The organism is Flavobacterium sp. (assembly GCF_039916025.1).
Classification (GTDB): domain Bacteria; phylum Bacteroidota; class Bacteroidia; order Flavobacteriales; family Flavobacteriaceae; genus Flavobacterium.
Map to the genome: position 1 here is coordinate 1 of NZ_JBDSMB010000043.1, position 42649 is coordinate 42649.

Annotated in this window: 45 protein-coding genes and 1 tRNA gene; 25 read left to right on the plus strand and 21 right to left on the minus strand. The window is 35.4% G+C overall.

The window, feature by feature from the left end; all coding sequences use genetic code 11:
• The 19 genes from ABIQ27_RS02255 to ABIQ27_RS02345 form a co-directional block, all read left to right on the plus strand.
• Nucleotides 1-1718: insulinase family protein (locus ABIQ27_RS02255; RefSeq protein ID WP_348031656.1), on the plus strand; the 1718-nt coding region annotated here is incomplete at its 5' end.
• A gap of 130 nt (nucleotides 1719-1848) precedes the next feature.
• The gene (locus ABIQ27_RS02260) at nucleotides 1849-2358 is read left to right on the plus strand and encodes a DUF4142 domain-containing protein (protein WP_348031658.1); all 510 of its coding nucleotides are present in this window, start codon (nucleotides 1849-1851) and stop codon (nucleotides 2356-2358) included.
• 258 nt (nucleotides 2359-2616) lie between these two features.
• A complete protein-coding gene (locus ABIQ27_RS02265; protein WP_348031660.1) occupies nucleotides 2617-3360 on the plus strand; it encodes a LytTR family transcriptional regulator DNA-binding domain-containing protein in 744 nt (247 codons plus the stop codon).
• Between the two features lie 3 nt (nucleotides 3361-3363).
• On the plus strand, nucleotides 3364-5325 hold the full coding sequence (locus ABIQ27_RS02270) for a sensor histidine kinase (RefSeq protein ID WP_348031662.1): 1962 nt from the start codon (nucleotides 3364-3366) through the stop codon (nucleotides 5323-5325).
• Between the two features lie 210 nt (nucleotides 5326-5535).
• Nucleotides 5536-6279, plus strand: coding sequence for a hypothetical protein (locus ABIQ27_RS02275; RefSeq protein WP_348031664.1), 744 nt, complete (start codon nucleotides 5536-5538; stop codon nucleotides 6277-6279).
• A 105-nt stretch (nucleotides 6280-6384) separates the two neighbouring features.
• Nucleotides 6385-6897 carry a nuclear transport factor 2 family protein gene (locus tag ABIQ27_RS02280; RefSeq protein WP_348031666.1) on the plus strand — a complete coding sequence of 171 codons (513 nt, stop codon included), beginning with the start codon at nucleotides 6385-6387 and terminating at the stop codon, nucleotides 6895-6897.
• A gap of 80 nt (nucleotides 6898-6977) precedes the next feature.
• Nucleotides 6978-7160 (plus strand): hypothetical protein, encoded by a 183-nt coding sequence (locus ABIQ27_RS02285; RefSeq protein WP_348031668.1) that lies wholly within the window; start codon nucleotides 6978-6980, stop codon nucleotides 7158-7160.
• Between the two features lie 26 nt (nucleotides 7161-7186).
• The gene (locus tag ABIQ27_RS02290; RefSeq protein ID WP_348031670.1) at nucleotides 7187-7822 is read left to right on the plus strand and encodes a DUF2306 domain-containing protein; all 636 of its coding nucleotides are present in this window, start codon (nucleotides 7187-7189) and stop codon (nucleotides 7820-7822) included.
• A gap of 12 nt (nucleotides 7823-7834) precedes the next feature.
• Nucleotides 7835-7966 carry a hypothetical protein gene (locus ABIQ27_RS02295; RefSeq protein WP_348031672.1) on the plus strand — a complete coding sequence of 44 codons (132 nt, stop codon included), beginning with the start codon at nucleotides 7835-7837 and terminating at the stop codon, nucleotides 7964-7966.
• 31 nt (nucleotides 7967-7997) lie between these two features.
• On the plus strand, nucleotides 7998-9170 hold the full coding sequence (locus ABIQ27_RS02300; RefSeq protein ID WP_348031674.1) for a heparan-alpha-glucosaminide N-acetyltransferase domain-containing protein: 1173 nt from the start codon (nucleotides 7998-8000) through the stop codon (nucleotides 9168-9170).
• Between the two features lie 36 nt (nucleotides 9171-9206).
• Entirely contained in the window at nucleotides 9207-10970 is a 1764-nt protein-coding gene (locus tag ABIQ27_RS02305; protein ID WP_348031676.1) for a DUF885 domain-containing protein, read from the plus strand.
• Nucleotides 10971-11004: 34 nt separating this feature from the next.
• Complete coding sequence (locus tag ABIQ27_RS02310) at nucleotides 11005-12333, plus strand: APC family permease (protein WP_348031678.1); 1329 nt, start codon at nucleotides 11005-11007, stop codon at nucleotides 12331-12333.
• A gap of 9 nt (nucleotides 12334-12342) precedes the next feature.
• Nucleotides 12343-13179, plus strand: a complete 837-nt coding sequence (locus tag ABIQ27_RS02315) for a GNAT family N-acetyltransferase (protein ID WP_348031680.1) — start codon at nucleotides 12343-12345, stop codon at nucleotides 13177-13179.
• A 121-nt stretch (nucleotides 13180-13300) separates the two neighbouring features.
• Nucleotides 13301-13693 carry a hypothetical protein gene (locus ABIQ27_RS02320; protein ID WP_348031681.1) on the plus strand — a complete coding sequence of 131 codons (393 nt, stop codon included), beginning with the start codon at nucleotides 13301-13303 and terminating at the stop codon, nucleotides 13691-13693.
• A 27-nt stretch (nucleotides 13694-13720) separates the two neighbouring features.
• A complete protein-coding gene (locus tag ABIQ27_RS02325; protein ID WP_348031683.1) occupies nucleotides 13721-14977 on the plus strand; it encodes a hypothetical protein in 1257 nt (418 codons plus the stop codon).
• Between the two features lie 61 nt (nucleotides 14978-15038).
• Nucleotides 15039-15485, plus strand: coding sequence for a Gmad2 immunoglobulin-like domain-containing protein (locus ABIQ27_RS02330; protein WP_348031685.1), 447 nt, complete (start codon nucleotides 15039-15041; stop codon nucleotides 15483-15485).
• 19 nt (nucleotides 15486-15504) lie between these two features.
• On the plus strand, nucleotides 15505-15972 hold the full coding sequence (locus ABIQ27_RS02335) for a VOC family protein (protein ID WP_348031687.1): 468 nt from the start codon (nucleotides 15505-15507) through the stop codon (nucleotides 15970-15972).
• A gap of 36 nt (nucleotides 15973-16008) precedes the next feature.
• Complete coding sequence (locus ABIQ27_RS02340) at nucleotides 16009-16809, plus strand: hypothetical protein (RefSeq protein WP_348031689.1); 801 nt, start codon at nucleotides 16009-16011, stop codon at nucleotides 16807-16809.
• Nucleotides 16810-16827: 18 nt separating this feature from the next.
• Nucleotides 16828-17331, plus strand: a complete 504-nt coding sequence (locus ABIQ27_RS02345) for a hypothetical protein (RefSeq protein WP_348031691.1) — start codon at nucleotides 16828-16830, stop codon at nucleotides 17329-17331.
• A 7-nt stretch (nucleotides 17332-17338) separates the two neighbouring features.
• On the opposite strand, the gene ABIQ27_RS02350 is transcribed toward ABIQ27_RS02345, so the two are convergent.
• From ABIQ27_RS02350 to ABIQ27_RS02415, 14 genes are all read right to left on the minus strand, one after another.
• Entirely contained in the window at nucleotides 17339-18052 is a 714-nt protein-coding gene (locus ABIQ27_RS02350) for a DUF4369 domain-containing protein (protein ID WP_348031693.1), read from the minus strand.
• An 81-nt stretch (nucleotides 18053-18133) separates the two neighbouring features.
• A complete protein-coding gene (locus tag ABIQ27_RS02355) occupies nucleotides 18134-20044 on the minus strand; it encodes a peptidase M61 (protein WP_348031695.1) in 1911 nt (636 codons plus the stop codon).
• 140 nt (nucleotides 20045-20184) lie between these two features.
• Complete coding sequence (locus ABIQ27_RS02360) at nucleotides 20185-20457, minus strand: TIGR03643 family protein (protein ID WP_348031697.1); 273 nt, start codon at nucleotides 20455-20457, stop codon at nucleotides 20185-20187.
• 108 nt (nucleotides 20458-20565) lie between these two features.
• Entirely contained in the window at nucleotides 20566-21390 is an 825-nt protein-coding gene (locus ABIQ27_RS02365) for a sterol desaturase family protein (RefSeq protein ID WP_348031699.1), read from the minus strand.
• A gap of 34 nt (nucleotides 21391-21424) precedes the next feature.
• A complete protein-coding gene (locus tag ABIQ27_RS02370) occupies nucleotides 21425-22027 on the minus strand; it encodes an alpha-ketoglutarate-dependent dioxygenase AlkB (RefSeq protein WP_348031701.1) in 603 nt (200 codons plus the stop codon).
• Between the two features lie 75 nt (nucleotides 22028-22102).
• Nucleotides 22103-22810 (minus strand): aquaporin Z, encoded by a 708-nt coding sequence (aqpZ, locus tag ABIQ27_RS02375; RefSeq protein ID WP_348031703.1) that lies wholly within the window; start codon nucleotides 22808-22810, stop codon nucleotides 22103-22105.
• A 121-nt stretch (nucleotides 22811-22931) separates the two neighbouring features.
• The gene (gene moaA / locus ABIQ27_RS02380) at nucleotides 22932-23939 is read right to left on the minus strand and encodes a GTP 3',8-cyclase MoaA (protein ID WP_348031705.1); all 1008 of its coding nucleotides are present in this window, start codon (nucleotides 23937-23939) and stop codon (nucleotides 22932-22934) included.
• Nucleotides 23926-24843 (minus strand): bifunctional molybdenum cofactor biosynthesis protein MoaC/MoaB, encoded by a 918-nt coding sequence (gene moaCB, locus ABIQ27_RS02385; protein ID WP_348031707.1) that lies wholly within the window; start codon nucleotides 24841-24843, stop codon nucleotides 23926-23928. The genes moaA and moaCB overlap by 14 nt, the downstream gene beginning before the upstream one ends.
• Nucleotide 24844: 1 nt before the next feature.
• A complete protein-coding gene (locus ABIQ27_RS02390; protein ID WP_348031709.1) occupies nucleotides 24845-25291 on the minus strand; it encodes a molybdenum cofactor biosynthesis protein MoaE in 447 nt (148 codons plus the stop codon).
• On the minus strand, nucleotides 25278-26306 hold the full coding sequence (locus ABIQ27_RS02395) for a HesA/MoeB/ThiF family protein (protein WP_348031711.1): 1029 nt from the start codon (nucleotides 26304-26306) through the stop codon (nucleotides 25278-25280). The genes ABIQ27_RS02390 and ABIQ27_RS02395 overlap by 14 nt, the downstream gene beginning before the upstream one ends.
• A 34-nt stretch (nucleotides 26307-26340) precedes the next feature.
• Entirely contained in the window at nucleotides 26341-26583 is a 243-nt protein-coding gene (locus tag ABIQ27_RS02400) for a MoaD/ThiS family protein (protein WP_348031712.1), read from the minus strand.
• Nucleotides 26583-27329 carry a sulfite exporter TauE/SafE family protein gene (locus tag ABIQ27_RS02405; protein WP_348031714.1) on the minus strand — a complete coding sequence of 249 codons (747 nt, stop codon included), beginning with the start codon at nucleotides 27327-27329 and terminating at the stop codon, nucleotides 26583-26585. Before ABIQ27_RS02405 ends, ABIQ27_RS02400 begins: the two co-directional genes overlap by 1 nt.
• A gap of 46 nt (nucleotides 27330-27375) precedes the next feature.
• Entirely contained in the window at nucleotides 27376-28545 is a 1170-nt protein-coding gene (locus ABIQ27_RS02410) for a molybdopterin molybdotransferase MoeA (protein ID WP_348031716.1), read from the minus strand.
• Complete coding sequence (locus ABIQ27_RS02415; protein WP_348031717.1) at nucleotides 28542-29450, minus strand: XdhC family protein; 909 nt, start codon at nucleotides 29448-29450, stop codon at nucleotides 28542-28544. Before ABIQ27_RS02415 ends, ABIQ27_RS02410 begins: the two co-directional genes overlap by 4 nt.
• Before the next feature lie 87 nt (nucleotides 29451-29537).
• Here ABIQ27_RS02415 and allB point away from each other — a divergent pair, with 87 nt between their 5' ends.
• The 6 genes from allB to ABIQ27_RS02445 all read left to right on the plus strand — a co-directional run bounded on the left by allB (nucleotide 29538) and on the right by ABIQ27_RS02445 (nucleotide 35895).
• On the plus strand, nucleotides 29538-30860 hold the full coding sequence (gene allB / locus ABIQ27_RS02420; protein WP_348031719.1) for an allantoinase AllB: 1323 nt from the start codon (nucleotides 29538-29540) through the stop codon (nucleotides 30858-30860).
• A complete protein-coding gene (gene alc, locus ABIQ27_RS02425; RefSeq protein WP_348031721.1) occupies nucleotides 30842-31861 on the plus strand; it encodes an allantoicase in 1020 nt (339 codons plus the stop codon). The genes allB and alc overlap by 19 nt, the downstream gene beginning before the upstream one ends.
• Nucleotides 31862-31864: 3 nt before the next feature.
• On the plus strand, nucleotides 31865-33283 hold the full coding sequence (locus ABIQ27_RS02430; RefSeq protein ID WP_348031723.1) for a urate hydroxylase PuuD: 1419 nt from the start codon (nucleotides 31865-31867) through the stop codon (nucleotides 33281-33283).
• A 7-nt stretch (nucleotides 33284-33290) separates the two neighbouring features.
• Nucleotides 33291-34133, plus strand: a complete 843-nt coding sequence (gene uraD / locus ABIQ27_RS02435; protein ID WP_348031725.1) for a 2-oxo-4-hydroxy-4-carboxy-5-ureidoimidazoline decarboxylase — start codon at nucleotides 33291-33293, stop codon at nucleotides 34131-34133.
• 71 nt (nucleotides 34134-34204) lie between these two features.
• Nucleotides 34205-35539: a hypothetical protein gene (locus ABIQ27_RS02440; protein WP_348031727.1), complete on the plus strand. Its 1335-nt coding sequence runs from the start codon at nucleotides 34205-34207 to the stop codon at nucleotides 35537-35539.
• A 182-nt stretch (nucleotides 35540-35721) separates the two neighbouring features.
• A complete protein-coding gene (locus ABIQ27_RS02445) occupies nucleotides 35722-35895 on the plus strand; it encodes a hypothetical protein (RefSeq protein ID WP_348031729.1) in 174 nt (57 codons plus the stop codon).
• A 22-nt stretch (nucleotides 35896-35917) separates the two neighbouring features.
• Here the strand turns inward: ABIQ27_RS02445 and ABIQ27_RS02450 are convergent, their stop codons facing one another.
• The 7 genes from ABIQ27_RS02450 to ABIQ27_RS02480 form a co-directional block, all read right to left on the minus strand.
• A complete protein-coding gene (locus ABIQ27_RS02450; protein WP_348031730.1) occupies nucleotides 35918-36475 on the minus strand; it encodes a DUF4256 domain-containing protein in 558 nt (185 codons plus the stop codon).
• A 29-nt stretch (nucleotides 36476-36504) separates the two neighbouring features.
• Nucleotides 36505-37641, minus strand: a complete 1137-nt coding sequence (locus ABIQ27_RS02455; RefSeq protein WP_348031732.1) for a nuclease-related domain-containing protein — start codon at nucleotides 37639-37641, stop codon at nucleotides 36505-36507.
• A gap of 53 nt (nucleotides 37642-37694) precedes the next feature.
• A complete protein-coding gene (locus ABIQ27_RS02460) occupies nucleotides 37695-39944 on the minus strand; it encodes a molybdopterin cofactor-binding domain-containing protein (protein WP_348031734.1) in 2250 nt (749 codons plus the stop codon).
• Nucleotides 39941-41344, minus strand: coding sequence for an FAD binding domain-containing protein (locus tag ABIQ27_RS02465; RefSeq protein ID WP_348031735.1), 1404 nt, complete (start codon nucleotides 41342-41344; stop codon nucleotides 39941-39943). Before ABIQ27_RS02465 ends, ABIQ27_RS02460 begins: the two co-directional genes overlap by 4 nt.
• A 15-nt stretch (nucleotides 41345-41359) precedes the next feature.
• Entirely contained in the window at nucleotides 41360-41839 is a 480-nt protein-coding gene (locus tag ABIQ27_RS02470; protein WP_348031737.1) for a nucleoside deaminase, read from the minus strand.
• Nucleotides 41840-42214: 375 nt separating this feature from the next.
• Nucleotides 42215-42291, minus strand: a tRNA-Thr gene (locus ABIQ27_RS02475).
• A gap of 67 nt (nucleotides 42292-42358) precedes the next feature.
• Complete coding sequence (locus ABIQ27_RS02480; RefSeq protein WP_290283881.1) at nucleotides 42359-42625, minus strand: hypothetical protein; 267 nt, start codon at nucleotides 42623-42625, stop codon at nucleotides 42359-42361.
• Nucleotides 42626-42649 lie beyond the last annotated feature (24 nt).

The following is a 42649-nucleotide window of genomic DNA, read 5'->3' on the forward strand; positions in this document are numbered from 1 at the left end:
CGCTGGAAGAAGGAAGAGCTTTATTGTTAACTCAAATCGATAAATTAAAGAAAGGGGATTTTGATGAATGGATGCTTCAGGCTATTATCAACAACAGAAAGCTTGATGTAATGAAAACCTATGAAACAGCTGACGGATTAGCGACTTCAATCTACAGAAACTACACACAAGGTATCAGTTGGGAGAAAAATTTATCAGATGTCAATGAGTTGGCTAAAATCACCAAAGCAGATGTTGTAAAATTTGCCAATGAATTTTTCAAAGACAATAATTATGTAATTATCTATAAAAGAAAAGGTGTAAATGACAAATTGGTTCGTGTATCGAATCCAAAAATAACACCTGTTCAATTAAACAGAGATAAACAATCAGAATTCTACCAGGACTTTGCAAAGCTGACATCAGCTGATTCAGCACCGATTTTTGTTGATTTCAATAAAGAAATCCAAACTAAAAAAGTCAAAAACACCAATATCAGCTTCATAAAAAACAATACCAATACGATTTCAAATCTGTATTATGTTTTCAATATGGGTTCTGATCACGATAAAAAAATACAATTAGCAGCAGGAATGTTAGACTATTGGGGAACTGATAAACTAAGTCCTGAAGATGTAAAAAAAGAATTCTACAAAATTGGAATTTCTTACTCGGTAAATTTCACCAATGACATGACCTATATCTCGCTTTCGGGATTAGAAAACAATTTACCAAAAGGAATTGCATTACTTGAAAACTTACTGAAAAATGTAAAACCGGATCAGGATATTTACAATACACAGGTGGAAGCCATTTTAAACGGCAGAGAAAATGCTAAAAAACGTAAAGAAAGCATTTTGAACGCATTGGTGAATTATGCTAAATATGGTAAAGATTCCCGTTTCAGAGACATTCTTTCAGCAACAGAATTAAAAGAAATGAATGTTACGCAGCTTGCTAATCTTGTAAAAGGAATGACGAGCTATGAGCACCAGATTTTATTCTATGGCAACGACCTGAATCCGATAGTTGCTTCTTTGGAAAAGAATCATAATTTAGCCGCAAACAAAGCAATTCCGGCTCCAAAACTATATCCTGAACCAGACACTACAAACAAAGTTTATTTTGCCAATTATGACATGGTGCAGACTGAAATGACCAGAGTTGCTAAAGGTTTAAAATACAATCCTGAAATCGCAGGAACAGTCAACGTTTTCAATTCTTATTTTGGTTCCGGATTATCTTCAATCGTATTCCAGGAAATCAGAGAATCAAAATCATTAGCGTATTCAGCCCGCGCGAATTATGGAGTAGCAAGTGATAAAAACCTAAACGATTATATGACTGTAGCAATCGGAACGCAAGCGAATAAATTACCGCAAGCTGTTGATGCGATTAATGCTTTGTTAGCAGATATGCCAAAAATCGATAAGCAATTCAACAATGCAAAAGAATCTAGTTTGAAGCAAATCGCATCGAGCCGAATTATCAAAACCAACATTTTCTTCAACCAAATTAACGTGAAGAAACTTGGTTTTGATTATGATATCCGTAAAGATATTTTCAAAAACATACAAGGTTTAACTTTGGATAGCACGAATGATTTCTTTAACAAAGAAGTAAAAACCAAACAGTACAATACGGCCATCATTGGTAAAAAAGAAAGTTTGGATTTTGAAGCGTTGAAAAAACTGGGCGATATTGAAGAAGTAACGTTGGCCGAAATTTTCAATTACTAAATAAAAATCTCATATTAAATAAAATCCCGATCGAAAGATTGGGATTTTTTAATGGAAATTATACAATTTGATTATGTAATCCTAAAACGCATCTAACAATTCTTTGTATTTACTTTGTATAAAAAAGATAATGAAAAAGATATACATTTTACCCGTAATGATGTTTGCCGTTATATTGTTAAGTTTTGTCACAACAAATTGTACAGAATCTGAAAACGAAAAAACAAAAACCTTCTTAACTGAAATGACGGATGCCCGATTAATGGATCGTGAAGAAGGAAGGCAGGCACTAAAAAAAGGAACAACTCAGGAAATCAGAAACTATGGTCAGCTAATGATTGACGAACAAACCTATTTGCTCAATGAATTGCAAAAATTTGCAGCCAGGAAAAACATCCAGCTTCCAACTGAAATATCTGAGAAAAAACAAAACGGCTTAGAAGACTTAAAAGAAAAAAACGGTACCGATTTCGATAAAAAGTTCATCCAAATGATTTGCATTGATCACAAACGTGATGTAAGGAAATTCAAAAAAGCAACAAAAGACAATGATTCAGAAGTGAGTGCTTTTGCAGCTAAACATCTTCCAATGATTGAATCTCATTTACACAAAATAAAACAAATTAAAAAAAGCAGCTAATTATTTTTAGAATCCCACTCGAAAGATTGGGGTTTTTTTATGGCGTGACCACAAGGGTCGCACTATCCGCAGTACACGCATGCCTGCCGGCAGGGTACTTGCTCCACACGAGCGAAGCTACTGCTGAAGGAATCGTTCACACAAATACTGCAAATGTTCCTATTTACTTTCTAATTTCACTATATTTTTTTATTAGTGCATTGATAATCTGTTGATTATTCCTATTTTTAACATTAAATTAAGTTTTGTGATATCTAGATGGAAAAAATTTACAAGGTTTTAATAGTTGAAGATGAAATGATTATTGCAGCAAACATTTCTATGCAACTTTCAAATTTAGGATATATCGTGACGGGTATAATTCCTAGAGGAGAAGAAGTATTGGGTCATATCGAACATAATTTGCCCGATATTATTTTGATGGACATCAATCTCAAAGGTGATTTAGATGGTATCGAAATTGCAACAATAGTGCAATTAAAATACAAAATTCCTATTATTTTTTTAACAGCCAATGCCGATGAAGCGCATTTTAATAGAGCGAAAGCTACTAATCCTTATGGGTTTATTTCAAAGCCATTTAAAAAATTAGATTTACACCGTACCATAGAACTTACAGTTATTAGAATTCGAGAAGAACAAGCAAACGAAAATAAATCTGAATTAATTGCCGAAGAAAATTATGTTCTGAGCGATTGCATCTTTGTTCGTAGTCATGATAAGATGATTAAAGTGTCTATTAATGACATTTTATATATCGAAGCCGACAGAAATTATTGTAAAATCCACTGTAAAGACAAAGAGCATTTATTAGTAATGACCCTGAAAGATTTGGAAGAAAAACTAATTGCTAAAAATTTTTTAAGAATTCACCGTTCTTTTATTGTCAACCTTTCTAATGTTGATGAAATTGCTACCAGCCATATAATCATAGCTAAAAAAACCATTCCGATAAGTGCTGAATCCAAAAAAGAACTCTTGCTTCACATCCAAAAAATCTAAAGGATGAAAAAAAAACTACTGCTGCTTTTTCTGTTATACTTTTTTTTTGGCTACAGCCAAACCCAGAATATTGCACAAGATGCAACTATTTTAAAAAAAAGTAATACATTCAAAATGCGTGCGTTGTGGTTTCAAAAAATGCCTCAATACAATCAGGATAGTTCGGAGTATTATTTTAAAAAAGCTACAAAACTTCTCGAACAAAAACCTTCTCACTTTGACTATGAATTAGCACAAATTTATTTTTACCGCTCTGAAAACAAAACAATAAACCAATCAATGAAAACATTAGATTCAATTGCTGAATTGGGTTGGAAATACTTAAAAAACAAAACAACTACTACTGCTTACAATAAAATAGAATATATTTATTTGTGCAATTGGTCAGGTATAAAATTAGAAATTGGACAGACAAAAGAAGCTCTGCAATTATTTAGCAAAGCACTGCTAATATCAGAAAATTTTAAAAGCCCAGAATTGAAAGCTCAAGTATTATTAGATAAAGGAATTTTTTATGAAAGATATAAACTAACCGACGAACGCAAAATAGCATACCAATGTTTGATCGAAAGCAAAAACTATTTTGAAAAAAGAGACACCAAAACCTATGCATTAAAACTTAACTCTAATTACAGTGCACTAATTGGATATTTTGACTACAGAAACAAAGATTCGGTTCAGTTTTATTCGTCCAAAATAAAATCGATTTTAAAGTATATAAAAATACCTCAGAAACATGCCTGGTACTATGTAACCACAGGAAGAGATTTGCTCACTTTTCCTTCCGACGGACAAAAAACGATAAGCCAAAAACAATATGCTCAAGGCAAAGCCAACATTCTCAAAGCACTGGCAATATTAGAAAAGTACCACATAAAAAAAAATACTATTATTCCCTATGCTCATGGTCTTTTGGCGGATATATATACAACAGAAAAAAAATATGATTTAGCGATTGAAAGCTATAAAAAAAGTCAAAATGGATATGCATTATTAAACAATCGTGCCGGAATGATTGATATGGAAAATTTTATTGCCAAAACCTATGAACTAAAAGGCGAACTAAAAAAAGCATTAGCACATCAAAAATCTTATTATGAAAAAGCATTCGACTATGAATCTGAAAAAAACGAACGTAGTTTACGTGAAAGCGATTTGAAAATTAGTGTTTTAAGTCAAAAAAAAATGATAGCTAAAAAGCAAAATGAGCAACTTATTTCGATTATTGTTTTGGGTATTGTATTGGTACTACTTGGCTTTTTATTTTGGAACTTCAAACAAAAACAAAACAGCAACAGGCAATTGGCAATTTTAAATACTGATTTAGAAAGCAAAAACGATTTGCTCGACAAAAAAAATGCAGAGAATGAATTGTTACTCCGGGAAATTCATCATAGAGTGAAAAACAACCTTGAAGTCGTTTCAAGTTTGTTGGCACTACAATCGGCTCAAATAAATGATCCCAATACAAAAGATGCTATGGCAGAGAGTCAAAATCGTGTGAATTCAATAGGTATTGTACATCAAAAACTGTATCAAGGAACCAATCTTGGTGCGGTGGAAATGAAAGATTATTTTTTGAATTTGAGTGAAAGTATTCTCGACAGTTTTGGTGCAGAGGAACGAGTTGATTTACAACTAGCCATGGATAACCTAGATTTAGATATTGATACAGCAGTTCCGCTCGGCTTAATAATAAATGAATTGTTGACCAACACCATCAAATATGCTTTCCCAAAAGGAAAAAAAGGAACCATTACCATCAAATTAGAAAAACAAGCCAACAATATGCTACATCTTGAAGTGGCTGACAATGGCGTTGGAAAATCTGGAATAACACATGGAACTGGTTTTGGCGGACAGCTTGTTTCGCTGTTAACCAACCAGTTAAATGGAACCATGCGAGAAGAAAATCAAAACGGAACTGCCATAATTTTTGATTTCAAACTGAAAAAATCGGCTTGATTTTAGTTAAAAACAAAAGTATTAAGTAGTAAGATTTTTGTCTTGATACTTAATACTCAAATCTTAATACTTTCTTCGATAAAAAAAACCTAGGCTTCGGACAGTATTTTCTTTGTTTCGTCCTAACTCACTTTACATTCTTATTGATTATGAGTTATTTAGTTTCAGAATTAAAAATTAATTCTATCTAATCAACAAAAACTAATAATCATGAAAAACAATTTACAATTAAAGATGAAAACTATTTGTTTTCTCTTGATGCTTATTCCATTTATAAGCATGAGTCAAACCAAAAATGTGATTTCTACCAATCGTTTATTTCCAAAAGTGGACAAACAACTTGAATTTGAAAAAGCATTAGCAAATCATGCACAGAAGTACCATACTGGCGACGTTAAATGGCGTGTATTCCAAATTCAATCCGGACCAGATGCTGGCGGGTATCATGTAGTAGAAGGACCAAAAACCTGGGATTCTGAAGATGCACGAGGCGATATTAATGTAGCGCACAACAACGACTGGCATAAAAGCGTAACCATTTTTTTAACCGAGAGAGGTTCGAGCGGTTATTCTGTTTATATCGATTCATTGAGCACTGTTGCTATTGGCGATTATTCAGATAAAGTTCAAATCACTCATATTTATCCAAAACTAGGTTGTGGCAATAGAGTAATAAGTATGATTAAAAATTTAAAAGAAGCTTGGGCTGCAGAAGGTTCAACCATTGCCGTTTATGAAGTAAATGCCTCTGGCGAACCTCAATTTGCCATAGCACGAAGATTCAAACAAGGACTAAAAGAAAAAGAAGATGGTTTTCGCAAACCATTCAAAGCCACTTATGAAAAGATCCATGGTGCTGGTTCATGGGCAGTTTATCTGGACAATTTAAGCGAATATGTAACTGAATCTTGGAGTGAACTACTTTTTTATCGCGCTGATTTGAGTTCGAAGTAAAGAGTACTTTTTAATATGAAATTAAATATTCGTCAACAAATAATTGTTAATTCCAACCCTGTCAGAGTTTGAAATTCTGACAGGGTTACTTAAAAATCAAAAACAATGAAAAAAATATTAGTAGTAGGATTTGCAACAATCCTTTTTGTAGCATGCAAACAAGAAGTTCGTTACACACAACAATCACCAGAAATCGATACCTATAAAAAAGTAATGGAAGATTACAAAACCCAAAACTGGGAAGACTATCCAAAACATTATGCCGATACTGCCAAAATTGCCAATAATGTTACAAAAGATAAAGCGCAAACTGTTACACAAGCCATAGAAAAAGCCAAAGACGATGCAAAATTATTCGCTTGGGTTGTTGAAGATACTGACTACGAAATGGTGGTAACAGACAAAGGAGAAACTTGGGTAAACTATTGGGGTATTTGGAAAGGAACTATGAAATCAACCAATAAAGTGTATAACATTCCTTTTCATAATACAGCACGCTTTATTGATGGTAAAATTGTTCAAGAAGATGGCTATTGGGATAATTCAGAAATCATGACGGATATGATGAAACAACCAGCAACTCCAGTAAAAGCTGATGAAACAGTATCAGAAAAATAATTGCTAATTCAGAAACCTACAGGACTTCAAAAATCGTGTAGGTATTTTTGCATTAGAATAAGAAAAATGGGCTTTAACGTATGGCGTTAATTAGAATCAAAGCAAATTTTAGTCGGGAAATTATACTTTTTGCATTTGCAATTATGACTGCATTGGCTTGGTTACTTTTACAATTTTTAAATATTGATAAACAGGTTGAACGTGTTGTTGATTTAGAAAATAACGATATAGAAAAACAAGGAATGATGGCTACGTTAGCCTAAATTTAAATAATTACTAAAACTAAAAAATGAAACCAAAACTATTTGAATTAACAAAACCCAAATCTTATTTTAAAATTGCCTTTTTATTTTTTCTACTATTTTTAGCAATAAAATTTGTGGTCAAGGATGCACTTCCTTATTTTGGATTTCAGCAAGAAGTTTTTGGTGGCTATTGGGATTATAAATGGACTTTAATTCTTCATGTTTCAAGCGGAATTTTAGCTCTTGCAATTGGACCTTTTCAATTTTGGAATACATTTAGAAATAAAAATTTGACCCTACATCGATGGTTAGGTCGCATTTATTTAAGTGCAATACTAGTTGGTTCAATTTGCGCAACCTCTTTGGCTTGGACATCTGGCATAAAAGTTAATTTTTCATGGGCACTTGGTTTACAAAGTTTAGCGTTTGCATGGTTTGTTACTTCTATGATGGCTTATATTTCTGTTAGAAGAAGAAAAATTACACAACATAAAGAATGGATGATTCGTAGTTATGTTGTGACTTTTGCGTTTGTAACTTTTCGTTGGATTAACGATTCTTCAATCGCCCAAAATTTAATAGAAACTTTTGAAGAAAGAGGACCAACTGTAATCTGGTTTTGCTGGACAATCCCATTACTTATTACCGAAGTGGTATTAAGTTGGAATAAAAAACAATAAATTAAAATCAACATGAAAAAAAATCTTTTAAAACTAATAATTGTAACATTAGCAATACCCTTTTCAGGTTGTAACCAACAACCAAAAATTGAAACCGAAAAGCCAAATGGTTATTGGATTGAAGTGAATAGTGTTGGAAAATAATTAAACGAAAACTAAACCAATCAATTTAATTATGACAACAATCTCAAATTCCAGAATACAATCTGTCGACCTTTTAAAAGGTTTAGTCATGGTGATTATGGCACTTGACCACACCAGAGATTATTTTCATTATTCGGCTTTCTTTTTTGATGCAACCGATCCAACACAAACAACTTGGCCCATTTTCTTCACGCGATTTATAACTCATTTTTGTGCGCCAGCGTTTAGTTTCTTGGCTGGAGTTTCCGTCTTTGTGATTGGGAAACGAAAACCAATTAATGAGTTATCCGGTTTTCTTTTAAAACGTGGCCTTTGGTTGGTCTTTGTCGAAATAATTATTATCTCTTTCGCATGGAAATTCGATATTCAATTTAGACATATCGGTTTGCAAACTATTTGGTCGCTAGGAATTAGTATGATTGTTTTGGCGGGATTGATTCACCTTCCCAAAAAACTGATTTTAGCGTTTAGCCTTGTGATTATTTTTGGACATAATCTCTTAGACAACATTCATTTTGACGGCAATTTTTTATGGGCAATGCTTCACGAACGTCAAAAATTTGAATTTGCTGAAGGTCATACTGTTGTTTTTGCTTATTCATTATTGCCTTGGATTGCAGTAATGTCTTTGGGATATTGCTTTGGTTCGCTTTACGACAGTTCGTTTGATGTTCAAAAAAGAAAGCGAATATTAAATAGTTTGGGAATCGGAAGCTTGGCACTTTTTTTCATTCTGATTGTGATTAATAAATATGGAGATCCAGTTCAGTGGACCAATTATGGTGACACTTCCAAAACATTGATGTCGATTTTTAATGTGAACAAATATCCACCATCCTTACTTTATTTATTAATCACATTGGGCTGCAGCTTTCTCTTCCTGGCAAATGCCGAAAAACTGAAAGGTAAAATAGTTGACTTCTTTTGCGTCTTTGGTCGGGTTCCTTTTTTCTATTACATTATTCACATTTATCTCATTCATATAATGGCCGCTTTCGCAGCTTATTTTACCGGATTTGGATGGCAGGCTTTGGTTTTACCAACATTTATTACCAGAGTAGAAGCTTTGAAAGGATACGGTTTTAACCTAATTACCGTTTATCTCGTTTGGATTTTAGTAATTATTATGCTTTATCCTTTGTGTAAAAAATTTGATGGGTATAAACAATCGCACAAAGAAAAATGGTGGCTGAGTTATTTGTAAACTGAAATTAATTTAATGAAATTCAAGAAAAAAATCATGAAAAAAACTATCCTCGTATTTATTGCATTGATAAACATATTCTCTTTTAGGGTTTTGGCACAAAACAAACTTGAAACAGTATTGGAACAGTATTCAAAGGAATATTATCTATTAAATCCTTTGGCAGCAACGGAAGCTGGAATCAATGATTACAATAGCCAAATGGAAATAACGATCAGCGATGATTATATAAAAAAAACAAAAGCTCTGAATCAAAAATATCTTGACATATTAGGTAATTTACAAAAAGCAGGTTTAACAGCCTCGGAGCTATTAAGTATTGATGTGCTTACCTACAAACTGAAATCTGAAGACGAGAGACTAAACAATTCTTTGTGGTATTATAGACCCGTTGACCAATTTGTATTTAGCTTTCCAACCCGTTTTGCCACATTAGGTTCGGGAGCAGGTTATATTCCTTTCAACACTGAAAAAGATTATCGGGATTTTATTAGCCGTATGAAAGGTTTTCAGGTTTGGGTTGACCAAGCCATTGTCAATATGCAAAAAGGAATTGAATTCCATAACACAAATCCAAGAGCTGCAATGGAAAAAGTGCCACCGCAATTAAAACCATTATTTGAAGGTACTTTTCAGGAAAATGTTTTTTATAAACCTGTACTAAAACTTCCAGAAGCTATAGATAGTGAGGCAGCTATTCAATTAAAGAAAGATTATGCTGATGCTATTGAACATAGTATTAAACCAGCTTATAAAAAATTGTACGATTATATTGTTACTGAATATATTCCCAAAGCAAGAAAAACATCGGGCTTATTAGATAATAATAACGGAAAGAAAGAGTATGAATTATGGCTAAAGTATTATACCACAACCAACATTACCGCCGAACAAATTTTTAATTTGGGACTTAGTGAAGTGTCACGTATTCGAAATCAAATGGATTCTGTAAAAACACAAGTTGGCTTTAAAGGTGATTTAAAATCTTTTTTTGAATATGTAAAAACCGACCCTAAATTCTTTCCATTTAAAACGGAAGATGAAGTTTTAGATAGGTTTAGAAGTTTTCAGGATAAAATGTCGCCACAACTGGACCGCCTTTTTAACTTAAGACCCAAAGCAAAATTTGAAGTAAGAGCTACTGAAAAATTTCGTGCCGCAGGTGCAAATGCTCAGTACAATAGGCCATCGAGAGACGGAACAAGACCTGGCATTTTTTATGAGGTCGTGCGTGACCCGGCTAAATACAATTATTTTGCGATGGAAGATTTATTCATACACGAAGCTATTCCCGGTCATCACTATCAGTTAGCCATTCAGCAGGAAGCAGCTATTCCTGAATTCAGAAAAGCATATGGAAATAGTGCTTTTGCTGAAGGCTGGGCATTGTATGCCGAAAGTTTAGGCAAGGAATTAGGTATGTACTCGGATCCATATCAATATTTAGGACGATTAAATGGTGAAATAGAAAGAGCCGTTCGATTAGTGGTTGATTCAGGCATCCATTACAAAGGATGGTCTCGTGAAAAAGCCATAGCGTATGTATTGGAAAATCAACCAGTATCTGCCATCGAAGCCGAACAACGGATAGAACGGTATATGGTTACGGCAGGACAGGCAGTAAGTTATAAAGTGGGTGAATTAAAAATTATTGAGTTGCGGGAAAGAGCAAAGAAAAAATTGGGAAATAAATTTGACATAAAAGAATTTCACGATGAAGTTTTAAAAGATGGCTGTTTACCACTCTCAATTTTAGAAGCAAAAATTAATACTTGGATTGAAAACAAGGTTGCGAAATAAGAAAGTCAACTTAATCAGATAAAACAGCAACGGTATGTCAACAGAAAAAAACAATCCTCTACACAAAGTTCTCGGTCTTGGTTTTGGCATAGCCATATTAATTGGTGGAACAATAGGCGTCGGAATACTAAGAGCTCCGGGCGAAATTGCGGGTATGCTCGACAATTATTGGTTAATAATCGGTTGCTGGATTGCCGGTGGAATTTATGTCCTCATGGGTTGTGGTGCTTATTCTGAATTAGCGACATCAATCCCTAAAGCAGGCGGATCATACAATTATATAAAACGTGCCTTTGGCGAATATGCAGGCTTCCTGTCGGGTTGGTTTGACTATATCACAAATGCTATTGCGCCAGCTATTTTCTGCATTGTGATTAGCGAATATATTGTGATACTGTTTCCTTCATTAAAAGATCAAATGACGCTTATTGCCATTGCTTTTCTGGTCGGATTCGTACTATTGCATATCAGCGGAGTCAAAACCGGAAGCATCGTACAGCAAATCACCAGCACAATAAAAGTATTGTTTTTTGTGGCACTCATTGTGGCTTGTTTTATGTACTCGGGTGTCAAAATACCAAACGTTCAAACCGATACTACCGTTATGTCCACTGGTTTCGTTATAGCATTTTTCAAGTCGCTTCAAATGGTTTTAGGAACTTATGATGGTTGGTACGCCATCTGCTTTTTTGCTGAGGAAGATGAAAATCCGTCACAGAATATACCGCGTTCGCTTTTCACTGGTTCAATCATCGTAATTCTTATTTATGTATTGATAAACATGGCTTACTTTTATGTGTTGCCAATTGCTTCTTTAGCAAATTCGCCGTTGGTTGCATCCGATGTTGCAAAAGTGGTATTCGGCGAAAGCGGATCGACAATAGTTACGGTGATTGCTATCTTTTCAATCATCGGAATTTTGAATGCTTATATGATGATTCCAACCCGAATCCTTTTTGGATTGAGCCGCGACGGTTTCTTTATAAATGCAGGACAGCGTGTGAATTCTGGTGGAACTCCGATTGTGTCTTTACTAATTTCATCCATATTTTCGTTAATACTAATTATAATTGGTTCCTTCGGTGCATTGATGACACTCGGTGCATTCTTATCGGTAACGGTTTGGTGCATGACTTATTTTTCGCTGATTAAATTGCGTGTTTCCGAACCTAATCTCATTAGGCCATACAAAACCTGGGGCTATCCCGTGACACCTGTATTATTAGTGCTAGTCTCATTGGGAATACTTTTCGGGTTTGCTTATAGCGATCGTCAAAGTTTGCTGGTAATGGTGATTGTGGCGGTTTTGTCATATCCGATATTCAGATTGCTAAAAAACAAACAAGCGGAAGAAATCAATTAAATTTGCCTTATGCAGATTCACTCTTTACAAAACACCAGTTTAGAAACCTTAGCGGAAACCTTCAACAAAGCTTTTGAAAGCTATTTTGTACCAATTAAACTGGATGCCAAACTTTTAGCAGACAAAATCAAATCTGAAAATATTTTACTCGAACATTCTGTTGGTGTTATTATAAATAACAAATTAGCCGGATTTATCTTAATCGCAATTGATGCCAAAAACAGCACTGCTTATAACGCTGGAACCGGAACAATTCCAGAATTCAGAGGACAAAGACTTACCGAGAAAATGTATTCTTATCTGCTTCCAAAACTTGATAAAATCGAAATCCAGAATCATCTATTGGAAGTAATTTGTCAAAATCAAAAAGCATTGAAAATTTATGAAGGATTGGGTTATTCTGTTACAAGAAAAGTAATTTGTTACAAAGGAAAAATTTCAGAATCAAAGAAATCACAATACAAAATTGAAACAATCCAATTGCCAAACGAAACCGAAATAAAACAATTCCGTAATCACAAACCAACGTATCAAAATTCCTTATTCTGCATTAAAAACAATCTTACAAAACACACAACTTTAGGAGCATTTGATAACGAAAAGCTGATTGGCTATATTGTTTTTGATAAAAACACGTTGCGGATAAAACAGTTTGGCGTAAATCCCAATTTCAGAAACAAAGGAATCGGGCATCAGTTATTTTTTGAAGTGCAAAATCAAAATCCTGATGCAGTAATAGTAATTATAAATGTAGATGAAAGTGATTCTGAAACCAATAATTTTCTGCAAAGCATTGGTTTGAATAATTTTATCGAACAGTATGAAATGAAACTGAATACTAATTAAAAACCCGATAGGGATTTTTAAGAAATTTTTATATATTTGATATGCAACCGAAATTTCGAATGTTTGTTTGGGTATATATAAGTTAGCAGTAACCTTTATCGAAATCCTGCAAAAAAGAACTATGAAACCTAAAAGAATATTGTTTTTACTTTTGACAATCTTAATGATTCAAGCGTGTCAAAAGAAAGTTGAATGTGTAACCAAACTAAAGTTTGACAAAAGTTTATGGTTAAAGAATCAGCAGAAAGATTGCTACAGAGATAGAGAAAAAATGCTTTATGATTTGTTGGACAATTATAAAATCAAAGGTCTAAAATATCCAGAGATTGTAAAATTGCTTGGAAATGCAGAAATTGAATCAACGTCGCATTCAAAGTCAATTAAATATATTGTAAGTACAGAAAATGATTCCACAATAGAACAAAATTATTATAAAGAACTAATCATTTTTTTAGATAGAGATAGCATTGCAGAAAGTGTAATGGTAGCGAAAAGTAATAAAAATAACAAGTAAGGCTACTACTAACAGCGGTTTCGCCCCATGGCTGGTTTAGCGTTATTTAGCTGGAAATTACTAAGTTGGAGTTTTGCTTATCTTTATAAAAAATCAATAAAAGTCGTCACATGCCAAGCGGCGGGACGTGGCAAGACTATCGGAAAACTGCAAAAAATTAAGACAATGAAACGAAAAATAGCTGTTATGTGTTTACTGTTTAGTTTTTTAATCTCTTTTGGACAAGAACAGTATTTCTATAAATTTGAAAAAATAGAAGCTATTGATACCATTCATCAAAAAGACACTATAAATAGTGTACTTAATAGTGAGAGATTATATAAGGGTAGATTCCTTATTAGTTATTACAAAAATAGTAGGATACCATCGTTTTATATAAAAGAAAAAAACTACCTCTTATGTTTGGATTTAGGTTTTTCAGATGAAACTAATTATAATATAATTGATCAGTCCGAAAACGGGCAATATATTTATATAAATGAAGATGGAAATCATAGTGTGACACAGTCAGGATTTGAAAATAAATACCTGCACATAATCGATATAAAAAATATGACATATATAAGCTTACAATATTATTCATCTGTAACTCATTGGGAGCCTAGAACAGATGACCCAGGTGCATTTAATATTATAACAGAACATACTGTAAACAGTTCAAAAATTCGTTTGAATAAAAATGGACTTACTGTTGCAGATGATTTTTATACAATAAATGACAGCGCAAAAGTTGATTATGATGTGATTCGGGCCGGAGAATATGAGTTTGATAAACATCAGCTTAAAAAAACCAAATTCTATGACACAGAATCCATGAGGCTTAAACCAATTAAGTATATAGGAAACATTGCTATTGGAATGACATTGGAGGATTTGTTATTGGTTTATCCAAATGCAGATTTTCAGGAAAAAGAGAATCTCTATACAACTTGTGCAAATGAAGCAGGTACGGGATTTGAGGTTTGGGATGATAATGAGCTATTGGGTTTTGTGAATCATAATATAGGTGAAAATAAAATAACAGACTTTAAAGCAATATCCCCCAAATTTAATTTCGGTAAAATAAACACAAATACAAATGCAAGAGAGATATTAAAGTTATATCCCAAATCAAATGTAAGACTAGACTCATTAACTGAATGGGAGCATATTTTTATCAAGGAACTGAATATTGAATTGGTCTTTAAAACAAATGAAAATAACAGAATTGGTAATTATAAAAATGAAAAGTTTATAAACCTAAAAAACGGAAAAGCTAAAGCAGATTTTATCCAAGTAAATTAAAAAGTCCAGTTACTAACAGTCGTTGCAGCAATAGCTCATTCTAATTAAAAACTTAACAACAATGAAACCATCACTATTTCTATTACTTTTACTCCTATTTTCCTGCAACAAAAAAACCAGCGATGTTGTGGAAAGCAATGATACCTTGGTTTCCGTAGATACAGTTAAAATAGTAAAGCCAATCATTCCGAAAAAAGAAATTGCAAAAGAATATTCAAATGAACGCTTTCGAAAAGTAACAGTAGAAAAAGTGGATGAACATAAATTCAATATTAAAGGAGAAGCTCAGATTTTTGAAGCAAACTTTAATTGGGTTGTTGAGGACGGACATAATGAACTCAAAAAAGGATTTGAAATGACTGATGCCGGAGCACCGGAATGGGGCAAATTTGACTTTACAATTGATGTTGAGAAAGAAGATGAGAATTCCACTTTACATCTTATTTTGTTTGAAGTCAGCGCGAAAGACGGCAGCCGACAATATGAGTTGCCAATATTATTGTACTAATTCTCAATAACAAAACAATATGAAAAAAAGCATCCTTATAACACTGGTATTTGTGACGACTTTTTGTCTTGGTTTCGCATTCAAGACAGTCACAACCAAACAAACAACCACAGGAAAAGTAACCGGTATAGGAGGCATTTTCTTTAAATGCAAAGACCCAAATAAAATGAGCGATTGGTATAAAACGCATCTTGGTTTAGACGCAAATCCTTACGGAGCAACATTTGAATGGTACCAAAATGCCGACGGCAAAAAGAAAGGCCAAACACAATGGACACCGTTTAAGGAATCAACAAAATACTTTGAACCTTCAACCAAGGATTTTATGATTAATTACAGAGTGGAGAATCTGGAAGCACTTGTTGCGCAACTAAAAAAAGAAGATGTAACCATCGTCGATAAAATGGAAGCTTCTGATTACGGAAAGTTTATCCATATCCTTGATGCAGAAGGAAACAAAGTGGAACTTTGGGAACCTGTTGACTAAATAAAATCATTTAATAGCCAAATAGAAAAATAACGTATGATAAAAAAAATCACCCTTGCATTCTTAATTCTAATTTCAAATGCGGTTTATTCTCAAGGATATTTTGATGGTAATGAGCTGCATTGCCCAACAGAAAATAAAGAAGCCAAAAGATTGTTTGATGCTGGTATTGAAATTATGCATCTGAATCGCAGTTTAACGCCAAAATACTTAGCAGCTAATGCCGAAATATTTGCCCGGGCGATTCTTCAGGATACTACTTTTTGTGATGGTTATTTCTTTGCCGGTTATATCCTAAACCTCCAAAACAAATATCGGGAATCTTTTGCCTTTCATAAAGTTGCCGATCAAAAATCTCCCAGACCTATTTTAATATACAAAATAAACCTGGCAGCAATCAGCATGAAAGTTGAGCTATATCAGGATGCCCGCGATGCCTATCAGGAAATCGTGAAAAATTTTCCTGAAAATCCTGAAGGTTATTACGGAATTGGAGCAACTTCCCCTATGATTGGCGACTATAAAATTGGCCTGGAAAATATCATTAAAGCCGGAAATATGTATACTGATAAGGATCAGTTAAATCAGTGCCAGTTTATAAAAGGAATTCTATTTGCTTTAGATGGGCAATATGCCGAAGCAAAAACTACGCTGGAGGAAGTTAACGGAAAATACAAACGGGATCTGAATTTCAATATTTATTATAGTTTGGCACTTTTAAAATTATCGAAATTAAATAACGACGAAGAAATGAAAAAGAAAGCGAAAAAGTTTTACGATAAAATTGATGACAAAAGATACATCCCGGCAAACTTAGTCCCTGAACTTATATTCTAAATTGTAGCCAAAACTCATATGCTTAAAAAAATAATCCCCATTGAAAATCTGATATATCAATCTACTTTACGCAGCGAAGAATTGTCAGCACACCTAAAAAATGTCATTGGAGTTGGTTTAAAAGAGGACAATTATTCAACGGTATACATTGGCAAAGTGTTGCCAAAAAGGTTTGAAATAAAAAGGGTAATCAGTTACAGGAATTCTTTTTTACCAATAATCAGTGGCGAAATTAGTGATGGTATAAACGGCACAAAGGTTAATGTAAATATGAAACTGCACCCATTTGTCAAAACCTTTATGATTTTTTGGTTAAGTGGTACTTTATTAGCTTCGGTAGCGAGTACTTATAATTTTCTTTTCAGCAGTGAACCTAAACCAGATGGTGGTAAAATGGTTTTTATTCCGTTGCTTATGCTGGTTTTTGGAATTGGATTGGTAGTAATCGCGTTTAAAGCTGAAAGTCAAAAAAGCATTAAAGATTTAGAAAAACTCCTGAATGCCAGAATTGTTGAAAATTAAAAAATCTCTATTGCTCCTCCTTTTTCCTTGCCGTAATAAAAGCGCTTAATTTTTTGCCATACAATGATTTGGAAACTTTTGGCGTCATCGATTTTTGGATGGTATCCATAAATTTCAAATTGATGTCATAAATTTCATCCAAAGTCACATAAGGTGCCACTTCATAATTGCCGTGATTGACCGCAAAATTGGTAGTATAAAGGTATTTTATTTTTAAAATCCCTTTTTGTTTTTCTTCGATTTTAGCAACTTCCTCAGCATTGTTTGCTTTTTGTGCCTTGAATCTTTTTTCAAACAAATCTAAATTCTGATCCACATATCTCGAAACCACTTTTCTGTATTCGTCATAAAGCTCCTGGTTTTTAGAGCCTTTGATTTTAGCATCGGCTGTAAAAAAATCTAAAGAAGTTTCAATAGTCATTTTCCCTTTTTCGGCAAAGAATGGAATATTGTTGTCCAATGAATTCGTTACGCCACGGTCTAAGAATAAATACAACATTTCAGGCGATTGTAAATCAAACTCGCTGGTGAAATGCGAATCACCATTTATTTTAATCGTGTCAATGGCAACCAGAACGGTGTCTTTTATTCTTTGGATATATAAAGTGCCATTTTTTAACCCTTTAATATTTCCGCTTAAAACAAAGTTTTTGGTTGATTTTTTTTCAGTACAAGATGCTAAAATTAGGATATAGAATAGGGCAATGATTGATTTACGCATGTTTTAAATTTTTGGCAATAATACTAAAAAAATCCTCAATCTGATGTACAAATTGAGGATTTGAAAGTATGCTGTTTTGAATTATCCTTTTAACCAGGAATTATTCAATTTCGTTTTGGATTCATCAGAAAACATATAACCTTCCACTTCATCAAAATCTATTTTTACTTTTCCGTTTAGAGTCTGCTCTGATCCTTTTCTCTTTATTTTAACGCTGATAGCATCATCTGTTTTCCAGCCTTGGCTTACCATTATCAAGTCATAAATGTTGTCAAGATTATAAGGCTTGTCGTTAAATGATGTGATAATATCTCCACCTTTTAAACCCAAAGTATTCATAAAACTATTCAGTTCAACACCCGGAACAACCACAATTTCTTTTGTTGTCGGATTTACGGTAATGAATGGTATTTTTTGATCTTTTAAGAACGGATTTGCAGGAACCTTTATTTTAGCTTTGGTTACGCCAACTTTAGCAAAGTACGTATCATAAGGAATTGGTGTGTTTCCGGAAACATATGTATTTAAGAACGCTCCAACTTCAGGATATGTCAACGCTGTTATTTTATCAAAAAGTTCATCATCATCAAAAGCTTTATTTACGCCATATTCATTTGACAATTTTTTCATTAAGTCTAAAATCCCTCTTTCACCATTGCTTTTTTCACGAATGATAATATCAATGCACATTCCGATTAAAGCTCCTTTTTCGTATACATTTAAGTACTGGTCTTTATAAGGTGCAACCAAAACATTGGCACTCATTTCGGTAAAAGGCATTGTATCATTTAAAGTCAATGAATTATTTATTTTGCCGTCCATTCTTTGGTAAAATTCATCAGCGGTAATTAAGCCTTGATTTACCTGGAATAAATTGGCAAAATATTCAGTCACGCCTTCATACATCCATAAATGTTTTGACATCTTTGGATTGCTGTAATCAAAATACTGAATTTCTTTAGAATGAATGCTCAATGGAGTTACCGTGTGAAAGAATTCATGTGAAACTACATCTTTTAATTGCTCACCTAATGCTTCTGTATCCATACTTTCCGGGAAAACTACAGTAGTTGAAGTATGATGTTCCAATGCTCCAAAACCCTTTGCATCGTTTTTGCCAACATCTGATAAATACAATAAAACAGTATATCGTTTATTGGTATTGATTGATCCTAAAAATGCTTTTTGAGCACGCATAGTTTTTTCTAAATCAGGCAATAACTCTTTTGCTGAATGTATTCCATTTGGTGAATAAACACTAAACACTATCTCCATTCCGTCTACCGTGAACGTTTGAATATCTGCTTTAGAATACATAATCGGATTGTCCGTTAAATCAAAATAACGGCCTGCCAAAAACGTATCTTCAGTATCGCTTTTATTGATATCTACCAAAGAAGTAGCACCATGAAGATCTTTTGGGTGTAGAATCGTAAGCTTATAAGGAATTTCGGTTAACTGCGTTTTATCTTCAAAATAACCCACAAAACCGTGATTGTTTACCATAAAGTTTTTACCTTCCAGAATATTTGTCCCTGCTGGTGAGAATATATCTTCTTTCATAAAACCTTTGCCTGCTTCAGAATCGTAAGTGTCATTTACCATATAGGTTACTTTTGACAACGATTTTGCATTGGAAATTTTCCATGAATTATCATCAGTTTTTGAAGTCGCTAATTCTTTTCCATTTTTATCAAATGCTTTGAAATCATCAACTAGCTTTCCGTAATTATCTGTAGAATAAGTTCCGGGAACTGTTTTTGGAATGTGGAAAACGATTTCGTTTGTAGTAAACTTTGGCGGCGTAATGGTCACACTAACCTTATCATCTTTTACTTTGTTTAAATCGATGACAGCATCTACCTGATTCAAATTTACATTCGTTTTTACTTGTTCTTTGACAGGTAACTTTGGAGAAGTCTTCTTTTGCGCACTAGCAGTATAACTAAATACAGACAAAGCAAGAATGGCACTTAGAATTAGTTTTTTCATTACTAAAATTTTATATTTTTAAAAATAAGTCCTCAAAAGTAACTATTAGTTACAAGGGTTTTCACTTTTTTAGATTTGATTAACTAAAATTAAGCCGATTATAAGCATAAAAAAACTCCTGCTGAGCAAGAGTTATGTTTTTAGTCAAATTTATTTTTGATGTAGTATTTACTATCCAAATCATCAAAGTCATCAACCATAGGTTTTGGCTTTGGTTTGCTTCCGGTAGCTTTCTTTTTCCAAAGCTCAAATTTGTCTTTGGATAATCGTTTGCGCATTAATTCGGTAACTTCATTTTCTGTAAGCCCAAATTCTTCTTTAAGTACTTCAAAAGGCTTTCTTTCCTCTTGGGCCATGCTGACAACTCTTTCTAATTGCTCGTTGTCAAGCTCCATTAATTTACTTTTTTTCATTTCTGTAAAAGCATTTTATAAAAATAGATTCTGTTTTCGTTAATTCGTATTTCAATATTAGTAAAAAAAATAATTAGTTACAAACATCAATATATATTTTTTCAAATCTTAAGAATTTGGAGAACGCCTTTTTTGAAAAGGAATCGCCAACAAATTTGACAGTTTGTTATTTTCTTCAGGTTTCATATGTGTATCAACTCCGTAAACCAGCTTCTCTCTGTCGAGCGTTTTAAAAGTTCCGAACAATCTGTCCCAAACAGAGAAAATATTGCCGTAATTACTGTCTGTGTAAGGCAAAACATAATGATGATGCACTTTATGCATATCGGGAGAAACAATAAAATAACTCAAAATCCGGTCGAGCTTTTTTGGCAAAGTAATATTCGCATGATTAAATTGTGTTGCCACAACAGATAAAGTCTGGTATAAAAAAACCATCCACATTGGAGTCCCAACAAGCAGAACACCAAGTGTTGTAAAAATAAAACGCAGCACGCTTTCGCCCGGATGATGCCTGTTTGCCGAAGTCGTATCAATCCAGGTATCGGTATGGTGTATCAAATGAAATCGCCACAAAAACTTGACTTTATGCTCAATCAAATGAATCAAATAAGCACCAATCAAGTCTAAGAGCAGCAAACCAACAATGGTATAAATCCAGATGTTAAATTTCGGTAACCAGTTCAATATTCCGAAATGATTCTCGGTTGCCCAATCCGCTGCTTTCAATAAAATCAAGGCAAGACAGAAATTGACAATCATGGTTGTCACCGTGAAAAAGATATTAATTCCGGCGTGTTGCCATTTGTTATAACTGAATTTAAACAGCGGAACTGCACTTTCAATCAACCAGAATATGGTAATGCCACCAGCCAAAATTAAAGCTCTGTGCGAAGACGGAATAGAAGAAAAATAACTGATTATTTCGTTCATAGAAAAGTATTTAGTTCAAATATAGCAAAACAACTTACTTGATAATTCGAAAAGTGAGATTTATTCTCGGACCAATTGCTGCAGCTGTTTTTGGAATTTGATGTTTCCAGAAATGCTGCGTCGGGCCTTTCATAATGAGCAAACTTCCGTGTTCCAGCTTTATTTTCAGCTTTTGCTCTTTAATGGTATTGTGTTGCAAATGGAAATATCTTTCGGCACCAAAACTCAACGAAGCAATAACCGGATTTCGTCCTAATTCTTTTTCATTATCAGCATGCCAGCCGTTGCTGTCTTTTTCATCGCGATAATAATTAAGCAAAACAGTAGTGAAATTTTCATTGCAGATGTCTTCGATTTCATTTTTGATAAACATCAATAACGGATTCCAAGAATTGGGTTGCATGACAATATTCGAATAACTATATGATTTTCCTTCGTTACCAAAAAGCGCTGTCAGTCTCGGCTGTAGATGTGTTTTCCCAAACACAGTTATATTATCCTGTTGCCACGGAATTTCGTTTTTTAACTTCTCAAAAAACTCATTGGCGCGATGACTATCAAAGAAATTGGGATAATATTCAATATCCGCATCGAGAATATTAAATGTGATTTTTTCTTTGGGGAAAAGTGAATTCATATTACAAAAATAAAGAGAAAAAGAGGATTGATTTCGCTCTTTTTCTCTTAAAAACATTGGTTAGGTAAATTTTTATTATTCCGGATTGTGTTTATGCAATAAATTTTTATAGACAAATCCACCAACTAATGCGCCTGCAATTGGAGCTGCCCAAAACAACCAAACCTGCGTCAATGGAGTTCCACCTGCAAAAAATGCCTGTGATAAGGAACGCGCGGGATTTACAGATGTATTTGTGATTGGAATACTAATCAAGTGGATTAATGTCAATGCTAATCCAATGGCAATTCCGGCAAATTTCGTGTGTGAAAATTTATTTGTTGCCCCAAGGATTACAAGTAAAAAGAACATCGTCAAAATGAATTCAGCAGCAAAACAGGAAACCATTGAATAACCATCGGGAGAAAAAGCGTCATAACCATTTGAAGCGAAAGCTCCTGCTTTTGTATTATCGATAACATTGCCTGGTTTTCCTGACCAAATGAAGAAAAGTGTTCCTCCGGCGGCAACGGCACCAATACATTGAGAAACTATATAAGGCAATAATTCTTTTGCAGAAAATCTACCGCCAGCCCAAAGTCCAATAGAAACTGCAGGATTAAAATGTCCACCGGAAATATGGCCAACAGCATACGCCATGGTCAAAACGGTTAATCCAAATGCTAAGGAAACGCCGACGAATCCAATGCCTAAATTTGGAATTCCTGCAGCAAACAATGCACTTCCACAGCCGCCAAAGACAAGCCAGTAAGTACCAAAAAATTCTGCTAATAGTTTTTTCATAAGTTTAGTTTTAAATCATGAAGAACACGATTGGTTAGTAAACTAAAATTAGAAAGGAAATTACATGTTATAAAATCAGTTGAAGTAAACTTATTAACAAGGTTCTGAACCAATTACGGAATTATCCTCCAATAGCTATCATGGTTCTGTTTTGAGAAAACAACTCTGGATTTTGGAATTTCAAGTCATCATCCATTCCGGCACGCACGGCTTTTTTAGAAAGCAGATTTTGTTCAATAAGCGGAAGAATTGATTCTCCAGCACGTAAAACTTCCAGTAAAGAGGTTTCAGAATTAGAAAACAGACAGTTTTTTAGTTTTCCATCTGCGGTTAAACGAATGCGGTTGCAGGTGCTGCAAAAAGGATTGGTAACCGAACTGATGATAGCAAAGCTTCCCAAGTGGGAATTAATTTTGAAATTTTTAGCGGTATCATTTGGCGAATCCTGTAAACGTTCAATCTGACTAAGCTTATATTCAGACTGAACAGTTTCAATGATTTCAGCATAGGAAACCAATTTTGATTTGTCCCATTGATTGCCGCTAAAAGGCATAAACTCAATAAAGCGAACCTGAATATTTTTGCTTTTTGTTAACAAAATAAAATCAATTATTTCGTTGTTGTTAAATGACTTAATTAAAACTACATTAAGTTTAACATTAAATTTTTCTTCTAATAATAAATCAATGTTTTTCTGAACAATATCAAAATATTCGCGTCTGGTAATTTTGTTAAACTTATCTTTTACCAAACTGTCGATACTGATATTTACGGTTTTGATTCCGGCTTCTTTGAAAGTTTCAATAAAATTGGCAACCAAAATCCCGTTAGTGGTAATGGTTAAATTCACACCAAGTTTTCCTAATCGCAATATAACATCCTTTGCATCTTTCCGAACCAAGGGTTCGCCACCAGTCAATCTGATTTTAGTTACACCAAGATTGACAAAGGTTTGTGCAATAGAAACAATTTCATCAGCATTCATTAAATGCGACTTTGGTGTAAGTGAAATTCCATCTTCAGGCATGCAATACGTACATCTCAAATTACAGTGTTCCGTAATCGAAATGCGCAAATAATCGTGTTTGCGACCAAATTCATCCTGTAACAGCATATTATTGTTTTCCATGATCAAATCCATTCAACAGTTGAAATAAGTGCAATACTGATGGAAAAATGGCATCAATCGATTCCGCTGCGCCATTGGACGAACCTGGCAAAGCCATTAACAACGTTTTTCCTTTAAAACCAACAACGCTTCTGGACAACATAGCAAACGGCGTACGCTCTTGTCCGTACGAACGAATAGCTTCTTCGATTCCCGGAATTCTTCTGTCAATCAAAGGTATAATTGCTTCCGGGGTTATATCTTTATTGGATAAACCCGTTCCGCCAGTTAGGATTATTAAATCTGTTTTGGAATCACAAAGTTGTTGAATGGCATTTTGAATAAGTTCAGTTTCATCAGGAACAACATTGTATTTTGTAATTGTCAAACCTAACTTCTCCAGCTTTTCCTTAATGATTTTTCCAGACTTATCTTCTTTGTTTCCAGTCGAAACACTATCGGAACAAACCAAAACAGCGACATTCAAATTCAGATTTTGTTTTGTGCTGTAATCCGATTTTCCGCCTTTTTTATGAAGTAATTTTACTGTGGAGATTTCAACGTTTTTATCAATTGGTTTCAACATATCATACATTGTCAAAGCCACAATTGACGCACCGTGCATGGCTTCGACCTCAACACCAGTTTTGTAAATCGTCTTTACCGTAACTTCAATTTTGATGCTGTCTTTCAGGCATTCAAACTGAATTCCGGCATACTCAATTGGTATTGGATGACAATCCGGAATGACACTTGACGTGTTTTTAACAGCAAATAATCCAGCGGTTCTCGAAACTTCCAGCACATCACCTTTTGGAACTGTTTTGTCTAAAACAGCCTGAATAGTTTCAGCCGAACCAACCTTGACAATAGCTTGAGCCGTTGCGGTTCTTAGCGTTGTGATTTTATGTGTGATGTCAACCATTTTATGTGTTTTTTTTCCAGGTATAAGTTTCGTCTTCAAAGATTTCCTTGCCGAATATCGGAGCTTTTTCTTTTATTTCTTCCACCAAAAATTCTATTGCTTCAAAAACAACTTTACGTCTTGGCGCAGAAACAAAGACAAACAAGCAAATTTCGCCTGTTTTTACAATACCTAAGCTGTGATAAATATGCAAACAAGTTAAGTCATATTTGGTGAAAGCTGATTCTCTAATTTCATAAAAGCTCTGCTCGGCCATTTCCTCATAAGCTGAATACTCAATAGCCGCAACCGTTTTACAATCTATTTCATCGGCACGAACCTGACCAAGAAAAATATTGTGGGCACCAATGGTAGTTTTGCTTTGGTGCTTCGCAATCGAATTTCCAATAAAGTCGGCAGCTATTGCGCCTTGCATGAATGATGTTTTTTTGGGTCTATCTGTTGTCATTACTCATTTGTTCTAAAGATTCTATTCCGTTTTGTAAATGAAAAACATTCATAAATCCTTTTTTCATTAGATAATCAACTGCCAGATCACTTCTGTTTCCGTGTTGGCAAACGAGAATTATTTTATGGTTTTTGTCAACATCATTTACAAAATTATCTAACGCCGACAAAGGTACGTTTTTGACAAATTCTAAATCCAATTTTGGTTCTTCGTAATCTTCCCGAATATCAATTATCAATGAATTTTGATTAACAAAAAAATCAATTGACGGAATGCTTCTGTCTCCGGTTTTTATTTCGCTTGTGATATTGTTAACTTTTTGAAATGTAATAGTTTGAAAACTATTATCTAAACCATTATACAAAACTAATTTTTCATTCAAAACTTCACCAATTTTCAGGATAATCTTCAAGACTTCGTTTGCCTGCATCGCTCCTAAAACATTTGGCAAAACTCCCAAAACTCCAGAATCGTTACAATTCGGAATAGCATCCAACCTTTCGTTTTCCGGAAACAAACAACGATATGTTGGTCCGTTTTTATAATTGAAGACCGAAAGCTGTCCTTCGAATTTATGAATTGACGCATAAACCATCGGAATTCCTTTTGCGACAGCAACATCGTTTATCAAATAGCGTGTAGCAATGTTATCGGTGCAATCTACAATGATTTGAAAATCGGAAACAACATCAAAACAGTTTTGCTTTGTGAAGTAATCAGGATATGAAATCAATTCAACTTCTGGATTTTGTTTGCTAACAACTTCGGTAGCAACGGCAACCTTCTTGTTCCCACAATCACTTGGCGTGAATAAAAACTGGCGATGCAAATTCGTTTCTTCTACAACATCTCCATCAACAAGTCCAATTTTCCCGACTCCGGCTGCAGCCAGATTTTGCAAAACAGGACAGCCCAAACCTCCAGCGCCAATAATTAAAACCTTCGCTTTTGCAAGTTTCTGTTGACCGGAAATCCCAATTTCGGGTAATGCAATTTGTCTTTCGTATCGTTTCATTTATGCTGAATTTATTTCAGTATCTCTATTTAATTTAACCGCCAGCGAATGGTGGCAAAAACGCCACAATATCGTCGTTTTTTAGTTCAATATCATTTTGTAGGAATTTTTTATTTACAGCTATTGAATAATTAGTAACCAGTATTTTAGGATAATTTATTTCAATTCTATTTTTAATATATTTTAACGTAATTGCTTTTCCCTCGGCAAAAAACACTTCTTCCTTTTTCTGGGTAATATCGGCTATAATTCCGAAATATTTAACTGTAATTTTCATTAGGTTGTGTACAATTTAAAGATAGCAATTAACAAAACTACAGCAAGCACATTCCGCAACATTTGCGTATTCATTTTTTTACTTCCAAAATAACCGCCCAGAATTCCGCCAATCAAAACTACGACTATCAAAGATACTGAAGAAACTGGCAATGTTCCGCCTTTTGATAAAAATCCAAAAAGCCCGGAAATTGAATTCACAAAAATAAATAATGCTGAAACTGCTGCACTCTTTTTGATGTCGGCCCAACCTAAAAGTAAAATTACCGGACTCAAAATGATTCCGCCGCCAATGCCTATCAATCCTGATAAAAATCCAATTAATGCTCCAATCAATAACGCTAACGGAATGTTTATTGGTTTTAATTCTCCTTTTTGCTTTCCAAATAAACCAATCAATCTTGCTACGGCAAATAGCAAAACGGTGGCTAATATGATTTTATAAACATGCGTTTCAATGGTCATCATTCCGCCTAAAAAAGAAAACGGAATTGATGTTATCGCAAACGGATAAAACAACTTCCATTCGAATTTCTTTTCCCGATAATAAAAATAAAACGAAATCGCCGAAACCAATATATTCAAAACCAAAGCTGTTGGTTTCATAAAAGTAACCGGAAACGCAAACAAACTCATCAAAGCCAGGTAACCACTGGCACCACCATGCCCGACACTTGCATATAAAAATGCAACTATCAGTAATAAAACCAGTAATAATGGAGATTGAATCAGTTCGCCTGCGAGCATATTTTAAAATTTAACTAACCGTAAATATAACAACTATTTGCATTTGCTAAATAGCATACACAATAACTTTGTCGCCTTTTAATAGTTGGTAATTTCCGTTAGGTAGATAAACCAGCGCATTCGCCAACGCAAAAGAATTCAGCATTCCCGAATCCTGATGAGACAAAATGATGACTTCATCCTCCATGATTGAAGCTTTCAAAAACTGGCAACGCGGATTATCAACAGTATAATCGTGCGCCAAATTCTTCTTTAGTTGTGAACTATAAAGACTTTCATTTCCTGAAAACCTTTGCAATGTTGGCAACACGTAAATATAAAAACACGTCAAGCTCGCTGCAGGATTTCCCGGCAAAGCAAAAATGATTTTATCGTTTAACTTCCCAGCAAGTAAAGGCTTTCCGGGTTTTTGATTGACTTTGTAAAACAATGTTTCTACATTCAGGCTTTCCAGAGCTTTACCAACAAAATCATAATTACCAATGGATATTCCGCCAGAAACTAGAACAACATCGTTCTCATCGATTGCTTTTTTCAGTGTGTTTTTTGTATTTACGAAATCATCGTTTACTTTGTAAAGTGAAACTTTGTCAAAATTTGCATCAAATAAAGCCGTTTGCAGCATTATTGCGTTGCTTTCGTATACTTTTCCGTTTGGCAAAATTTCACCTGCAGAAATCAACTCATTTCCTGTTACTACAATTCCAACTGTTGGTTTTTGCCAGACTTTGACTTTAGTAAAACCCAATCCAGTTAAAAACCCAATAGCTGCAGGATTTAGGAATCTTCCTTTCTCTAAAGCAACAGCATCTTTTGTAATCTGTGCACCAAGTTGACGAACATTTGTTTCTGGTTTTATGTTTTCCTGAAGCAGTAAATCAGCATTCGTAACCGTTACTTTCTCAATTTGGATTACGGCCTGCGCCGAATTAGGAACTGCGGCACCAGTGAATATTTTTACGGCTTGACCGGACTTTAATTCATTTGTATAGAAATCGCCTGCTTTGACTTCACCAACAATTTCATACTGCAATAAGTCGTGTAAACAAATCGCAAATCCATCCATTGTCGCTTGTCGGAACGGCGGCATGTTGATTGGTGAAAAAACCGTTTCTGTCAAAACGTGATTCCGTGCTTCCAATAACGAAAGCTCCACTACTCTTTTTGAATAATTGAGTTTATCTAAAATAGCTAACGCTTCTTCTGGAGAAATCATCGGTTTTGGTTTTTAACTCTGATTAATTGTGCAGCAACACTGATTGCAATTTCCTGAGTAGTTTCACTTTTGATATCGATGCCGATTGGTGCATAAACTCGAGCAATTCTGTCTTTATCAAAGCCATCTTCAACCATATTTTGGAATAAGGTGGAAATCTTTTCTTTGCTTCCGAGCATTCCGATATACAGGAAATCTTTATTGATTAATTGCCTGATTATGATATCGTCAGTTCTATAGCCAAAAGACATAATCACAACATAAACATTCCCGCCTTCCGGAATATAATTTCCGATTTCTTCGAATTCGACAGTTTGTTTTGAATGAACAAAATTGTTAGCTTCCATTGTATTCAGATTCTCGCGATGATCCAAAATATGAATTTCAAATTCCATGCGTGAAAGCACTTCACTCAAAGCTAATCCAACATGTCCGCCGCCTATGATATATACTTTTTGAGCCAACGAATTTGTTTCACTTAAACTCCATTCCGTATTTTCAGCAGGAATGTTGATGCCGAGATTGGAATAAGAAATAACAAAATCTTTTTCGTTTATAATTTGTTCAACTAGCGGAAGAAACTCAGCCGTAATATCATAAAAAGCAATCGTCTGCTGACCCGAGCATATCATTCCCGATTGATCTTTCGGAGCTGATTTATCGTGAATTTGGTGTTTTATAAACGGTTCGAATGTTGGTTTATCCAAAAGCGATTCAGCAAACTCCACCAACTTGTGCTCCATGATTCCGCCGCCGATTGTTCCAAACATTTGGTTTTTCGCTACCAGCATTTTAAAGCCTTTTCGTCCCGGACTGCTGCCTTCATTGGCAATCACAACCATCAGCACCAATCGTTTTTCGGATTGGAGGATTTGATTGAGTTTTTTATAAAAATCTAAAACCATTTATGTGCTTTGTTTCTCTTCCCAAAATTAACTTTTTATCTTTAACTTTGTGCGTTTGCCAAATTAGCAAATTCAAAATAAATTATAGTGCAGCAAAGAAAAATATATAGCAGCAGAGTTTGGGTTGACAACAAACTACAACCAGCAACCATAACTTTTACTAACGGAATTACAGCCATCGATTTCAATAAATGGGATGATGCCGAAGATTTTGGTAATGCGGTCATTATGCCCGGCGTTATTGATGTCCACGTTCATATCAACGAACCAGGCCGAACCGAATGGGAAGGTTTTGAAACCGCAACTCAAGCTGCAGCAGCTGGCGGAAGTACAACGATCATCGACATGCCTCTCAATGCGAGTCCGGTGACGATAACTTTGGAGGCGCTTAATCAAAAACTGGAAGCTTCAAAAGGCAAAATGAATGTCAATGTTGGTTTTTATGCCGGATTGATTCCGGGAAATTCTCAACATTTAGAATCATTAATTAAAGCCGGAGTTGTTGGTGTAAAATGTTTTCTAACTCATTCAGGCATCGAAGAATTCCCGAATGTGACCGAAAAAGATTTAGACGAAGCAATGCCAATTATTGCCAAATACAATATTCCGTTATTGGCACATTGCGAATTATATGATACTGAAATTGATTGCGATTTTGAAAATAATCCAACAAGCTACCAACATTATTTAGCAAGCCGTCCAAAGAAATGGGAAAACGATGCGATTGATTTGATGATACGAATGTGCCGCAAGCACAACTGCCCGGTTCATATCGTTCACGTTGCATCCGCGGAAGCCTTATCCAAAATAGAAGCTGCCAAAAAAGAAGGTTTGCCAATTACGGCCGAAACCTGCACCCAATATATTTTCTTTAATGCCGAAGATATTCCCGACGGAAACTGCATCTATAAATGTGCGCCGCCAATTAGAGAGAAAGCCAATAACGAACAATTGAAACACGCTTTTGTTTCAGGTGTTTTAGATTTTATCACAACCGACCACTCACCTGCTCCGCCAAACATTAAAGAAATGGAAAGCGGCAATCTAAAGAAAGCATGGGGCGGAATTGCAGGAATTCAGTTTCTGCTTAATGCATCCTGGACAGCACTGAAAAACACTATGAGTTTGGAACAATTTATTCCGTTAGTGACTTCAAAACCAGCGAGTTTTATCAAAGCTTCAACTAAAGGAACAATCAAAATTGGCAATGATGCTGATTTTGTAATCTGGAATCCCGAAGAAAACGTTGTAGTAAAACCTGAGGACATTTTTTTCAGATATAAAATAAGTCCATATATTGCGCAACACTTAAACGGTAAAGTGCTGGAAACTATAGTTAATGGCGCAACTGTTTATCACAATAAATCAATACAAAACAAAAATAAAGGACAATGGCTTTTGCAAAAGTAACCGAGATTATAAAAGAATCACCAGCATTTACAGCACTTACCGACTTAGCCGCAGAACGATTAGGCGGTAAAGTTTTATACTCAACCGATGATTTCTTTGCCGAGAAAGAAAACTTAATTCTGCCAACACGAGGCATTTTTATTACCGATAAATATACCGACAGAGGAAAATGGATGGACGGTTGGGAAAGCCGCAGAAAGAGAACTCCGGGACACGATTGGGCTGTGATTCAATTGGGTGTTTCCGGAAAGATTACGGGTTTTGATATCGACACTAATTTCTTTTTGGGAAATCATCCACCACATGCTTCGATTGAAGCGGTGAATTTACCTCATGATTATAAAGTTTCCGATTGGGATTCTGTAGCGTGGAAAGAAATTCTGCCAAAATCACATTTAGATGCTGGTTCACAAAACTTCTACGAATGTGAAAGCAATGAAATCTATACACATTTGCGTTTACACATTTATCCTGATGGTGGCGTTGCCCGTTTCAGAGTTTACGGTGAAGTGTTTAAAAACTGGGATGCTGTTTCAGCAAATGATACAATCGATTTAGCTGCCGCAATTAACGGCGGTCAAGCAATTGCCTGCAACGATATGTTCTTTAGCGCGATGAGTAATTTGATTATGCCAAATCGTGGCGCGAATATGGGCGACGGTTGGGAAACCAAAAGAAACCGTACTCCAAATAACAGAGATTGGGTTATTTTAAAATTGGCTCATAAAGGAACCGTTGAGAAAATTGTTGTTGACACGTGTCATTTCAAAGGAAATTATCCTGATAGCTGCTCGATAGAATTCTGCCTAAACGATAATGATGAAGCGGTTATCAAAAATGGCGATTGGCAGACTTTGTTACCTCAACAAAAGTTAAGTGCCGATAACGAACACGTATTTGTAAAAGAAATAAATAGTCACAACGCGATTACACATGTCAGACTGAACATCTTCCCTGATGGTGGAATCAGCCGTTTGCGATTATTTGGTAAAATCAGTTAACTAGTGTCAATAAGTACTTTTGTAATAGTCGTTTTATATGTGTTGTATTTCAGTGTATTGATTACGCTGGGCTACATCTCTTATAAAATGCCCAACTTCCTAAAAGGAAAATCTCAAAAAAATCCTGAAGAAGACGTAGAAATCAGAAACACGAGCATGAATTATATTTATGCCGGAATGTTGATGGTCATTGTCGGAATCCTGATTAACACTTATATTTTGGTTCAGGGAACGCCTTTAGAAAGTCATATGATGGAATGGCTGAACATTGTCATTCGATTGCTGCATATTACTTTCGGAATTGCATGGATTGGAGCTTCATTCTATTTTGTTTTCCTTGAAAATGCTTTAAACAGAACAGAAGATGTCCGCGATGAATTGGCAGGAAACCTTTGGGCCGTTCATGGTGGTGGATTTTATTATTTGGAAAAATATAAAGTCGCACCAAAGACAATTCCGAAACACTTGCACTGGTTTAAATACGAAGCGTATTTTACCTGGCTTTCGGGTTTTTGCTTATTATTTGTTGTTTATTACTTTAATGCTTCAGCGTTTTTAATTGATAAAAATGTTTTAGATATTACGGCTACTGAAGGAATCCTAATCGGAGTTGGTTCATTTGTAGTTTCCTGGATTATTTACGACAAAATGTGTAAATCATCCTTAATCAAAAATCAATTAGCATTTGCCTTAGTTGGATTTGTATTTTTGATTGCGTTTGCCTGGTTTTATTGTCATGTTTTCAGCGCAAGAGCTGCTTATATTCACTTTGGAGCAATGATTGGAAGCCTTATGGTTGCCAATGTGTTCTTTGTGATTATTCCCGGACAGAAGGAAATGGTGCGTTGTGCCAAATTGGGAATTCCGTTGGATCCAAGTCTGGGAAAGAATGCTTTAGGGCGTTCGTTACACAATAACTATTTTACACTTCCAGTGTTGTTCGTGATGGTTAGTAATCACTTTCCGTCTACCTTTGGGTATGAATATCCGTGGTTGATTTTGGCGATAATTTCTTTGGGTGCAGCTGGTGTAAAACACTATTTGAATCTAAAAGAAAAGCAACAATTAAACGTGTGGATTTTGCCGGTTTCGGTTGTGATTCTTTTGGCAGCCTGCTTTATTTCGGCGCCAAGCACAAATCCATACGAATGTAAAAAAGAAGTCAGCATTGCCGAAGTTCAGGAAATTATCCAAAAACGTTGTGTGCAATGTCACTCTTCTACTCCAACGGACGATGTTTATAAAACGGCTCCAAACGGTGTGAAATATGATACGCCGCAGGATATTTTCAATAAAAGAGATTTAATTATGCAGCGTGTGGTGATTACGAAAACGATGCCTCAGAATAATAAAACCAACATCACCGAAGAAGAACGAAACATGATTCGATGTTGGATTGAACAAGGTGCGAGCCTGAAATAAAGACGATATGAATTTATTAGCATTTAATACCTTACCCGAAGAAACCGCATGGACAGAATTATTCAACTGCTGTGGTTCAACAGAATGGGCAGATTTGATGATGGAGCATTTTCCTTTTGCCTCTGAAAAACAGTTAGTGGACTTGTCAGCCAAGATATGGTATGAAAAATGCAACGAGGTAGACTGGTGCGAATCATTTACACACCATCCAAAAATTGGCGATGTAAAAAGCCTTACTGAAAAGTTTGCGGGAAAAGAACAAGCTGGTGTTGCAGTCGCAACTTCTGAAACTATCGAAGCTTTGGCGAAAGCCAATTCAGGCTACGAAGACAAAAACGGATTTATCTTCATTGTTTGCGCAACAGGAAAATCAGCCACAGAAATGTTGGCTTTATTGAATGACAGATTAAAAAACACGGCCGAAGAAGAACTGCACATTGCAATGGGCGAACAGCAAAAAATCTCTATCATCCGTTTTAAAAAGATGTTACCTGATAGTGATTTCAGTTTCCTGAAAGTAAGCCAAATCACCACACACGTTTTAGATACTTCTACAGGAATTCCCGGAAAGGATATTTCTATCAGATTACAAGCTTTACGCAATAACGTTTGGCAAACCATCGCGCAGGGAATTACCAATGGTGACGGAAGAATTCCCGATTTATTGCCACAAGAAAAAAATCTAAAACCCGATACTTATAAAATGGTTTTCGATACCGGAAGCTATTATTCAAACACCAAAACCTTTTACCCAAAAGTAGAAATCATTTTCAGCACTTTTGACGAAACCCATTATCATGTTCCGCTGTTGGTCAATCCTTTTGGATATAGTACGTATAGAGGAAGTTAAAAAAGCTAACAGCTATTAGCTGACAGCTGACAGCTCAAAAAATAATTCATAACTCATAATTCATAACTATTATGACAATTCCTTCCAATAAAAAAGAACAATTGTTCAACAGTTTAAGCAAAGCCAATTCGACTTTCAACGCTATTTATCCCGGTGACCGAAGCGATCGCCAGCCTGTTCATACCTTGTATGGTGGAGCCAACCTTTTCAAATCGGATGCACCGATTGCGTTGGGACATCGTGCCTTGGAAATATTAGAAACCTATGCTCCTAATCATGAAGTTTTTGGAAAAGCTTTTGGCCTGACCGGCGGAAGTGATTTCAGCAAACGCATTTATGATAAGGTTGTGGCCAAATTAAAATCGGAAGCCATAGAAGATTTCCGTATCGATTTTGAAGATGGTTACGGAAACCGAAGCAATGAAGAAGAAGATGCAACGGCTGTAACTGCGGCCAAAGAAGTCGCCCAGGGAATGAAAGACAAAACGCTTTCGCCGTTTATTGGGATTCGTATCAAACCGTTTACCGAAGAAATGAAAGAAAGAGGTTTGCGTACGTTGGATATTTTCGTTTCAACATTAGTAAAAGAAACTGGCGGAAAATTACCTGACAATTTTGTAGTAATGTTGCCTAAAGTAACAATCCCCGAACAACCGGAAACATTAGCTAATTTTTTCACCATTTTGGAAGAAGAATTAGGTTTGGCAAAAGGCACTCTTAAAATGGAAATGATGGTCGAAACTACGCAGGCGATTATGGATACTGCCGGAACCAACCCATTATACCGATTTATAAAAGCGGCACAAGGAAGATGTATTGCGATGCATTTTGGAACGTATGATTATACGGCAAGTTGCAGCATTACGGCAAAATACCAGGAAATGGATCACCCGGTTTGCGATTTTGCGCATCATATTACTAAAGTTGCTTTAGCTCACACCGGAATCTGGTTGAGCGATGGTGCGACAAACACAATGCCTATCGGACCACACAGAGGTGATTTGACTCCACAACAGGAAGAAGAAAACAGACAGGTTGTTCACAGAGCCTGGAAAAAAGGATACGACCACATTCGTCACTCGTTGTGGAATGGCTATTACCAAGGCTGGGATTTGAACCCGGCGCAATTCCCAATGCGTTATGCTGCGGTTTATGCTTTCTTTTTGGAAAGTTATGACGATGCGGTTGACCGTTTGAAAACCTTTGTAGAAAAAGCAGCGCGTGCGACATTGATTGGTGACGTATTTGACGATGCCGCTACGGGACAGGGATTATTGAATTACTTCCTTCGTGCTTTAAACAGCGGAGCGATTACCGAAGAAGAAGTTTTGGCAACCGGCCTGACTTTAGAGGAAATTCGCGGACGTTCGTTTAAGAAGATTTTGGAGAATAGAGCGGCGAAGTAGTGATTAGTAATTAGTGATTAGATAAAAAGAACTCTGGGGAAACCTGGAGTTTGCAATTTATGCATGCGGTACCGGATTTGCAATAAAAATGTAAATTATGTAACTATTTTCCTGAATTGCTGCTTTATTCAAATGTATAGGTTATATTTGGTTATCCGCAACTAAATTCCGGACCCATCATTATGAACTACCCTTCAGCACCAAAGAAAATTACCTGGATTATTGGATTGACTTGTGGTATACTTGGAATTATTGGACATTATGCCGATGTTCAGGCATTAAAACAATATGATTATACGCTATTGCTTGTTGGATTCATTGTTTTGGCAGTAGGAACTACTGTAAAAGGAATCTAAAATTTATCCTTATACAAACCCTTCAAATCCTTAACACTCCACGAAATCCTCTGGCAGCATAATACGAATCTGCGCCATTGTGATACAAAAAAACTGTATCATAGCGACGGTCACAAAAAAGTGCACCTCCTAATTTTCTGATATCTGCCGGAGTTTTTATCCAGCTTGAGGTTTTTAAATCAAAATTTCCTAATTGCTGTAGTTCGCGATATTGTTCTTCGGTTAAGAGTTCAATTCCCATTTCAGCAGCCACATTCATAGCGCTGTCTTTTGGTTTGTGTTCTTTCCTTGAGTCTAAAGCTTGCTGGTCGTAGCAAATGCTTCTACGTTCTTTTGGAGTTTCGGGTGAACAATCATAAAATATGAATTCGCTTTTATCGTAACCAACAACATCAGGTTCACCACCGGTTCTTTCCATTTCGTTGAGTGACCAAAGTTTATCGGTGTTTGCTTCCAACTTTGCCTGTACTTTAGACCAATCAAGATCTTTGTGACGGTTCATGTTTTTCTCAAAACGCTCTTTCAATAGTTTGAGAAGAGATGAAGAAACTTCTGGTGATAGTTGTTTTTTAGTTGCCATGGTTAAAATAATGGATAGGTTTATTTCTCTTAATTTGGAGACACGGATTGCAAATCCGCGCTATCGGGAATAGTTAATTTAGATGATATCTCTTTTCTGTCTGTAATATTAAGTAAATAGTCTGCAATTATTTGTGTTTCTTTGGGACTAAAACAAGGAGTAAAGTATTTAATATATCCCAGTAATTCATTTAATCCAAGAATCTTTACGAATTGGAACTCTTCAGTAGGTTTATCATTTGTGAAAACAATAATATTCCTTACAGGAATTTTTCTATCTCCCCAATTATGTTTTGAATAAATCAGATTTGATCTATTCATTTCGCCTACAACGATTTTATATATTGCGTACCCTGATCTTTTTACTTGTTGGACAGGAGAAAATAAATATGGTTTTTCTATTGAATACTTGCTCCAGTTTTTTGTTTCAATTACAAAAATACCAGATGGTGAAATCAAAAGATGGTCAATTTGAACAGATTTTATATAATCATTATTTCCGTGATATAACGGAGGCTGAAAGGAGCAAGAAAAATCATTGATTAAAATGTAATTTTCTGGCAAATTTTTCAAAACATTCACAACTTTCTGTTCTCCTATAGCCCCATAAATACTGTTATTTATTTCATTGACTATTGCTTTTTTTCTTCTAAAGGTTTCTAAAGGTAAAGAACTACTTTGATTTACAACATTCTCGAAATTTGATATGATATCTTGTAAATGATTATTTTTTTTAGAAAGCATTTTATTCGACTGATGTTCAAATAATATAAGCTTTAATCTAAATATAATTGGCGTCACCCAAATTTTTGTCCAGATTGTAGTATTCTTATAATAATCTATAAGGATTGGAATAAATTTGGAATTAGACAAAGATAGATTTTCAATCTGTTGATTAAAGTCATCTAGTTTTTCTCTTAATTGCTGTTGAAGTTCAAGCTTCTTTGCAGAAGCAATTGCATTTAATTCCCTAATATCACTTTCGAGAGTTGATTTTTCTTGTTGGATTAATAGCTTATGATTTAATGTAATTTGCTGTTCTTTGAAATTGTAGTCTTTCTGAAAATTGATTAGTTCATCCAATGAATTAAATTCGTCAAAATTATTTTTGACTAAATGCAATTGTATTGAGCTTAAGCATCCTATTTCATTATAAATTTTACACATTTCTTCTGATTTATTATCATTAGAATATACCAATAACTTATAAATGTGATTGATTATGATTTTCGATACAAATCCATCAAAACTTTTTCCGGTGTATAAGGCGCATTGACAGCTAAATCTGCATTTGGATTAAACGCTTTTATTGCATTTCTAATCGCAAAATAAGCCCCGATGCCATACATCAATGGCGGCTCGCCTACTGCTTTTGATTTTTTTATGGCGAGTTCGTGTCCTTCAGTTTCTAAATGTTGGATATTGATTTGTTTTGGCACCGAATAAATATCCGGAACTTTGTAAGTTGACAAAGCATTAGAAAGCAATCTTCCCTGGTCGTTATAAACGATTTCTTCGAGCGTCATCCAGCCAATTCCCTGCACCAATCCGCCTTCAATCTGACCATTGTCGATATCGTGATTCATACTTTTACCGAAATCGTGAACAATGTTAATGCTGTCGAATTCGTAAGTTCCTTTCAGGCAATCCACAGTAACTTCGTGAATGGAAGTTCCATAAACGTGATACGCAAACGGATGTCCTTTTTCTTTGGTTTTATCGTAATGAATGGTTGGTGTAGCGTAATGCGAATTCTCGGTAAGTGCCACTCTCATAACGTGTGCCTTCATCACCAAATCGGGCCAGCTGATTTCTGTGGCTACATCATTGGCAAAAACAAATTCATCATTAATCTGGATTTTATCAACATTAAGATGCGTTCTCGCTACAGCTTTTAATCTTTCCAGCAAAGCATTACAAGCCATTTCCAACGCTTTTCCGTTAAGGTCTGCTCCGGCACTTGCGGCTGTTGGCGACGTGTTTGCAACGCGAAGCGTATTTGTAGATTCCAAACGAACGCGTGAAGCTTTAATTCCAAAAATCTGCGTTACGATTTGAAGCATTTTGGTATTCAAGCCCTGCCCCATTTCGACACCGCCCGTACTTACTACAACACTTCCGTCATGGTAAATGTGAACCAAAGCCCGTGCGTGATTCATCATCGTATTGGTAAACGAAATCCCGAAACAAATCGGCTGAATGGCCAATCCTTTTTTGAAACGTATGTTGGTTTTATTGAATTCTTCTACTCTGGCTTTTTGGGCATCGTAGTCGTAATGCTTCATTGCTGTGTCCCAAGTATTTGTTGCTTCAACCTGTTGCAGAATCTGTCCGTATGATAGTTCATCTCCGTCAACAACCAAGTTTGCTTTCTGAATTACGGCTGGAGAAATTCCTAAACTTTCAGCAGCTTTTACAATCGCAGCTTCGATTACGAATTTTCCTTGAGGTCCACCAAATCCACGGAACGCAGTATTTGGAGGTAAATTGGTTTTACAACTGTAAGCTTTCGCAATCACATTCGGAACAAAATAAGCATTCGTCGAATGGAATAGTGTTCTTTCCATAACCGCTGGCGATAAATCGGCTGCAGCACCGGCATTTTGATAATGCGTTACTTCGTAGGCAAGAATTTTAAAATCCTTACTCAACCCAATTTTAAAATCAGCTGAATACGGATGTCTTTTCCCGGTCATGCGCATGTCGTCCATTCGATGCATCGACATTTTCACAGGTTTGTGCAGAATCTGTGTAGCCAACGCAACCATAACTGCCCAAGGTGTTGCCTGATCTTCTTTTCCACCAAAACCACCACCAAGACGAACAGTGTCGATTTCAATTTTGTGCATTGAAATTCCCAATACCTGCGCCACCATTCGTTGAACCGCTGTTGGTCCTTGCGTTGATGATGATATAACAATGCTTCCGTCTTCTTTTGGACGGGCGTAAGCGCCTTGTGTTTCTATATATAAATGTTCCTGTCCGTTGACATCGCTCCTGCCTTCAAAGATGTATTGGCATTGTGACCAGGCTGATGCCGTATCTCCGAGTTTGAATTGTCTAGGCGGCATTATCAATTTGTTTTGTGCTTGTGCAACTCTTGGGTCAACAATAACCGGCAAGTCTTCGTAATCAACTTTAATTAATTTTGAAGCCTGACGGCAATGATGTTCGGATGTTCCAACGATAATAGCGATAACCTGTCCACGAAAGTGAACTTCGCCATCAGCCAATAAAGGTTCGTCAGGAAAGATTCCACCAATTTGGTTTTGTCCCGGAATGTCTTTCGCAGTAATTATGGAAACGATTCCGTGACTGTTCAAGGCAGCATCAAAATCGATGCTTTTTATTTTAGCATGAGCCACAGTCGAATCAAACGGAAACGCGTACAACGTTCCCTGCAATTCCTGAATATCATCAAGGTAAATGGATTTCCCTTTTACGTGATTATGTGCGTCTATATTAATCATATCAGGTCTTCCATTTTAATGGTTTCAGGAAAAAGTGCAATGAAATGTCCAAAGAATAACTGGCGCGCTAATAATCTTTTGTAAGCTTCTGTTCCACGGGCATCACTGATTGGTGACAACTCAGTTTGCAGAATTGCTTCGGCTTCTTTTATCACAGCAATATTGATTTCTTTATTTATCAAAAAAGTATTGGTCTTCGTCAAATATTTCGGAATTGGTCCTACTCCACCAATTGAAGCATGCCCTTCGGTGATAGTATTTCCATTAGTCGCAATAGAAATCGCGGTGTTGACACTGGCGATATCTAGGTATTGTCGTTTGCAGACTTTCTCGAAATTGAATTGCGTTCCGTTTACAGGTAATTCAAAAGCGATTTCGGTAATGATTTCGTCTGCTTTTTTATCGAGTTTTTTGTAGCCTAAATAAAAATCTTTTAGCATCAATTTTCTAGAAACTTTATCTTTATTAGTCAACGTTAATTGTGCTTTCATTGCCAAAAGAATAATTGTAAAATCTCCAATCGGAGAACCGTTCGCGATGTTTCCAGCTATTGTTGCTATGTTTCGGATTGGTGTTGATGAAAGCAGTTTTAAATGCTTGTACCAATTCGGAATCGTTTCCAGCAAGCGTTCGTTTTCTATCAAATCAGTAACCGTAGCTGATGATTTTAGGAAACAGGTATTTCCGTTGAAAGTAATTCCGTTAAGCTCACTTTTATCAAAAAGATAATCTAAATCATATTCGTGCAAGTCATCATGCTTTTGAACATATAAATCGGTTCCGCCTCCAATTGGAATCTGGCCGTTTGTATTGTATTCTTTGGCTTGAATTGCTTTTACTCTTTCTTCAATATCTAAAAAATAATTTGGTACAAATTCGTTGACAACAAGCCAAGAAATCGAATTGTTCTTATCTTTCGACTGAAGTCTTTCAGCCAATTTAGCCGAAGCTCTTTCGATAGTTTTATAACCTGTGCAACGACAAATATTCCCATCGATGGCGCTAATGGCACTTTCTAATGTTGGCTCGGTACAAGTCAAAGCATAACCGCACATCGAGTTTACAAAACCCGGTGTACAGAATCCGCATTGTGTTCCTGAACAATCAACCATTGCTTGTTGGGCCTGGTTTAATTTATCCGGCAGGTTCAATCCTTCGACAGTAACAACATGTTTCCCGTGAACGTTTGGCAATGGCGTCAGACAGGAAGTGGCACTCATGTATTCGAGTTTTCCGTCTTTCATTGTTCCGATAAGAATCGTACAAGCACCGCAATCGCCTTCGCGACAACCGATTTTGGTACCGCGTAAGTTTTCGTCATAACGAACAAAATCCAGCAGAGTTGTACTTGCTGGCTTATCGGTTTTGATGAGTTGGTTATTTAATATGAATTGAATCATAAGCTATTTAGAAGTCTAGTATTCTATTTTGTTGATGTTTTCAGACCAAAGCTTGAAAGCTTCCAAAGCTTCTTCGTTCATCATTTGAATCGTTTCTAATTTTCGGTTTTGGTACGGTAATTCCATTTCTTCATAGATAAATTGGTCATCGAAGTTGATATCAGCAGCATCTTTTTTGGTATTGGCAAAATACATTTTGTCCGGTCTTGCCCAATAGATTGCTCCCAAACACATTGGACAAGGTTCACAACTCGTATAAATTTCGCATCCATCTAACTGGAAAGAACCTAAAGCTTTGCAGGCATTTCTAATTGCTACTACTTCGGCGTGTGCCGTTGGATCATTTGTAGAAGTAACGCTATTGGCACCATGTGCTATAATTTTTCCATCTTTTACAATCACAGCGCCAAACGGGCCGCCTTTTCCGGATTTCACATTGTCAATAGAAAGCTGAATAGCTTCCGTCATAAATTCAGTTTGTTTTGTAGAACACATATTGTAATTTTTAATATAATTTTTGGGCGCTTTCAAAATTTTGAAGCCAATAAAGATACGAATAGAAATGGTTTACAAAAATCTTTTTTGGGAATTGTGCCATTTATAAAATTGAAAACCATCCCTTGAAAGGGATGGCTATTCAATTAATTCCATAAAAAAAGGAAAGCAAAAAATGCTTTCCTTTCTGGAGCCGGCGGAGTCCCGATAGCTATCGGGATTCTCGTCCGCATAATTTCATAAAAAAAAGAAAAGTGAAAACTTTCCTTTTTTGGAGCCAGCGGAAGGACTTCCCGTCTCGTTAAAAAAAACGAGACGGGATAAACTTCTCGTCCAAATATCAATAAAAAAAGGAAAACTTTCGTTTTCCTTTTTTGGAGCCGGCGGAGGGACTCGAACCCACGACCTGCTGATTACAAATCAGCTGCTCTAGCCAACTGAGCTACGCTGGCGGCGTAATAGTTCTGCAAATATAAAAGTGAATTTCAATCCACCAAAATATTTGTGAACTTTTTTTTATTAAAGAGCGTTGATTTTTTCAACCAATTGATTTGCAGTTTGTTCTAAATCTGCATTGATTTGTTTGAAATGCGCTTTTTTATTCTCTACTTTCTTAGCATTAACTTTTTCAATCAAACCGTCGAAAGACGTGATAGCTTCATCAATGATAGCGTTTGTTTTGTCAGATGGTTTTCCAGTAGTTGTCATTTCATAAATGTAAACTGCTTCAATAATATCACCTAATACGAAGTTAATATCTTTCTTTAAATTTTTAACACTTGGCATTTTCTTTTATTTTAAAATTCGGTG

What these genes read in the sequence shown, in the direction of transcription:
- ABIQ27_RS02355 (WP_348031695.1), bottom strand. Translation starts at nt 20,044, where the DNA reads ATGAAAAAACTAATTCTAAGTGCCATTCTTGCTTTGTCTGTATTTAGT.
- ABIQ27_RS02305 (WP_348031676.1), top strand. Translation starts at nt 9,207, where the DNA reads ATGAAAAAAACTATCCTCGTATTTATTGCATTGATAAACATATTCTCT.
- ABIQ27_RS02400 (WP_348031712.1), bottom strand. Translation starts at nt 26,583, where the DNA reads ATGAAAATTACAGTTAAATATTTCGGAATTATAGCCGATATTACCCAG.
- ABIQ27_RS02410 (WP_348031716.1), bottom strand. Translation starts at nt 28,545, where the DNA reads ATGATTTCTCCAGAAGAAGCGTTAGCTATTTTAGATAAACTCAATTAT.
- ABIQ27_RS02450 (WP_348031730.1), bottom strand. Translation starts at nt 36,475, where the DNA reads ATGGCAACTAAAAAACAACTATCACCAGAAGTTTCTTCATCTCTTCTC.
- ABIQ27_RS02330 (WP_348031685.1), top strand. Translation starts at nt 15,039, where the DNA reads ATGAAACCATCACTATTTCTATTACTTTTACTCCTATTTTCCTGCAAC.
- ABIQ27_RS02440 (WP_348031727.1), top strand. Translation starts at nt 34,205, where the DNA reads ATGACAATTCCTTCCAATAAAAAAGAACAATTGTTCAACAGTTTAAGC.
- ABIQ27_RS02395 (WP_348031711.1), bottom strand. Translation starts at nt 26,306, where the DNA reads ATGAAACGATACGAAAGACAAATTGCATTACCCGAAATTGGGATTTCC.
- ABIQ27_RS02390 (WP_348031709.1), bottom strand. Translation starts at nt 25,291, where the DNA reads ATGACAACAGATAGACCCAAAAAAACATCATTCATGCAAGGCGCAATA.
- moaA (WP_348031705.1), bottom strand. Translation starts at nt 23,939, where the DNA reads ATGGAAAACAATAATATGCTGTTACAGGATGAATTTGGTCGCAAACAC.
- ABIQ27_RS02310 (WP_348031678.1), top strand. Translation starts at nt 11,005, where the DNA reads ATGTCAACAGAAAAAAACAATCCTCTACACAAAGTTCTCGGTCTTGGT.
- ABIQ27_RS02465 (WP_348031735.1), bottom strand. Translation starts at nt 41,344, where the DNA reads ATGATTCAATTCATATTAAATAACCAACTCATCAAAACCGATAAGCCA.
- aqpZ (WP_348031703.1), bottom strand. Translation starts at nt 22,810, where the DNA reads ATGAAAAAACTATTAGCAGAATTTTTTGGTACTTACTGGCTTGTCTTT.
- ABIQ27_RS02290 (WP_348031670.1), top strand. Translation starts at nt 7,187, where the DNA reads ATGAAACCAAAACTATTTGAATTAACAAAACCCAAATCTTATTTTAAA.
- ABIQ27_RS02455 (WP_348031732.1), bottom strand. Translation starts at nt 37,641, where the DNA reads ATGTGTAAAATTTATAATGAAATAGGATGCTTAAGCTCAATACAATTG.
- ABIQ27_RS02470 (WP_348031737.1), bottom strand. Translation starts at nt 41,839, where the DNA reads ATGTGTTCTACAAAACAAACTGAATTTATGACGGAAGCTATTCAGCTT.
- ABIQ27_RS02360 (WP_348031697.1), bottom strand. Translation starts at nt 20,457, where the DNA reads ATGAAAAAAAGTAAATTAATGGAGCTTGACAACGAGCAATTAGAAAGA.
- ABIQ27_RS02320 (WP_348031681.1), top strand. Translation starts at nt 13,301, where the DNA reads ATGAAACCTAAAAGAATATTGTTTTTACTTTTGACAATCTTAATGATT.
- ABIQ27_RS02280 (WP_348031666.1), top strand. Translation starts at nt 6,385, where the DNA reads ATGAAAAAAATATTAGTAGTAGGATTTGCAACAATCCTTTTTGTAGCA.
- ABIQ27_RS02270 (WP_348031662.1), top strand. Translation starts at nt 3,364, where the DNA reads ATGAAAAAAAAACTACTGCTGCTTTTTCTGTTATACTTTTTTTTTGGC.
- ABIQ27_RS02315 (WP_348031680.1), top strand. Translation starts at nt 12,343, where the DNA reads ATGCAGATTCACTCTTTACAAAACACCAGTTTAGAAACCTTAGCGGAA.
- alc (WP_348031721.1), top strand. Translation starts at nt 30,842, where the DNA reads ATGGCTTTTGCAAAAGTAACCGAGATTATAAAAGAATCACCAGCATTT.
- ABIQ27_RS02405 (WP_348031714.1), bottom strand. Translation starts at nt 27,329, where the DNA reads ATGCTCGCAGGCGAACTGATTCAATCTCCATTATTACTGGTTTTATTA.
- ABIQ27_RS02445 (WP_348031729.1), top strand. Translation starts at nt 35,722, where the DNA reads ATGAACTACCCTTCAGCACCAAAGAAAATTACCTGGATTATTGGATTG.
- ABIQ27_RS02335 (WP_348031687.1), top strand. Translation starts at nt 15,505, where the DNA reads ATGAAAAAAAGCATCCTTATAACACTGGTATTTGTGACGACTTTTTGT.
- ABIQ27_RS02370 (WP_348031701.1), bottom strand. Translation starts at nt 22,027, where the DNA reads ATGAATTCACTTTTCCCCAAAGAAAAAATCACATTTAATATTCTCGAT.
- ABIQ27_RS02325 (WP_348031683.1), top strand. Translation starts at nt 13,721, where the DNA reads ATGGCTGGTTTAGCGTTATTTAGCTGGAAATTACTAAGTTGGAGTTTT.
- ABIQ27_RS02285 (WP_348031668.1), top strand. Translation starts at nt 6,978, where the DNA reads ATGGCGTTAATTAGAATCAAAGCAAATTTTAGTCGGGAAATTATACTT.
- ABIQ27_RS02415 (WP_348031717.1), bottom strand. Translation starts at nt 29,450, where the DNA reads ATGGTTTTAGATTTTTATAAAAAACTCAATCAAATCCTCCAATCCGAA.
- ABIQ27_RS02265 (WP_348031660.1), top strand. Translation starts at nt 2,617, where the DNA reads ATGGAAAAAATTTACAAGGTTTTAATAGTTGAAGATGAAATGATTATT.
- moaCB (WP_348031707.1), bottom strand. Translation starts at nt 24,843, where the DNA reads ATGGTTGACATCACACATAAAATCACAACGCTAAGAACCGCAACGGCT.
- ABIQ27_RS02345 (WP_348031691.1), top strand. Translation starts at nt 16,828, where the DNA reads ATGCTTAAAAAAATAATCCCCATTGAAAATCTGATATATCAATCTACT.
- ABIQ27_RS02340 (WP_348031689.1), top strand. Translation starts at nt 16,009, where the DNA reads ATGATAAAAAAAATCACCCTTGCATTCTTAATTCTAATTTCAAATGCG.
- uraD (WP_348031725.1), top strand. Translation starts at nt 33,291, where the DNA reads ATGAATTTATTAGCATTTAATACCTTACCCGAAGAAACCGCATGGACA.
- ABIQ27_RS02275 (WP_348031664.1), top strand. Translation starts at nt 5,536, where the DNA reads ATGAAAAACAATTTACAATTAAAGATGAAAACTATTTGTTTTCTCTTG.
- ABIQ27_RS02460 (WP_348031734.1), bottom strand. Translation starts at nt 39,944, where the DNA reads ATGATTAATATAGACGCACATAATCACGTAAAAGGGAAATCCATTTAC.
- ABIQ27_RS02295 (WP_348031672.1), top strand. Translation starts at nt 7,835, where the DNA reads ATGAAAAAAAATCTTTTAAAACTAATAATTGTAACATTAGCAATACCC.
- ABIQ27_RS02365 (WP_348031699.1), bottom strand. Translation starts at nt 21,390, where the DNA reads ATGAACGAAATAATCAGTTATTTTTCTTCTATTCCGTCTTCGCACAGA.
- ABIQ27_RS02300 (WP_348031674.1), top strand. Translation starts at nt 7,998, where the DNA reads ATGACAACAATCTCAAATTCCAGAATACAATCTGTCGACCTTTTAAAA.
- ABIQ27_RS02350 (WP_348031693.1), bottom strand. Translation starts at nt 18,052, where the DNA reads ATGCGTAAATCAATCATTGCCCTATTCTATATCCTAATTTTAGCATCT.
- ABIQ27_RS02480 (WP_290283881.1), bottom strand. Translation starts at nt 42,625, where the DNA reads ATGCCAAGTGTTAAAAATTTAAAGAAAGATATTAACTTCGTATTAGGT.
- ABIQ27_RS02260 (WP_348031658.1), top strand. Translation starts at nt 1,849, where the DNA reads ATGAAAAAGATATACATTTTACCCGTAATGATGTTTGCCGTTATATTG.